The organism is Pseudonocardia sp. DR1-2 (assembly GCF_023717215.1).
Classification (GTDB): domain Bacteria; phylum Actinomycetota; class Actinomycetes; order Mycobacteriales; family Pseudonocardiaceae; genus Pseudonocardia; species Pseudonocardia alni.
Genome location: NZ_JAMQOF010000012.1, coordinates 1 through 57,671, shown reverse-complemented (window position 1 = coordinate 57,671; position 57,671 = coordinate 1). Strand labels below are relative to the sequence as shown.

Below are 57,671 nucleotides of genomic sequence, written 5' to 3'. Positions count from 1 at the left end.
CCGGGCAGTTCCGGCTGCACGAGCTGGTCCGGCTCTTCGGCCGGGAGCGGGCGATGGCCGAGGAGACGGCGTCCGGGCGCGTCGAGGCCATCACCCGTGTGGTGCGGGCCTTCCTCCGGCTGGTCGAGCAGACCCACCTGCACGAGTACGGCGGGGACCTGCTGCTGCGCGGCGACGGGCCGCGGACGGTGCTGGACGGCCGGATCACCGACCGGCTGCTCGCCGAACCGCTCGTCTGGCTGCGCCGGGAACGGGCCGCACTGGTCGCCACCGTCTCCCAGGCGTCGGCCCTGGGGCTGCACACGGAGTGCTGGTCCCTCGCGGTCACCGCGGTCGTGCTGTTCGAGGCCTACGGGTTCTACGACGAGTGGCGGTCCACCCACCTCACCGCGCTGAGCGCGGTGGTCCGGGCGGGTGACCGTCGTGGCGAGGCGGCGGTCCGGTACTCGCTCGGGTCGCTCGAGCTGTTCGAGCAGCACTACGGCAGTGCGCGGGCCGACCTCGACCGGTCCTCGGCGCTGTTCGCCGAGCTCGCCGACGACTACGGCGGGGCGCTCGTGGGCCGCAATCTCGCCATCCTCGACCGGCTCACCGGGGACTACGACCGCTCGGCTGCACGGTCCCGGGCCGCGCTCGCGGTCCTGCGGTCGCACGGCGACCACTCCGGTGAGGCCCACGTCCTGGCCAACCTGGCCCAGCTCGCCATGGACACCGGTCGGGTCGACGAGGCCCTGGCCGTCATCGAGGGCGCCGCACGCGCGGCGGAGGATCTGCCCAACCGCAGGCTCGCCGCGCAGATCACCCACCGGCGCGGGCTCGTCCACCTCCGGCGTGGCGAGGGCGAGACCGCGGAGGCGCTGTTCGTCGAGGTGCTGGCCTTCGCCCGCGCCGTCGACGACCGGTCGGCGGCGCTGCACGGGATGGTCGGGCTGGGCGAGGCACGGGAGCTGCGAGGTGACCCGGTCGCGGCGCGGCGCTCGTTCGAGCAGGCCGCGGCGCTCGCGGCGACCCTGGGGGAGAAGCGGATGCGGGCCCACGCGCTGCTCGCGATCGGTCGGCTGGACCTGCGCCTCGGCGACCGTGGTGCGGCCGCCGCGGCGGCGGTCGAGGCGCTGCGGGTGGTCGAGGGGAGCGGCCTGCCGCTGCTGGAGCAGCGGTGCCGATCCGCGGTGGCGGCGGCGCGTGCGGACACCCCCGGAGGGGAGGCGGGCGGTACGCGGCCGCCGACCTGACCCCGGAGGCGGCACCGTCAGTCCCAGACCGTGTTGCGCGGCCGTCGCGGGGCGGTGGTGGATCCGGTGGGGGTGTGCGTCATGACCAGCTGGCTCCTTCGTGGTGGTGGCGACCGCGTCCGGCGGTCCGGAGCGGTCAGCCGGCGTCGGCTCGGGCGTCGAGGTAGAAGCGCAGGGCTGCCGGACGCACCCGCAGGACGCGCCCGGTGCGGAACTCGACCGCTCCCGCCTCCTCGAAGCGGCGCAGGAAGTACCCGATCCGTGACCGGGTGGTACCGACGATGTGCGCCAGCTCCTCCTGCGTGATGCGGTCGTGGATGGTGACCCCGGCGGGCCCCGGGCGTCCCAGCCTGTCGGCGAGGTCGAGCAGGGTCACGCCGAGCCGCTGCTCGCTGTCATCGGTCACGAGGTGGCTGATGGAGGTCTGCTGTTCGGCCAGCCGGCCCGCGAGGTGCTGGATGAGGTGCCGGTGGAGTACCCGTCCGTCCAGGGCGCGGAAGAGCGCCTCGGCGGAGAAGCGCAGCATGTCCACCGGATCCATCGCCACGGCCGTCTCGGTGCGTGCCCCGTCGAGGAGGGCGAGCTCGCCGACGACCTCCCCGGCACCGTAGATGCGGAGCAGGCACATCTTGCCCGACCGGGAGTGCACGATGGTCTTCACCCGTCCCGCGAGGACGAGGTAGATCGACTCGTCGGGATGCTGTCCGCGGTAGACGGTGCTCCCCCCGGCGAACGACGTTCGTGTGTAGGAGAGCTGCCCTCTCCGGACGAGGTCGCCGAGCAGTTCCGGGAACTCCGTCCGGGCCGTCGTCCCGGTGTTCCCGGGACGACGGCCCGGCAACGGCTCCAGCTGCCCCACCATCACCTGCGCGAGGTCCCCCACAGCGCCTCCATGGCTTCTCGGACTCCTGCCCGGTCTGGGCGGTGAGTTCGGTACGTCCGACGGTAGGTGTGTGGGCTATCGGTGCCCTATCGAGTTGTATGTCCGGTACGGGCGTGATGGTGACGATCGGGCGTGTCCGGTCGTCGTACCCGTGCCAGGGCGGTCAGCTCCTGCTGCGCAGCCCGAGCACGATGGCCACGGCCATCACCGCGGAGAGCACGGCGCTGACGAGGCCGATCGTCGAGAGCGCCGAGGTGAAGGCCTGGGTTCCGGCCGCGACCAGCTCCGCGCCCTCGGCACCGGGCAGTCCTCCGGCGGCCTCGACGGTGCCGGCGAAGGTGTCGGTGCCACCCGCGACCGGTGCGTCCGCGAGCTGGGTCCGGTAGACGAACGTGCCGAGCGCACCGAGCACGGCGACGCCGAGTGCCATGCCGAGCTCGGTGCTGGTCTCGGAGATCGCGGCCGCGGAGCCCGCCTTCTCCGGCGGGGAGGACCCGACGATCAGGTCGGTTCCCAGGGCGATCAGCGGCCCGCCACCGGCGTAGGTCAGGCTGAAGCCGACCACGGCCACCCACAGGGCGCTGTCGGGGCCGACCGTGGCGAGCATCAGGTGCCCGACGATGGAGATCAGCAGACCGCCGGCGACGATGTGTGCCGGGGCGAAGCGACCGGCCAGGGCCGGGGCGGCCATCGAGGTGACGATCAGGCCGAGTGCCGCGGGGAGCAGCCAGAGGCCGGCCGTCATGGGGGACTGGCCCTGGGCCAGCTGCAGGTACTGGGTGACGTAGAGGTAGGTGCCACCGGCGACGAACATCGCCATCAGCATCGCCACCGCCGCGGTGCTGAACGCAGGGCTGCGGAACAGGGTGAGGTCGATCAGCGGTGTGGTCAGGCGACGCTGCCGGCGGGCAAAGACGTAGCCGAGTGCCGCGCCGACGACGATCGCGACCGTGGCGACGACGGTGTTGCCGCCGACCGCCAGCTCCTTGAGGCCGTAGACGACGGGCATGATGGCGCCGAGGGACAGGGCGACGCTCACCAGGTCGATCGGGTCCGCCTCCGGGGCGCGGTACTCCGGCAGCAGCAGCGGCCCGGCGACGAGCAGCAGCGCCATGACCGGGACCGCGATCAGGAAGACCGATCCCCACCAGAAGACCTGCAGCAGTGCGCCACCGATCACCGGCCCGAGTGCGATGCCGACCGAGAACATGGTGACCCACAGTCCGATGGCCATGCCCCGCTGGCGCGGGTCGGCGAACATCGCGCTGATCAGCGACAGGGTGGAGGGCATCAGGGTCGCGCCGGCGATGCCCAGGGCGGCCCGGCTGATCAGCAGTGCCTCCGGCGTGGTGGCCAGCGCGGCGACGATCGACGCGACGCCGAAGGCGGCCGCCCCGATGAGCAGCAGCTTCCGGCGCCCGATGCGGTCGCCCAGGCTGCCCATCGTGACCAGCAGGCCGGCGATCATGAAGCCGTAGACGTCGATGATCCACAGCATCTGCTGCGCCGTGGCGCCGAGGTCCAGGGTGATGGCCGGGCCGGCCAGGTGCAGGACGCTGACGTCCATCGAGACGAGGAGGGTGGGCAGTGCCAGTACCGCGAGGCCGAGCCATTCGCGGGTACCGGCGCGCTGCTCGCGAGGCGCGACGGTGGTCATGACGGGACTCCTTGGGGAGATTTGGCGTACCATCGGTACGTACGAGAAGACCGTAGCATATTCACATACCGTCGGTACATGAGTTCGGGAGGGTCCATGACCGGAGTGCGGATCCGGCAACGGGAGCAGACGCGGAAGGCCTTGATCCACGAGGCGCGGACGTTGTTCGCGCAGCGTGGTTACGGTGCGGTCGGACTGGCCGAGATCGTGGCCGCCGCGGGCGTCACCAAGGGCGCCCTCTACCACAGCTTCGACGGCAAGATCGGCCTGTTCCGCGAGGTCCTGGCCCAGGTCCAGGCGGAGGTGGCCGACCGGGTGTCCACATCGGTCTCCTCCGACGCGGACCCCTGGACCTCGTTCGTCGCCGGCTGCCGGGCGTTCCTCTCGGTGTCCAACGACCCGGAGCTGTCGCGGATCATGCTCATCGACGGGCCCGCCGTCCTCGGCTGGTCGGAGTGGCGCCGGCTGGACGAGCAGACCTCCGCGCGTCATCTGGCGGAGTCGCTGCAGCAGCTCGTCGACGACGGGGTGATCGTGTCCCAGCCCGTCGAGCCGCTGACCCGGCTGCTGTCCGGCGCGATGAACGAGTCCGCTCTGTGGCTGGCCGAGTCCGGGCGTGCGGGGGACGGGGAAGCCGTCTGGAACGCCTTCCACGGGCTGCTGTGTTCGCTCCGCGAGCGGCAGCCGCACGGGCGTGGTCACGCCACGGCCGGTCAGGCGTCGGTGGTCCCGTAGTCGTCCGACGGGTCGGTGGCGTGGCGCCCCGTCGGCTCGTTCGTCTCCGGCGGTGTCGGACGGGGCCTCCCGCGGACGTGGGGCTGTGCGGGGTCCGACCGGCTGCGGCCCGGACGCCGCGACGCGCTCCCGGGAGCCGGTGGCGTGCGACCGGCCGCCCTAGGTCCCGGTGTCTCCGTGACCGACGGGCACTCCGAGTGCGGTCAGGGCGGCGCCGGCGAGCTCGCCCGCCACCGTCGGATAGGGCCGGAAGTGCGGGATCCGCGCACAGTCGTCGATGATCGTCTTCGCGGTCGTGACGAGCGTCGCGGCGTCGGCGTCGGGGAGACGGGGGCGCGCGGCGGACAGCCACCGTTGCCACTCCGCCAGCGAGTCGGCCTGGATGCGGTCGAGGCGCTCGCGGGTCGCGTCGGGGAGGTAGAGGCGTTCGTTCAGCCACACGGCGAGCAGGTCGGTCGCCTCGAGCGCCACGCGGACGTAGCCCTCGACCAGCAGCCGGAGCACGTCGTCGTCGCCGCCGGGACGGCGCAGGGCCCGGGTCGTCTCCAGCGCCAGCCACTCGTGCCACCGGGTGGCGGCGGCGGCCAGGATCTCGGCCTTGGTGTCGAAGTAGCGGTAGAGGGCGGGGCCGACGATGCCGACCCTGCCGCCGATGTCGTCGATGCTCACGCCGGCGAAGCCCTTGGCCCGGAACTCCTGTGCCGCCGCGGAGACGAGCTGCTCGCGACGGGAGGTCGGCGTGCGGTCGGACTCGTCCGCAGGGGGGCCCGCGGCGGGCGCAGCGGGGGCGGTGATCACCCGCCTGCTCGCCGCGGCCAGCTCGCCGGCGAGCCGGTGCCGGGGCAGGGGACTGTCGTAGAACCCGGCCCCCGAGATGATGCTGACGATCACCCAGCTGCGGATGTCGGTGACGTCGCGGGCCAGGTCGCCGCGCGTGGGGACCAGCAGGAGCTCGCCGAGCTGCCGCGCGATCCACAGCGTCCGGCTCCGGACCAGCTGGAAGTCGTCGCTGCCGAGGTGGCGTGCCTCGCGCTGCCACAGCAGCGAGAGCCGGCGGCTGTCGAGTGCGGCCTCGGTGAGTGTGGTGAGGGTGGCGTCGAGGTCGCGCTGCTCGGGCGGCTGTGCGACCAGTGCCGTGATCGTGTCGACGACGTGCTGCTGGTCCTCGAGCACCACGTGCGAGAGCAGGGCCTGCTTGTTGGCGTAGTGGCGGTAGAGGGCCCGCGCGGTGATCCCGCTGGCCTCGGCGATGTCGTCCATGCGGACGGCGTGGAAGCCGCGGACGCTGAACAGCTCACCGGCGTGCCGGGCGATCTCGGCCCGCCGGTTGCGGGGCCGGGACCGTGGCGGCGCACTCGTTGCGTCCATGCCGTGGTCTCCTCTCGCCGCGGTGATCCTAGCGAGACAGACCACGGCACGACCTCGGGCGGGGCGCCCCCGTCCGCCCGACCGACGCCGTGGCGACGGTGCCCGTCGACCGCGCCCCGCGTCCATGGGGTCGCCGTCCGCCGGCCACGTCCTCATCGGACCGCTGTGACGGTCGCGGCACCGCACCGGTGCCGCCCCGGATCTTCCCCGGGGAACCCTTCCTGCGTAGCTTAAGAGGTATGCCTAACTTAAGTCGCCGGGTCTTCCTCGGTGCCGCCGTGTGCGGCGCACTGCTCTCCGGGACCGTCGCCTGCGGCAGCGAGCCCTCCGGCGCCCCCGACACCGCCCAGGGCTCGGTCACGGTCACCCACGCACTCGGCACCACGACGGTGCCGCCGGGCGTCGCGCGGATCGTGGCCCTCGGACCCACCGGGGTCGATGTCGCGCTGGCCCTCGACGCACCCGTCGTCGGAGCGTCCTCCAGCGGTAGCGAGTCCGGTCTCGCCCCGTGGACGTCGCAGGCCCAGGGAGCCTCGGACGTCGAGGTGCTCCCCGTGACCGGCGAGGCCACCGAGGTGGACATCGAGCAGGTCGCGGCCCTGCGGCCGGACCTGATCTTCGCTCCGGGCTACTTCGCCCTGGAGAAGTCCTACCCGCAGCTCAGTGCCATCGCGCCGACGATCGGCTACCAGAAGGGTCCGGCCCAGGACACCTGGCAGGAGATGACGACGCAGCTCGCGACGGCGCTCGGCCGGCCGGCCGACGCCGAGCAGGTCATCGGCCGGGTGCAGACGAAGCTCGACGAGACGCGGGCGGCGCACCCGGCCCTGCAGGGCGCCACCTACACCTTCGGCTTCGTGCAGCCCGGCGCGGTGACCGCGCTGCGAGACCCGGACGACGCGATGAACTCGGTGCCCACGGCGCTGGGGCTGTCGCTGTCGCCGCAGATCCTCGCGCTGCCGAAGGGGGAGTCGTTCGGCGTGCAGCTCTCCTCCGAGCAGATCGCCTCGCTCGACGCGGACGCCCTCGTCCTGTTCGACGGCGGCGACGCGGAGGCACGCAGGACGCTCGAGCAGAACCCGCTGTTCGAGCGGCTGCCGGTGGTGCAGCGCGGGGCCGTCGTGAACTACGACTACGACGAGTTCATCGGGCTGCGCAACCCCTCCCCGCTGTCGATCCCGTGGATCGTCGACCGGATCGCCCCCCGCCTGTCGGACGCCGTGTCCCGGTAGCCCGAGGAGTCGCCCCCCCGTCCGTCCACAGCGGCCGGCGCCGGTGTTCCGGTGCCGGCCGCCGTCGTGTCCGGAGGGTGCCGTCCGCGGGCCCGGCGGACGGGCGGGTCCGGCGCACCGCAATGACGTAACGCCAACGCCGGGCAGCGTTCACTCGAACGAGTGACAACGTCTCCGGAGCGGGGCTCCGACCTGCGGATTCGGGCGGTGCGCGGGTTTCGGGTGATGTCACTCTCTAGGCGGGACGGTGGTCCTCGTGTTGAAGTTAGCCTCGCCTTAGAACAGCGCAGCCGACCTTGTGCGAAGGACCGTGATGGCCGACCCCGTGGGCGTACGAACCCGTACCGACCAGGAGATCCTCCACGTCCTGGGCATCGGGTCCGGACCGGCCGACCCGGGCGTCGCGATCGCACCACCCGTGCACGACCGGTCGGTGACCCGTGGCGGTCGGACGACCGGCGGCGTCGTCGAGCGCCAGGACCCGTCCGGGTGGCTCCGCGGCACGTCCCGAGGACGCCACGCGGCAGGACGCACCCCTGGCGGATCTGATCACTCTGCGTGATGCCGGGAGTGGCCGCCCGCGTCCCGCAGGCCGCGCCGCGCGCTGACCCGACCCGACCGGACGACCGAGGAGACAGCCATGTCCGAGAACCCGTTCGACGACGAGACCGGGACGTTCCACGCCCTGGTCAACGACGAGGGCCAGTACTCCCTGTGGCCCGCGTTCGCCGCCGTGCCCGCGGGCTGGCAGGTCGCGCACGGTCCGGCCGACCGCGCGTCCTGCCTCGCGCACGTCGAGGAGCACTGGACCGACCTGCGTCCGCGCAGCCTGGTCGACCGCACCGGCTGACCGGCCCACCCTCACCCCCCCCGAAACGGAAGGAACCCCCATGTCCGGCGTCGCCGATGTCGTCCCGCAGGTGTACCGCACGCTGCTCAGCGGCAAGATCCACCGCGCCACGGTCACCCAGGCCGACCTGCACTACGTCGGTTCGCTGACCGTCGACGAGGACCTCATGGACGCGGCCGGGCTGGTCGAGGGCGAGAAGGTCCAGGTCCTCGACATCGACAACGGCAACCGTCTCGAGACCTACGTCATCACCGGTGAGCGCGGCACCGGCGTGATCGGGGTCAACGGGGCCGCGGCGCACCTCGTCCACCCCGGCGACCTCACGATCATCGTCGCCTACCAGCAGGTCCCGCAGTCCGCCGTCGCCGACCACGTGCCGCGCGTCGTCCACGTCGACGCCCACAACCGGATCGTCGAGCTCGACACCGACCCCGCCGCGCCGGTGCCCGGAGCCCTCGACCAGCTCGCCGGTCGCTGAGCGTCCGCCACCACTGCGCAGGAGGAGCACCCCTGATGAGCCCCGTGTCCACCGACGAGCTCCGTGAGCTGATCGCCGGCCTCGTCGACGAGGAGCCCGAGGACGTCGGCGACGACGACGACCTGTTCGAGCTCGGCCTGCAGTCCATCGCGCTCATGCGCCTGGTCTCGCGCTGGCGCGACGACGGGTTCGACGTGGGGTTCGGCGACCTCGCCGCCCGCCCGACCGTCGCGGCGTGGGCCGCGCTGCTGGCGCGCCGTCCCGACGCCGACCCGGCGGCGGACGGCCCCGACGACCGGCCCACCGGAGCCGGCAGGCCCGCCGGGACCGACGGGGACGCCGAGTTCGGGCTGGCCCTGCTCCAGCACGCGTACTGGGCGGGCCGCGACCCGGCCCAGCCCCTGGGCGGGGTGGCTCCGCACCTGTACCTGGAGTTCGACGGCCCCGGTCTGGACCCGGACCGGCTGGCCGCCGCCCTGCGCCGGCTCGTCGACCGGCACCCGATGCTGCGCGCCCGCATCACCGACAACGGCCGTCAGGAGATCCTGCCCGCCACCGGTCAGGGCGCGCCCGCCGTGCACGACCTGCGCACGGTGGGCGACGCCGAGCGCGCCGAGCGCCTGGCCGCGACCCGGGACGCGATGTCGCACGAGATGCTCGCGATCGAGCGCGGCGAGGTGTTCCGTGTCGCGGTGAGCCTGCTGCCCGACGGTGCCCGGCTGCACGTCGACGTCGACATGGTCGCCGCCGACGCCGTCAGCTTCCGGGTGCTGCTCGCCGACCTGGCCCGCTGCTACGAGCAGTGCCTCGACGCGCCCGAGACCGAGCCGATCGGCGTCACCTACCGGGAGTACCTGCAGGCCAGGCCGGGCGCCCGGCAGGCCGCGTCCGCCGCCGCCCGTGCCTACTGGGAGGGTCGCGCCGCGGAGCTGCCCGGCGCGCCCGAGCTGCCTGCGCTCGAGCACGGCACCGGGCGCCCGCGCGCGCAGCGGCTCGCGTTCACCCTGGCCGGCGACGAGCGGGACGCGGTGTTCGCGGCGTGCCGCCGCCACGGTCTGACCGCGGCCGCCGTCATCGCCACCGCCTACGCCGAGGTCGTCGGCGCGTGGAGCGCGCAGCCGCGGTTCGTGGTGAACGTCCCGCTGTTCGACCGCGACCCGGTGCACCCCGAGATCGACCGGGTCGTCGGCGACTTCACGGGGTCGGTGCTGCTCGAGGTCGACCTCACGACGCCCGCGACGTTCCTGGAGCGGGCGCGCGCCGTCCAGCACCGGCTGCACTCCGACGCCGAGCACGCCGCGTTCTCCGGCGTGGAGGTCCTGCGCGAGCTCGGCCGCCGCGCGGGCGAGCAGGTCCTGGCTCCGGTGGTGTTCACCAGCGGGCTGAACCTCGGCGAGCTGTTCGACGAGCGGGCGCGGGCGCTGTTCGGCGACCCGGTGTGGATGATCTCGCAGGGGCCGCAGGTCCTGCTGGACGCGCAGATCACCGAGGTCGGCGGGCAGCTCCTGGTCAACTGGGACGTCCGCGCGGACCTGCTGCCCGACGGCGTCGGCGAGGCCATGTTCGCCGCGTTCAGCAGGCTCGTGCGCGGCCTGGGGGAGGAGCGGACCTGGTCCGTGCCCGTCCCGGCGCTGTTGCCCGCCGACCAGCTCGCCGTCCGCGAACGCGTCAACACCACCGCCGCCCTGCCGCCGGCGCGGCCGCTGCACCACGACTTCTTCACCGGCGCCGCCGCCCGCGGGGACGCCCCCGCCGTCGTCGCCGGCTCCGGGGTGCTGGGCCACGCCGAGCTGGCCGACCGGGCGCTGCGGGTGGCGGCCGGGCTCCGCGAGCGCGGCGTCGCACCGGGCGAGCCGGTCGCGGTGACGCTGCCCCGCGGACCGGAGCAGGTCGTCGCGGTGCTCGGGGTGCTCGCCGCCGGCGGCACCTACGTGCCGCTGGGCGTGGAGCAGCCGCCCGCCCGGGTCGAGCGGATCCGGGCGGTCTCCGGACACCGCTGGGCGATCACCGCCGAGCCGGGGGAGGACCGCGTCACCCTCGCCGAGCTCCTGGCGCACGCGCCGCTGCCCGAGGCGGCCGTCCCCGACCCGGAACAGGTCGCCTACCTGCTGTTCACCTCCGGCTCCACCGGTGAGCCGAAGGGCGTCGAGGTCCCGCACCGGGCTGCCGTCGCCACCCTCGACGACCTGGTCCGCCGCTACCGGATCGGCAGCGGCGACCGGACTCTGGCGGTCTCCGCGCTCGACTTCGACCTGTCGGTGTTCGACCTGTTCGCGGTGCTCGGGACCGGCGGTGCCGTCGTCGTCCTGCCCGAGGGCGCCCAGCGCGACCCCGATCACTGGGCGGGCGCGGTCCGCGAGCACGGCGTCACGATCCTCAACTGTGTGCCCGCGCTGCTCGACGCGCTGCTGGCCACCGGGCACGACCTCGGCCCCACCCTGCGCCAGGTCCTGCTCGGCGGTGACCGGGTGGGCACCGACCTCCCCGGGCGGCTGCGCGAGCGGGTGCCCGGCTGCGGCTTCGCCGGGCTCGGCGGGACGACCGAGACCGCGATCCACTCCACCGTCACCGAGGTCGGCGACGGCCCCGGCGCCGTCGACCCGGACTGGCGGTGCGTCCCCTACGGCACCCCGCTCGACGGGGTCGCGCTGCGCGTCGTCGACCACCTCGGCCGCGACGCCCCCGACCACGTGCCCGGCGAGCTGTGGATCGGCGGCGCCGGGGTGGCGCACGGCTACCGCGGTGACCCGGACCGCTCCGCGGACCGCTTCCTGACCCTCGACGGGCGGCGCTGGTACCGCACCGGGGACCTCGCCCGTTACCGGGCCGACGGCACCGTGGAGTTCCTCGGCCGCCGCGACGACCAGGTCAAGCTCAACGGTTTCCGGGTCGAGCTGGGAGAGGTGGAGGCCGCCACCGCCGCGGTCGACGGGGTCGCCCGCGCGGTCGCCGTCGTCGTCGGCGACGCGGTGCTCGCGGTCGCGGTACACGGCACCGCCGATCCCGACGCCGTCGCGGCCGCGCTCCCGGAGGCGCTGCCGCCGCACATGGTCCCGCGGGCCGTCGTCGCGCTGGACCGGGTGCCGCTGACCACGAACGGGAAGATCGACCGCCGGGCCGTGCGGGCCGCCGTCGCCGAGCGGGTGGCGGCCGGCGCGGACCGGGTCGAGCCCGGCTCCGCGCTGGAGCGGGTGGTGGCCCGGGTGTGGGCGCAGGTGCTCGACCACGACGGCCCGGTCGGCGTCGAGACGCCGCTGTTCGCCCTCGGCGGGGACTCGGTGCTGGTCACGGTGATCGTCTCGCAGCTGCGGGAGCTGCTCGACACCGACGCCGTGTCCGCACGCACGGTGTTCGCCCACCCCACGGTGCGGGAGCTGTGCCGGGCCCTGCGCGAGCAGGAGCCCGAGCGCGTCGACGCCGTCGCCGAGGTCGTCGACGAGATCGAGTCCCTCGCCGAGGACGACCTCGACCGGGCGCTGGCCGAGCGGTGAGCCACCGCCCGCGCGGCTGAGCCCCGCCGCCCCGCACCCGAACGACCGCACCCATCCGTCCCGCCCGGGACACCGGAGGCCACACCATGACCAGTCTCGACGAGCGCAAGCGCGCCCTGATCGCCCGGCGCCTGGCCGAGGCCGGCCTGCGCCGCAGCGACCCCGCCGCCGCGCCGCGCCGGGCCGGTCGGACCGAGTTCCCGCTGTCGTTCGCGCAGCGGCGGATGTGGCTGCACCACCAGATCGTGCCGGACAGCACCGCGTTCAACCTGTGCATCGAGCTGACCCTCGACGGGGACCCGGACGAGACGGCCCTGCGGGCGGCGTTCGACGCGCTGGTGGCCCGGCACGAGGTGCTGCGCACGACCTACCACGCCGGCGACGACGGCGACCCGTTCCAGCGGGTGCACGACACGCTCGGCTACCCCTGGGAGGTCCTCGACGCGCCCGGGACCGACGCCGCCGCGCGTCGTGCGTGGGTCCGCGAACTGGCCCGCGAGCGGGCGTCGCGGCCCTACGACCTCGCCGCGGACTCCGCGCTGCGGGTGGCGGTGGTCCGGGAGGGCGCGGCGCGCACGACGGTGCTGCTGCAGGTCCACCACATCGCCTGGGACGGCCTCACCTTCGCCGTGATCTCCCGCGACCTGGAGCGTGCCTACCGGCAGGCTCGGGACGGGGCGGTGACCACGACCCCGCCGCCGCGTCAGGTCGCGGACTTCGCCGACGCCGAACAGCGGGCCTGGGCCGGCGGCGACGGGGGCGCCGGGGCCGACGCCGCGTACTGGCGGGAGCAGCTCGCCGAGCCGGTGCCCGCGCTGTTCGACCGGCTGCCCGCCGAGGACCCGGCGGCGGACGTCGAGGCGGGGGGACGGGTGGACCGGCGCTTCTCCCCGGCCGCCGCCCAGGCCGTGCGGGAGCTGTCCGCGCAGCTGGGCACGACGCCGTACACGGTGGTGCTCGCCTGCTACAGCGCCGTGCTGAGCCGGTTCGCCGGGACCGGTGACGTCGCCGTCGGCACCGCCGTCGTCAACCGCGAGGACAGCGGGGTCACCGAGCTCGTCGGCAACTTCGGCAACCTCGTGGTGCTGCGCTCGGCCGTGCGGCCCGACGACACCGTCCGGTCGCTCACCGGCCGGGTGGCGGCCGTGGCGGCCGACGGGTTCGGGCACCAGGGTTTCCCCTACGACCGGCTCGTCGAGCTGCTGAACCCGTCGGCGTCCGGGCAGGCCCGCTCGCTGTTCGAGGCCCAGCTGCTGTTCCTCACCCAGAAGCTGCACGGCCCGCAGCTGCCCGGCACCACCACGAGCTGGCTGCGCACCGACAACGGCACCGCCCAGCACCCGCTGGCACTGGAGGTGTTCCTCACCGACGACGGCTTCGACGTCGAGGCCACCTACGCCGCGGCGCACCTCACCGCGGACGCGGTGTCCACCCTGCTGGCCGACCTGGAGGCGCTGCTCGAGGACGCCGGGGACGACCCGGACCGCCGGCTCGCCGACATCTTCACCACCCGCCCGGTGCACCGGTCGGTCACCGGCACCGACGGCGGGCCCCGCTGGACCCCGGCGGACGCGCTCGGCCCGGGCGCCGCCGCCCGCGCCGGCGAGGTGGCCCTGGTCGGCGCGCCCGCCCCCGGCCGTGCACCGGTGGAGGTCACCGTCGCCGAGCTCGACGACGCCGCCGACCGCGTCGCCGCCGCGCTGCGTGCGCGCGGCATCGGCCCGGAGGACCGGGTCGCCGTGCTGCTGCCCCGCACCACCGGCCTGGCCACCGCGGTGCTGGGTGTGCTCCGCGCCGGCGCGGTCCTCGTGCCGGTGGACCCCGGCTATCCGGCCGCACGGATCCGGCACGTGCTCACCGACTCCGCGCCCGCCCTGGTGGTCACCGACGGTGCCGTCACCGCACCCGCCGGCGCGGCCGGTGCGGCCACGGCGACCGTCGCGGACCTGTCGACGGGCCCGGCCCCGGACCGGCCGTTCGACCGGCCGCATCCCGATCAGGCCGCCTACCTCGTGTACACCTCCGGCTCGACCGGTGTGCCGAAGGGCGTGCTCGGCACGCACCGTGGCCTGGCCCGGCGGCTGGACTGGGCGGACCGCGCCTGGCCGGTGGAGCCCGGTGACGTCCGGGTCGCCAAGAGCTCGATCGCCTTCATCGACGGGGTCACCGAGCTGCTCGCCGCACTGGCCGGTGGGGCGCGGGTGCTCGTCGCCGACGACGCCACCGCGACCGAGCCGGAGGCGCTGGCCCGGCTGCTGCGCACCGAGCCGGTCGCGCAGGTCACCGCCGTCCCGTCGCTGGTGTCGGTGCTCGCCGAGACCCCCGGCCCGGTCGCGGTGCGCCGCTGGGTCTGCTCCGGCGAGCCGCTGACGGCCACGGCCGTCGCGGCCGCGCGGGCGTGGGCGCCCGGCTCGGTCGTCGTGAACTCCTACGGCTCCTCCGAGGTCGCCGGTGACGTGCTCGCCGGCGAGGTCGTCGGCGACGAGCGCGTCACCGCCGGCCGCGTGGTGCCCGGCAGCACGGTCGTGCTGCTCGACCGGTTCCTGGCCCCGGTGCCCGACGGCGTCGTCGGCGAGCTCTACGTCGGCGGTGAGCAGGTGGCCCGCGGCTACACCGGACGGGCGGGTGAGACCGCCGCCCGGTTCGTCGCCGACCCCGCGGTGCCCGGTGCCCGGCTCTACCGCACCGGTGACCTGGCCCGCCGCCTGCCCGACGGCCGGTTCGAGCTGCTCGGCCGCGCCGACGACCAGGTCACCGTGCGCGGGGTGCGGGTCGAACCCGGCGAGGTGGAGGCCGTCCTCGTCGCGCAGCCGGGCGTGCGGTCGGCCGTGGTCGTCGCCCGCACGGTCGGCGACGGACCGTCCCTGGTCGCCTACGTCGTCCCGGCCGAACACGCCGACGAGCCCGTGGGCGAGGACCTGCGCGCGGCCGTGGCGCAGCGGTTGCCGTCGCAGTTCGTGCCGGCCGCGGTCGTCGTGCTCCCGGAGCTGCCGCGCACCCCCGGTGGCAAGATCGACAAGCGGGCGCTGCCGGCGCCCGGCCGCGTCCACGCCGGCTCACGGCCGCCCGGCGACGACCGTGAACGCGCGCTGTGCGCCCTGTTCTCCGAGCTCCTCGACCGCACCGGCATCGGCGTCGACGACGACTTCTTCGCCCTCGGCGGGCACTCGCTGTCCGCGCTGCGCCTGGCCAACCGGGTGCAGGCACGGCTCGGCGCCCCGGTCACGGTGCCCGACGTCTTCGCCCGCCCGACCGTCGCCGGTCTCGCCACGCTGGTCGCCGGCCGGGACCCCGCCGGGACCGAGGACCGGGACCCGGCGACGGCCGACGGCCCGGTCCGCCGCCCGGACACCGCACCCGCGGTCCTCGCGCCCGCCCAGCACCCGATGTGGACGCTCTACCGGATGCAGGGGCCGGGCGCGGCCTACAACGTCCCGCGCGAGTGGACCGTCGACGGCCCGTTCGACGCCGGGGCGTTCCGCGCGGCGCTGCACGACGTCGTCGCCCGGCACGAGGCCCTGCGCACGACCTACGGCGAGACCGCCGACGGCACGGTGACCGTGCACGTCCATCCGGCCGGTGAGCTGCCGGTCCACGTCGGGACGGGTGCCGGCGACGAGGCGGGCGCCGACGCGACGCTCGCCGCGCTCGTCGGGCACCGCTTCGACCTGGAGCGCGAGGCCCCGGTCCGTGCCGAGGTCGTCCGCACCGCCGCCGACCGCCACCGCATCGGGCTCGTGTGTCACCACATCGCCGTCGACGAGTGGTCCCTGCGGGTCCTGCTCGCCGACCTCGGCACCGCCTACGCCGCCCGCCGCGCCGGGCGCACCCCCTCCCTGCCCGCACCGCCGCTGCGCCACGGCGACGTCGCCGCCTGGCAGGCCGGGCTCGTCGGGACCCCGCAGGAGCCCACCGACCGGGCCCGGCGCCAGCTGGACTTCTGGGCCGACCGGCTGACCGGCGCGCCGCCGGTCACCACGCTCCCCACCGACCGGCCCCGGCCCGAGGCGCCCGGCGGAGGCGGTGCCGAGCTCCGCACCGAGTTCGGCCCCGAGCTGGCCGCGGCGCTCGGCGCCGCCGCCCAGCGGCACGGGACCAGCATGTTCATGCTGCTGCACGGCGCGCTGGCCGTGCTGCTCGAGGCGCACGCCGACGCCGACCGCGACCCCGGCGACGACGCCGGTGACGCCGTCGTCATCGGCACCCCGGTCTCGGCGCGGCGGCACGCGGGCGCCGAGGACGTCGTCGGGTTCGCGCTCACCACCCTCGCGCTGCGGCTGGACCTGCACGGCGACCCGACCCTGGCCGAGGTCCTGGACCGGGCCCGCACCGCGGACCTGGCCGCGATGGAGCACGCCGACGTCCCCTTCGACCGCGTCGTCGACCGGGTCGCCCCCGAGCGGGGCGCGGCCTCTCCGCTGTTCCAGGTGGAGCTGCTCTACCTGCGCACCGACCCCGACCGCAGCGAGCTCGACCTCGACGGCGCCGTCACCACGGCGGTGCGCACCGGCACCGGCTCGGCGAAGTTCGACGCGACCTTCGCCTTCCACGAGTCGGTCACCGACGCGGGCGACCCGCGGCTCGGCGTGATCGTCGAGTACGCCACCGAGCTCTACGACGCCACGACGATCGAGGCGGTCATCGCACGGCTGGAGCGGCTGCTGGAGCTGGTCGCCTCGGCTCCCGGGACCCGGCTCTCGCAGCTGCGGCTCGACCCGCCCGCCCCGGGACCCGACCCGGCACCGACCGGTGCCGACGGTCTCCCGGCCACCCTCGCCGCGCTGTTCACCGCGACCGTCGCGGCCCGGCCCGACGCCCCCGCACTGGTCGCGGGGGCGGAACGGCTGACCTGGGCAGGGCTCGCCGACCGCGCCGGGCGGCTGGCCGCCGTGCTCGTCGCCGACGGGGTCCGCCCGGGGGACCGGGTCGCCGTCGGTGTCCCGCGCGGCGCCGACATGGTCGTCGCGATGCTCGCCGTCGCCCTGGCCGGGGCCACCGCGGTGCCGCTGGACGTCGAGTCCCCGGCGAGCCGCCTCGCACTGATCGTCGGTGACGCCCGGCCGCACTGCCTGCTGGCCGTCGCCACGACCCCGGGGGCCGTGACCGGTCTCGGCCCCCGCGTCGTCGCCGTCGACGCGGTCGCCCCGGACGTCGCCGCTCTGCCCGGGCCCGTGACCGTCCCCGCCGCGCAGCCGGCGTACGTCGTCTACACGTCCGGGTCCACCGGGCGTCCCAAGGGCGTCGAGGTCCCGCACCGCGCGGTGCTGTCGCTGCTGGCGGCGACCGTCGCACCCGGCGGCACCATGGACGTCACCGCCGACGACGTGTTCTCCCTGGTCCACTCGATCGCCTTCGACGTCTCGGTGTTCGAGCTGTGGGGCGCGGTCGCGACCGGCGCGACGGTCGTCGTCGTCGACGGCGACACCGCCCGCGACCCGGAACGCCTCTGGGCGCTGATCGCGGCCGAGCGGGTCAGCGTGCTCAGCCAGACGCCCTCGGCGTTCGGGCCCCTGGCCCTCGCCGAGCCGGCCGGCTCCGCCGTCGCCGAGAGCCTGCGCTACGTCGTGTTCGCCGGGGAGGCGCTCGAACCGCGGCTGCTGCGGGACTGGTGCGCCCGGCACACCCCCGGCGCCCCGGTGCTGGCCAATCTCTACGGCATCACCGAGACCACCGTGCACACCACCTACCGCGAGATCGGCACCGCGGACCTCGACCGGCCGGTCAGCCCGGTCGGGGGTCCCCTCGCCGGGCTGCAGGTGCGGCTGCTCGACCGGCGGCTGCGACCGGTACCGCCGGGCGTCGTCGGCGAGATCCACGTCGCCGGTGCCCAGCTGGCCCAGGGCTACGCCGACCGCCCCGGCCTCACCGCCGTCCGGTTCGTCGCCGACCCCGACGGCCCGCCCGGCACCCGGCTCTACCGCTCCGGTGACCTCGCCCGGTTCGACCGGGCCGGTGAGCTGGAGTTCGCCGGCCGCGCCGACGAGCAGGTGAAGATCCGCGGCTACCGCGTCGAGCTGGGCGAGGTCGACGCCGGCCTGCTCGCGCTGCCCGGGATCGCGCAGGCGGTCACCCGGGTGCACACCGGCACCGACCCCGCCGACCGGCGGCTCGTCGGCTACGTCGTGCCCGCCCCCGGTGCCGCGGCCGACCCCGCCGCGCTGCGCAGCGCCCTGGGCGACCTCCTGCCCGGCTACATGGTCCCCGCCGCGATCGTCGTCCTGGACCGGCTGCCGCTGACCGTCAACGGCAAGCTCGACCGCCGCGCACTGCCCGAACCCGAGTTCGGCGGCGGCCCCGCCGCGACGGACCGCGAGCCCGCCGACGACGTCGAGCGGACCCTGTGCGCCGCCTTCGCCCACGTCCTCGGAGCCGGCCGGGTCGGCCCGGACGACGACTTCTTCGCCCTCGGCGGCGACAGCATCCTCGCCACCCGGGTCGTGCGGACCGTGCGCGAGGCCGGGCTCGACGTCCGCACCGCGCACGTGTTCGCCCACCGGACCCCGGCCGGGATGGCCCGCGCCGCGGGCACGGCGCCGCGGGCGGCCCGCGCCGACACCCGCCCGCTGCGCGACCTGCTCGGGCTCGGCCCGGCCGACGTCGCGGCGCTCGGCGAGCGGGTCGGCGGCACCGCGACCGACGTCTGGCCGCTGTCGCCGCTGCAGGAGGGGCTGTACTTCCAGTCCGTCTACGACACCTCCGACACCTCCGGGTCCGCGGCGGGCGGCGACGTCTACATCCTGCAGACCGTGTTCACCCTGGACCGGGCCCTGGACCGGGAGCGGCTGGAGGAAGCGCTGGCCCGGTTGGCCGCGGCCACGCCGCTGCTGCGGGTCGCGTTCACCACCGACGACCGGGGCCGCCCGGTCCAGGTCGTCCGTGACCACCTGCCGGCGCTGCCGGTCGGGGAGCGGTCCGCCGGATCCCTGGACGAGGCCCGGGCTCTGGCCGCGGCCGAGCGGGCGCGGCCGATCCCGCTCGACGCGCCGCCGCTGTTCCGCCTGCTCCTCGTGCACCTGCCCGACGGCCGGGACCGGCTGGTGCTGACCAACCACTTCCAGCTGTTCGACGGCGCCTCGGCCATGCGCGTGGCGGACCGCCTGCTCACCCTGCACGACGGCGGCGAGCCGCCGGCGGCGCCCGGCTACGACGAGTACCTGCGCTGGACCGCCGACCAGGACGAGAAGACCTCGCGCGAGGTGTGGGCGCGAGCCTACGCCGACCTCACCGCCCCCACCCTGGTCGCGGGGGAGGAGCAGCGGTCCTTCACCGAGCCGTCGTCGCGGATCGGGACCCGGCTCGGGGTCCCGCTCTCCGACCGGGTCCGGGCCGTCGCCGCCGGGCACGGGGTCACCGTCAACACCGTCCTGATCGCGGCGCTCGGCGTCGTGCTCGGGCACGCCACCGGCGGCGACGACGTCGTCCTCGGCACCCCGATGGCCGTCGCCCCGGACGAGATCGCCGGCATGGAGCACGCCGTCGGGCTGTTCCTCAACACGGTCCCCGTCCGGGTCCGGCTCGCCCCCACCGACACCGGCGCCGACGTGCTGCGCCGGCTCGGCGACGAGCGCGCCGGGCTCGTCGCGCACGAGTACCTCGGGCTGGGGCAGATCCAGCAGGCCACCGGCCGGCCGCGGCTGTTCGACACCCTGTTCACGCTGCGCAACGCCTGGGACGCCTTCGCCGAGGCCGCGCAGCGGCACGGGATGGCCGACGTCGAGACCCTCGACGACTCGCACTTCCCGCTGTCGTTCGCAGTGAACCCGTTCGACGACATGGAGCTGACCGTCGACCACCGGCCGGAGGCCGTCGACACCGGCACGGCCCGGCAGCTGATGGACCGCTTCGTCGCCGTGCTCGACGCCCTCACCGCCACTCCGGGCGCACCGCTGGCCACGATCGACCCGGGCGTCGCGCCGCACACCGACGACACCGCCGCCCCGGTCCCCGACGCGACGATCGCCGAGCTGCTCGCCGAGCGTGCGGCGCGCTGCCCGGAGCGCACCGCGCTGGTCGCGGGGGAGTCCCGGCTGAGCTTCGCCGAGCTCGACGCACAGGTCACCCGCACCGCGCGGGTCCTGCGGTCCCGCGGCGCCGGACCCGAGACCGTCGTGGCACTCGGACTGCCACGCTCGACCGCCAACGTCGTCGCGCTGTTCGCGGTGCTGCGGGCCGGGGCGGCCTACGTGCCGCTGGAGCTGGACCACCCCGACGACCGGCTCGCCGAGATCCTCACCGCCTCGGGTGCGTCGCTGCTGGTCACCGACTCGACCGTCGCGCCGCGCTTCGACCGGGCCGTCCCGCAGGTGCGCCTGGACGAACCGGGCCTGTTCGACGGTGTCCCGGACACCCCGCTGACCGCCGAGGAGCTGGGGTCGTTCGCCCCCGGCACCCCGGGCCGCCTCGACCACCCCGCGTACGTGATCTTCACCTCGGGGTCGACCGGGAAGCCCAAGGGTGTGGTGACCCCGTTCCGCGGGCTCACGAACATGCAGGTCAACCACCGCCGGGAGATCTTCGCGCCCACCGTCGACGCGGCGGGTGGCCGGGTGCTGCGGATCGCGCACACGGTGTCGTTCGCGTTCGACATGTCCTGGGAGGAACTGCTCTGGCTGGTCGAGGGCCATGAGGTCCACGTCTGCGACGAGCAGCTGCGCCGGGATGCGGAGCGTCTGGTCGCCTACTGCGCCGAGCACGCGGTCGACGTCGTGAACGTGACCCCGACCTACGCCCACCACCTGTTCGCCGCCGGCCTGCTCGACGGCCCGCACGTCCCGCCGCTCGTGCTGCTCGGCGGCGAGGCCGTCCCGGAGTCGGTGTGGACCCGCCTGCGCGACACCGACGGGACGTGGGGCTACAACCTCTACGGCCCCACCGAGTACACGATCAACACCCTCGGCGCCGGCACGAGCGACAGCCCGACCTCCACCGTCGGCACCGCGATCACCAACACCACGGCCCACGTCCTCGACGGCTGGCTGCGCCCGGTGCCCGACGGCGTGATCGGGGAGCTGTACATCGCCGGGACCGGCCTGGCCCGTGGCTACCTGGGCCGGCCGGGCCTCACCGCGGAGCGGTTCGTCGCCGACCCGTGGACCCCGGGCGCCCGGATGTACCGCACCGGTGACCTGGTGCGACGCCGTCCCGACGGGAACCTGGACTTCCTGGGCCGCAGCGACGACCAGCTCAAGATCCGCGGCTACCGGGTGGAACCGGCCGAGATCGAGACCGCGCTGAGCGCCGCCGACGGTGTCTCCCAGGCCGCCGTCGTCGCCCGCCCGCACCCCGAGGTCCCCGGCCAACGGCGCCTCGCGGCCTACCTCGTCGGCACCGCGACACCCGAGGCGGCCCGCGAGGCCGTCGCGCGGACCCTGCCCGACTACATGGTCCCGACCCTCTGGGCCGTGGTCGAGAAGCTCCCGCTGACCGTCAACGGGAAGCTCGACGTCGCCGCGCTGCCCGAGCCGGCGGCGATCGCCCCCACCGGCGGCCGCGCACCGCGCACGCCCCTGGAGGAGACCCTCTGCTCGATCGTCGCCGAGGTGGTGGGCGTCGACGGGGTCGGCCCCGACGACGACTTCTTCGACCTCGGCGGGGACAGCATCTCCGCGCTCGCCCTGGCCAACCGGGCCCGCAAGGCGGGGCTCCGGATCCGGCCCCGGCACGTGTTCGAGGCCCGCACCGTCACCCGGCTCGCCCCCTACGGCAGCCGCACCGCCGCCGCGCGCCCGGCCCTGCGGCCCGTGCAGCACGACGGACCCGAGCGGGAGATCTCGGCCGGGCAGCGGCAGATGCTCGCGCTGTCGCGGGTCGGCGGCCCCAGCGCGGTCTACAACGTGCCGGGCGTCCTGCGCCTGCACGGCCCGCTCGACACCGACGCGCTGCGCGCCGCCTGGCTCGACGTCCTCGGACGGCACGAGGTGCTGCGCACGACCTACCCCGACGGCACGACCACGGCCCGGGTGCTCGACCTCGACGCCGTCGGCCCGGCGATCACCGCCGAGCGGATCGACGCCGGCGACCTCGACGAACGGATCGAGGCCGCGGTGCGCGCCCCGTTCGACCTGGCCCGTGCGATACCCGCCCGCGTCACCCTGTTCGAGCTGGGCCCCGACGAGCACGTCCTGGTCGCGGTGCTGCACCACATCGCCGTCGACGAGTGGTCCTGGCGCCCCCTCATCGACGACCTCCAGACCGCCTACCGGGCACGGCTGCGCTCCGGCCCGGACGCGCCGTCGTCGCTGCCCGTGCCGGCCGTCCGCTACGCCGACTTCGCCGCCTGGCAGCGCGACTGCCTCGCCGACGGGTCGGACACCTCCGCCGCGGCGCAGCTGGACTTCTGGCGGACCACGCTGACCGGCGCCCCGGTCGAGACCACGCTGCCGGTCGACCGGCCGCGTCCCGCCGCCCCCACCGGAGCCGGCGACGCCGTGCCGGTCGAGGTCGGCCCGGAGCTCACCGCCGAGCTCCACCGGCTCGCCCGCTCGCACGACGTCACCGTGTTCATGCTGCTGCACGCCGCGCTCGCCGTGCTGCTGTCCCGGCACACCGGGTCACCCGACGTCGTCGTCGGCACCCCGATCTCGACCCGCTTCGACCCGGCGCTCGACGACGCGGTGGGCTACTTCCTCAACACCCTCGCCCTGCGAACCGACGTGGCCCCCGACCACACGGTGGCCGAGCTGCTGCGCGCGGTACGGGGCGCCGACCTCGACGCCTACGACCGGGCCGACGTGCCCTTCTCCGACGTCGTGGCGGCCGTGGCCCCGGACCGGGCGCCCGGGCGCAGCCCCCTGTTCCAGGTCATGGTGGTGTGCCTGGGCGGCGACGCGAACGCCCTGACCCCCCGCCTCGACGGCGTGGACGCGAGCGCCGACGTGGTCCGCACGGGCACGGCGAAGTTCGACGCGTCGTTCAACTTCACCGACACCCCCGACCTGCTGTCCGGCGTCGTCGAGTACTCCACGGACCTGTTCGACCGGTCCACGATGGAGCGCGTCGCCGACCGGATGGTCGCGGTGCTGCGGGCCTTCGCCGACGACCCGGGCCGTCCGGTGGGGTCGATCGACGTCCTCGCCCCGGCCGACCACGCCGACGCCGTCGCGCGTGCGGCCTCCGCGGTCGTCGACGTCCCGGACGTCACGATCGCGGAGCTGCTCGCCGAGCGTGCGGCGACCTGCCCGCAGCGCACCGCACTGGTCTCCGGCGACGAGCGCGTCACCTTCGCCGCGTTCGACGCCCGCGTGACCCGGCTGGCCCGCGTCCTGCGCTCCCGCGGGGCCGGCCCGGAGACGGTCGTGGCACTGGGTCTGCCGCGCTCGGTGGACAACGTCGTGGCGTTGTTCGCGGTGCTGCGGGCGGGGGCGGCCTACGTGCCGCTGGAGCTGGACCACCCCGACGATCGGCTCGCCGAGATCCTCACCGCCTCGGGTGCCGCACTGCTGGTCACCGACTCGGCCGTGGCCGCGCGGTTCGACGGTGGGGTGGAGCAGGTGCGTCTGGACGAGCCCGGGCTGTTCGACGGTGTCCCGGACACCCCGCTGTCCGCCGAGGAGCTGGGCGCCTTCGCGCCCGGCACCCCGGGCCGGTTGGACCACCCGGCGTACGTGATCTTCACGTCGGGGTCGACGGGGAAGCCGAAGGGTGTGGTGACCCCGTTCCGGGGGTTGACGAACATGCAGGTCAACCACCGCCGGGAGATCTTCGCGCCGACGGTCGACGCGGCGGGTGGCCGGGTGCTGCGGATCGCGCACACGGTGTCGTTCGCGTTCGACATGTCCTGGGAGGAGCTCCTGTGGCTGGTCGAGGGCCATGAGGTGCACGTCTGCGACGAGCAGCTGCGCCGGGATGCGGAGCGTCTGGTGGCCTACTGCGCCGAGCACGCGGTCGACGTCGTGAACGTGACCCCGACCTACGCCCACCACCTGTTCGCGGCCGGGTTCCTCGACGGGGCGCACGTCCCGCCGCTGGTCCTGCTCGGTGGGGAGGCGGTCCCGGAGTCGGTGTGGTCGCGGCTGCGCGAGACCGACGGGACGTGGGGCTACAACCTGTACGGGCCCACCGAGTACACGATCAACACGCTCGGGGCGGGCACCACCGACAGCGCCACGTCGACCGTGGGCACGGCGATCACCAACACCGTCGCGCACGTCCTCGACGGGTGGCTGCGCCCGGTGCCCGACGGCGTCGTCGGAGAGCTCTACATCGCCGGGACCGGGCTGGCCCGTGGCTACCTGGACCGGCCGGGCCTCACCGCGGAGCGGTTCGTCGCCGACCCGTGGACCCCGGGGGAGCGGATGTACCGCACGGGTGACCTGGTGCGACGTCGTCAGGACGGGAACCTGGACTTCCTGGGCCGCAGCGACGACCAGCTGAAGATCCGCGGCTACCGGGTGGAACCGGCGGAGGTCGAGACCGCGCTGGGCGCGGTGGACGGTGTCTCCCAGGCAGCCGTCGTCGCCCGCACGACCGGGACGACGAAGCGGCTGGCGGCCTACCTGGTGGGCCGGGCCGACGTGGAGACGGTCCGCGACGCGGTGGCCCGCGTGCTGCCCGACTACATGGTGCCCACCCTGTGGGCGGTCGTCGACGCGCTGCCGCTGACCGTCAACGGCAAGCTCGACACCGGCGCACTGCCCGAGCCCGCCCCGGTCGCCCGGCGTGCCTCCCGCGCCCCGCGCACCCCGCTCGAGGAACGGCTGTGCACGATCGTCGCCGACGTCCTCGGGCTCGACACGGTCGGCATCGACGACGACTTCTTCGGTCTCGGCGGCGACAGCCTCGGCGCCATCGACATCGCCACCACCGCCCGGCGCGAGGGCATCGAGCTGCGCGTGCGGGACCTGCTCGTCGCCGGGACGGTCGCCGCGGTCGCGGCGGCGCTCGACCGCGGCGACGGTGACGCCGGCGAGGGCGACGACACGGTCGGTACGGCGGGCACGGCCGCCGCCGGGCCGTCGGCCACCCCGGCCACCGAGGAGCCCGGCACCGTCCCGCTCACCCCGGTCCTGTCCTGGCTCGGGTCCCTGGGCGGCCCGGTGGCCGGCCGGGCGCAGGCGGTGCTCGTCACCACCCCCTCCGGGTTCGGCGCCGACGACCTCACCGCGCTGGCCGACGCCCTGCTCACCCGGCACCCGGTGCTGCGCTCGGCCCTGGAGACCGGCTCCGACGGGCACTGGACGGGTCTGCGGATCCTCCCGCGCCGCGACGCCGACCCGGCGGCGCTGGTCCGGCGGGTGCCCGTCGACCCGGCCGCCGGGGACGACGCGCTCACCCGCGCCGTCACCGCGGCGACCCGCACCGCCCGCGCCGAGCTCGACGCCGGACCCGGCGGGATGCTGCGCCTGCTCTGGTTCGACCGCGGCACCGCACCGGGCAGGCTCGCGGTCGTCGCGCACCACCTCGCGGTGGACGGGACGTCCTGGCGGGTGCTCGCCGAGGACATCGCCACCCACGGCACCGCGGCCGGACCGGCACCCGAGGCCACCGGCTTCGCCGCGTTCGCCGCACGGCTGCACGCGCACGGCGCGGGCCCCGGGGTCCGCGCCGAGGCCGGGTTCTGGCAGGAGGTCCTCGACGCGGCCGCCCCGCTGCCCGTGCGGCGCCCGCGCGACGGGGGCGACACCCACGCGACCGTCCGCGAGACCACCTCGTCCTGTCCCGGCGACGTCGTCACGGCGCTCGCGCGGCGCCACGGCACCGGGGCCGAGGCGGTGCTCCTCGCCGCGCTCGGCGAGGCCCTCACCGTCACCGGACCCGACGGGCCCGTGCTGGTCGACCTGGAGCACCACGGCCGCGCCGAGGAGCTCGGACCCGACGTCGACCTCGCCCGCACGGTCGGCTGCCTCACCGTGCTCGCCCCGGTCCCCGCGCACGGCAGCCCCGGCCCGGAGGTGCCCGACGCGGCCGCGGCGCTCACCCGGGCCCGCGACGCCGTCGCCGCGCCTCCCGGGCGGGGCCTGGGCTGGGGCCTGCTGCGGTACCCGGCCGAGGGCACGCCACGGGTCACCGGGCCGGGAGCGGAGGTCGCGCTGAACTGGCTCGGTCGCACCACCCGGCCCGCCGGGACCGCGGGCGGCGGCTGGGAGCTCGCCCCCGAGCAGGACGCGGTGCGGGTCGGACCCGCGCCCGGCGTGCGGACCGGGCACTCGCTCGTCGTCGACGTGCTGGTGCGCGACACCCCCGGGGGCCCCGTGCTGGAGGCGACGTTCGGCCACCCCACCGGTGTCCTCGACGCCGCCACGGTCGACCGGGTCGCGGCCCGCTGGGCCGAGGTCCTCACGACCTGGGCGGGGCGTCGCTGATGGCGTCCCTGCTGGTCGACGTCAGCCCGCTGCGCGAGGACCGGACGTTCCGCAACCTGTTCGTCGCCCGGACCATCCTGCTGTTCGGGGTGGGGATCGTCGCGGTCACCGTGCCGCTGGAGGTGTACGCCCGCACGGGGTCCACCCCGGTCGTCGGGATGGTGACCGCGATCGAGTCGGCGGCGTTCGTCGTCGGCTACCTCGGCGGCGGGGTCCTCGCCGACCGGGTCGACCGCTGGCTGCTGGTGCGGGTCACCTGGCTGGTCAGCGGGACGACGTTCGCCGGGCTCGCGGTGAACGCCGCCTGGATCGGCTCGACCCCGCTGACCGCCGCGCTGGTCGCCGCGAACGGGTTGTCCGGCGCCACCTGCATCACCGCCATGCTCGCCGTGACCCCGTCCATCGTGGACCGGGCGAAGCTGCACGCGGTCGGCGCGCTGAACACCGTGTCGCTGCGGCTCGGCGCGGTCGTCGCACCGGCCGTCGGGGGCATCGTGTTCGCCGTCGCCTCCGCCGCCTGGAACTACACCGCGGGCGCGCTGGCCGCTGCGGCGACCTGGGTGCTGCTGATGGTCGCGCCACCGCCCGGCCGGGGACGGACCGCCGCGGCCGACCCGCCGCCGCCCATCGGGCCCGCACCCGGTGCCCCGGGGCCGCCCGGCACCGCCGCCGGCCCCGGGACCGACGCCACCGGCGACCGGTCGGTCGCCGACGGGCCGCCGGACCCGGCCGAGAGCCCGCTCGCCGCGCTGCGGTCCGGCGCCCGGTTCGCCGTCCGGGAGCCAGTGGTGTTCGGCGTGATGGTGGCCGGACTGGTCGGGATGGTCGGGGGCGGCTCGTTCGTGCTGGTCCCGGCCTTCGTCGAGGCCCGCTTCGGGGGCTCGTCCACCGTCGTCGGTCTCATGTACTCGGCGCTCGCCGCCGGGGTCGTGCTCGGCTCGCTGGGCAGCGGCTGGGTCCGGCGCAGCCCGCGGCCCGGCCGTCTGCTGCTGGTGCTGATGGTCGCCTGCTACGCCTGCTACGCGCTGGCGGGGGCGGCACCGACCGTCGCGCTGGTCCTCGCCGCGCTGGTCGCCGCCGGCGCCACGAACGCGATCGAGGAGGTGCTGCGGTACACGCTGCTGCAGCTCCGCACCCCCGACGCCCTGCTGGGCCGGGTGAACAGCCTGTTCGCCGCCCAGGCCATGACCGGCGCCGCGATCGGCGCCGTCGTCGCCGGGTCCGTCGGCGGCGTCGTCGGCGACGGCGACGCGCTCTGGGTCTACAACACCGTCACCGGCCTGGTCGCCGCCGCGACCGGGCTGCTGCTCGGACCGCTGCGCCGGGTCACCCGCGCATCCATCGAGGAGGAACGATGATCTTCGTCGGCGACGGCGCCCTGCTGTGGCGCGCCGTCCGGCACGCCCGGGCCGACGGCCACCCCGTCGACCTCGTGTGCCACGGGCCCCGCACCACCCCGCCGCCCGGGTTCGCCCCGGACGCGGCCCGCGCGGTCCACAGCGGGCACGACCTGGAGGAGCTCGCCGGGGAACTGGCCGCACGCTGTACCGACGGTCTGCTGTGGTCGATCGACAACCCGTTCCTGTTCCGGGAGAAGGTGCTGGCCTCGGGGCTGCGGCTGCTCAACGTGCACGGGGGGCCGCTGCCCTCCTACCGGGGGCTGCCACCGGTGACGGCGGCCTACGCCGTGCTGCACGGCGAGACCTCCTTCGCCGCGACCCTGCACGAGATCGACGCCGGCATCGACACCGGTCCGGTGCTGGCCGAGGCCCGGTTCCCGGTCGACCCCGACGCCGTCCTGGAGGACGTGCTGTCCGACCTCGTCGAGGCCGCGCACCGGGCGTTCACCGACAACCTCGCCGCGGTCGCCGACGGCACCGCCGGACCGGCCCGCACACCCGGGGGCGACCCCGGCTACTACGGGCTCGCCGAGGGACTCGAGCTCGCCGGGATGCGCGACCACCCCCGCTACGACCAGGCCACCGACCTGGGGATGTTCGCCGACTACTACCCCGACGCCGCGGCGGCCTGGGGCTGACCCGGCGACGACGCCACCCACCACGTCCCGGCACCCCCCACGACCCCACCCCCGGTGGCGCGAGCGCCGGTCCGAAGGAGATCCGACCATGTCCACGACCACCGAGGCGGCCGGCCCGCCGCGCACCCACCCGGCCCCCACCGAGCGGACCCGGTCCGCAGCCGACCGGATCGCCGGCGCCACCGCGATCGCCCGCGCGGTACCCGACGGGGACCCCTACGTGCTCTACGAGCGCGGCGACGACGTCTTCCTGGCCGCGGGCACCGCCGCCGAGCTCGTGCTGGACCCGGACGGCCTCACGGTCTCCTCGCCGGCGGGCACCCGGCACGAACCGCTCGGCACGGACCCGCTCGCCCAGGTCGCCGCCGCCCTCGCCGAGGTCGGCGGCACCGGGTGGCAGGCCTTCGGCTGGGCGTCGTTCGAGCTGGCCCACCTCCTGCACGGCGGGGAGCTGCCCGCGGGCACGGGCACCCTGCTGCACCTGCTGCTTCCCCGCCACCGCGCGCACCTGCACCCCGGCGGCGCGGACGTCGACACCGCCGACGACGCCGTCGCACGGTCCTGGCGCGACGCGATCCTCGGTGCCGGGCCCGGTGGGCCGCGCAGCGGTCCGCCGGTGACCGTCGACGAGTCCGCCCGCGCCGAGGCCTATCGCGGCTCCGTCGCCGCGGCCGTCGCCGAGATCGCCGCGGACCGCTTCCGCAAGGTCATCCTGTCCCGCACCGTCCCGGTCACCGAGCCGGTCGACCTGCCCGCCACCTACCGGCACGGCCGGGCGCACAACACCCCGGCCCGCTCGTTCCTGCTGCGGCTCGGCGGGCTGGAGGCGGCCGGGTTCAGCCCGGAGACCGTCGTCGAGGTCGCCGCCGACGGCACCTTCTCGACCCAGCCGCTGGCCGGCACCCGGGCCCGCTCCGGGGAGCCGGGACGCGACGCCGAGCTGTCCGACGAGCTGCGGCGCGACCCCAAGGAGATCTACGAGCACGCCGTCTCGGTCCAGGTCGCCCAGGACGAGGTGTCGCAGGTGAGCGACCCGGACGCCGTCGTCGTGGAGGAGTTCATGCGGGTGGTCGAGCGCGGCAGCGTCCAGCACCTCGCGTCCCGCGTCCGCGGCAGGCTGCGGCCCGGTGCCACCGCCTGGGACGCGCTGGGACGGCTGTTCCCCGCGGTCACCGCGTCCGGGCTCCCGAAGGCCCCGGCGTGCGCGGCGATCAGCCGCCACGAGGGTGCGCGCGGGCTCTACAGCGGCGCGGTGCTCACCGTCGACCACACCGGGGCGCTCGACGCCGCGCTCGTGCTGCGCGCCATCTACCGCGCGCAGGGCCGGACCTGGCTGCGGGCCGGGGCCGGGATCGTCGGTGCGTCCACACCGGAACGGGAGCTGGAGGAGACCCGGGAGAAGCTGCGCAGCGTCAGCCGGTTCCTGGTCGGGGAGGAGACGCCGTGACCGTGCTGATCGACGGGGCGCTCGCCTGGCCCGCCGGGGCCGTGGAACGCTACCGGCGCGAGGGCTACTGGGGCGAGGACACCCTCGGTGACCTGCTGGGGGAGTGGGCCGGCCGCTACGGCGACGCCGTCGCCGTCGTCGCGGGGCCCAGCCGGCGGACCTACGCCGAGCTGGACCGGGCCGCCGACGCCCGCGCCCGCTCGCTGCGGGCACTCGGTATCGCCGAGGGCGACCGCGTCGTGGTGCACCTGCCCAACACCGCCGAGTTCACGGTGACCCTGTTCGGGCTGCTGCGGGCCGGTGCGGTGCCGGTGCTGACCCTGCCCGCGCACCGGCAGGCCGAGATCGAGCACCTCGCCGCGCTGTCCGGGGCCGTCGCCTACGTCGGACCCGACGTGGCCGAGGGCTTCGACCACCGCGAGCTCGCACTGCAGGTGGCGACGGCGGTGCCCACGCTGCGGCACCTGCTCGTCGACGGCGACCCCGTCGCGGGGACGACCGCGCTCGCGGACCTGCCGGCCGGCACCGCCGACCCGCTGCCGCGGCCCGACCCCGGACAGGTCGCGGTCCTGCTCGTCTCCGGGGGCACCACCGGCAAGCCGAAGCTCATCCCGCGCACGCACCGCGACTACGCCTACAACGCCCGGGCCAGCGCCGAGGTCTGCGCACTGACCGCCGACGACGTCTACCTCGCCTGCCTGCCGCTGGCGCACAACTTCCCGCTGGCCTGCCCGGGGCTGCTGGGAGCGCTCGGGGTGGGGGCCACGGTCGTGCTCGCGCCGGCACCGAGCCCCGAGGTCACCCTCGGGCTGGTCGCGGCCGAGGGCGTCACGGTCACCGCGATGGTGCCGCCGCTGCTGCGGCTCTGGGCCGACCTCGCCGGCGACGGCCGCGGGTCCTGGGACCTGTCGACGCTGCGCCTGGTCCAGGTCGGCGGGGCCAAGTGCGACGCGACGCTCGCCCGCCGCGTCCGCCCCGAGCTCGGCGCCACCGTGCAACAGGTCTTCGGGATGGCCGAGGGACTGCTGAACTACACCCGGCTCGACGACCCCGACGACCTCGTCGCGGTCAGCCAGGGGCGCCCGCTCAGCCCGGCCGACGAGGTCCGGGTCGTCGACCGCGACGGCGCCGACGTCGCGGAGGGGACGGCGGGCGAGCTGTGGACCCGCGGGCCGTACACGCTGCGCGGCTACTACCGGGCCCGGGAGCACGACGCCACGTCGTTCACCCCGGACGGCTACTACCGCACCGGTGACCTGGTGCGCCGCCTCCCGACCGGGCACCTCGTCGTCGAGGGCCGGATCAAGGACGTCGTGAACCGCGGCGGCGAGAACGTGGCCGCCACCGAGCTGGAGGAGCACCTGCTCGCCCACCCGGACATCGCCGGCGCGGCCGTCGTCGGGATCCCGGACGACGACCTGGGCGAGGCGGTGTGCGCCGTGATCGTCCCGGCGCCCGGCGCGACGCCGCCGAAGCGACGTCACCTGCGTGCCTTCCTCACCGAGCGCGGGCTGGCCCGGTTCATGTCACCGGACCGGGTGGTCGTCCGCGACGACCTGCCGCTCACCGCCGTCGGCAAGATCGACAAGCGGGCGCTGGGTGTGCTGCTCGCCGCCGAGGGGAAGGTTCCCCGATGACGGTCACCCACCTCAACGGCATCCGGCTGTCCTGGACCGACCACGGCGGCGACGGCCCGCCCGTCGTCCTCGTGATGGGCACCGGCAGCCCGGGCCGGGTCTGGCAGACCCACCAGGTGCCCGCCCTGCGCGACGCGGGCCACCGGGTCCTGACCCTCGACAACCGGGGCATCCCGCCGACCGACGAGTGCGCGCACGGGTTCACCGTCGACGACATGGCCGCCGACGTGCTCGCCCTCGTCGCCCACCTCGACGCGGGCCCGGCCGCGCTCGTCGGCACCTCGCTCGGGTCACGCGTCGTGATCGAGGCGGGACTGGCCCGGCCGGACCTGGTGACCCGGGTCGTGGCGATGGCCGCCCACGCCCGGCTCGGCCCGGTGCAGCGGGCGGTCACCGCCGGCGAGATCGCGCTGGCCGACGCCGGGGTCGAGCTGCCCGAGGACTACCACGCCGCGGTGTCCGCCCTGCAGTACCTGTCGCCGGCGACCCTGCGCGCCGACCGGGAGGCGCAGGACTGGCTGGACATCCTGGCGTTCGCCGGGGCCGGTGTCTCGAAGGGGCACCGGGCCCAGCTGCAGGTGTCGATGGCGCTGCGCGACCGCACCGAGGCCTACCGCGCGCTCGCCGTGCCGCTGCTGGTGCTCGCCTTCGCCGACGACGCCGCCATCCCGCCGCACCTGAGCCGCGAGGTCGCCGACGCCGTGCCCGGCGCCCGCTACGTCGAGATCGCCGACGCCGGGCACTACGGCTACCTCGAACGGCCGGACGAGGTGAACCGGGCGACGGTCGAGTTCCTCAGCGGCCGGTAGCGGGCGCGGCCGCCACCCGGTCCAGCGCGGGGCGGAGCCGGTCGAGCAGCCAGCCGGTGGACACCACGTTCGGCGCCTGCAGGGCGATCGCCTCGTCGAGGCCGATCGGGACGTACGTCGTGCGCGACAGCGCCCGCGCGACCACCGGGTCGCCCTCGAAGCGCCGCCGGTCGGCCGCGGTCGGGAAGCTCATGACGACCAGATCGGCCTCGGCCAGGCGCCCCGCCTCCTCGTAGGACAGCGCGACCGTGCCGGGGGCGACCCCGTCACCGGCGGGCGGGTCGGTGGCGAAGGTCGGCGGCAGACCCAGCCCGAGCGCGCGGGTCAGCGCCGTCGACTGGTTCGCCGGGTCGACGATGACCGGGATGACGTCCCCCCTCGCCTGCCCGACCAGCACCGACCGGCCGGCGAGACGGGGCAGCTCCGCCCGCAGCGCGGCGACGGCGCGGTCGGCCCGGGCGATGAGCTCCTCGGCCCGGTCCGGGACACCGAGGGCCGCCCCGATCCGCCGGGCGTCGTCCTGCATCGTGGCGCCGAACAGCGTGCCGCGGTGGACGACGGTCGGGGCGATCGCGCTCAGGCGCTCGTAGGCGTCGCGGTCGGTCACGAGGTAGGACGACACGGCCAGGACGACGTCCGGGCGGTACGCCGCGATCCGCTCCAGCGGCAGCGGCTCCAGCTCGTCGATCGTCAGCACCCCGTCCGGGAACGGCGCGAGGTAGGGCGCCTGCGGCTGCGACTCCCCGGCGTTGCGCAGGCCGCCGACGACGTCCGCCCCGAGCTCCCGCGCGAGAGCGACGTCGGCCGCCCCCAGCGCGACGACCCGCTGCGGACGGGCCGGGATCGTCGTCTCCCCGAAGGCGTGCTCCAGCGTCAGCGGGAACCCGGCGCCGGGTTCCGCCGGACCGGGGCCGGGTGGCGTGCCGGCACACCCGGCGACGAACAGCAGGGCCGCGGCGACGAGCGCGACGACCGACGAGCGGGCCGGGGAGACCGGTGGGGGACACACACCCCGACAGTCGTCCGCGGGCGGCTCCGGGTTCCGGGGAGCGGCGTCCCCCACACCCGCAGCGGTCCGGCGACCTCGCGCGCAGACGCGCCCGGGGGCGTGCGGCGCGCGGTGACGGACCGCCGGGGAGCCCGTCGGGACGCGTGACGTGCCGCGTCGTTCCCGGTAGGTTCCGCTAGTGAACAGCTGATCACCTCACGACGGCGTGGGTGCGCGGAGCGCGGTCGTGGCCGAGGAGGACCCGCCGATGAACATCGCCACGCTCCTGCGCCGCAGTGCGGCCGACCACCCGGCGGACGTCGCGCTCCGGCTGGACGACGACGAGGTCGACTACGCCGGGTACGCCGAACGCGGCGCCCGCTTCGCCGCGTACCTGAGGCACACCGGGGTCGGGCCGGGGGAGCGGGTCGGGTTCCTCCTGCCGAACTGCCCCGAGTACCTGGTCGGGCTGCTCGGTACGTGGCAGGCCGGCGCGGTCGGCGTGCCGCTCAACCGGATGTTCCCCGACGCGGCGCTCCGCCACGTCGTGCGCGACTCGGGGCTGCGGGTGCTCGTGCTGCCCGCCGCGGACCGGGACCGGGCCGCCGCGCTGCTGGGCGAGGAGTGCCCGGAACTGCTGACGACCGACGGGTTCGCCGCGGCCCTGGCGGCCCACGAGCCCGCGGCCGACGTGCTGCCCCGGCTCGACGGCGAGGACGCCTGCATCATGTACACCTCGGGCTCGACCGGGGTGCCGAAGGGCGTGCGGCAGACCCACCGCAACCTCGTCGCCGAGGCGGAGGGCGCCATCGGCCGCTACCGGCTCACCGCCGCCGACCACGTGCTGAACTGCATGCCGCTGTTCCACGTCGGCGGCCTGCAGCTGGCGAGCCTGCCGTTGCTGCTGCTCGGCGGGCAGATCACGTTCATGCCGCGCTGGGACGTCGTGCGGTGGCTGGAGCTGGCCCAGGAGCTGCGTCCGACCTTCGGTGGCCTGATCTCCACGATGATGATCGACGTCGGCAACCGGACGGTGGGGTCGCCGGTGGTGCTCGACTCCTTCCGGATCTGCATGTTCGGCGGTTCCCGCACCCCCACGGCCGCGATCGAGCGGCTCGAGGCGGGGACCGGGATCGCGGGCGTGGAGATCTACGGCCAGACCGAGCAGAACGGCCTGGTGGTCACCTACGGCCCGGACGACGTGCGGCGTCCGGACTCGATGGGCACCCCGCTGGAGCAGATCGTGCGCACGCGGCTCGTACCCGTCGACGGCGGCCCGGACCTGCGCCCGGGGGACGAGGGCGTCGGCGAGCTCTGGGTCCGGGGGGACGCGGTCACCCCGGGGTACTGGAACATCGACGTCCCGGAGAAGTGGTCGGCGGACGGCTGGTTCCGCACCGGTGACCTGATGTCGCAGGACGCGGACGGCTACCTGTACTACGTCGACCGGATCGACGACATGATCGTCTCGGGTGGGGAGAACGTGTTCCCGCAGATGGTGGAGGAGCATCTCGCCGATCACCCCGACCTGGCCGAGGTCGCGGTGATCGGCACCGCCCACGAGCGCTGGGTCGAGCAGGTGACCGCGGTGGTCGTCCCCAACAAGCCGGGTGTCACCGTGGAGCAGATCGCCGCCTGGTGCGCCGCCGACCCGGACCTGCGGGGAATGCACGGACCCAAGCGGATCGAGATCGTCGACGCGCTGCCCCGCACGGGCAGCGGCAAGCTGAACCGGCCCGAGCTGCGCGCGATGTTCCCCTGACCCGGCGCGGGGCCGCCGCCCCGGTCAGCCGGGCAGCAGGGCGACGGGGATGTCGACGAGGCGGCTGCGCAGGTACTCGCCCAGCCCCTTGGCCTGCGGGTCGGGGCGGGTGGCGGAGGCGACGCCCGCCCCCAGGATCCCGACCACGACGATGTTCAGCGCGCGCAGGTTCGGCAGGTCGAAGCGGCGGATCTCCAGCCCGGCGGCCTCCGGCAGCAGCTCGCGGACGCGCTCGACGGTGAGGTGGCCGCGCAGCCACGCGTACTCGTCGTCGGTGCGGGTCCAGAGCCCGATGTTCGCGTTGCCGCCCTTGTCGCCGGAGCGGGCCGCCGCGATCTCGCCCAGCGGCAGCCGCCGGGTGGGCCCCTCCGCGGGCGCCGGCACGACCGGCTCGGCCGGGACGGGGATCCCGGCGGTGACCGGGCTGTGCGGCACCGGTGTCGTGGTGCCGTCGGGCAGCGTGACCAGGTGCTCCACCTCGGAGGCGGGCACCAGGGTTGGCCAGTACACGCCGAAGGCGCTCTCGGCCGAGGGCGGGGTGGTGGTGTGGAAGCCGGGGTAGCCGCCGAGCGCGAGCTCCATGGTCGTGTCGGAGAAGGCGCGGCCGACCTTGCGCCGGTCCGGGTCCTTGACGGTGACCCGCAGGTGGGCGGTCGCCTGCGGGTTCGTGGGCGCGTCGGGGTGGTCGAAGCGCAGCAGCTGCATGTCGAGCTCACCGAACCGGTCCGCGCCGCCGAGCAGCTCGGTGAGCTGCTCCGAGGCCCAGGCCGCCTTCTCCTCGATCCTCGTGCCGGTGAGCACCAGCGTCATGGTGTTGCGGTAGCCGCCCTCGTAGTTCAGCGCGACCTTGAGCCGGTCGGTCGGCGCGCTGCCGCGGGTGCCGGAGATGCGCACCCGGTGCTCGCCGTCCGGCGTCAGCCGCAGCGAGTCGAAGTGCGCCACGGCGTCGGGTCCGGGATAGGCGGGCTCGGCGATCTCGTAGAGCAGCTGTGCGGTGACCGTGCCCGGCGAGACGAGCCCGCCGGTGCCGGAATGCTTGGTGATCACGCTGGAGCCGTCGGCGGCGACCTCGGCGATCGGGAAGCCGGGGTAGCGGCGGTCGGTGATCTCCTCGAAGAAGGAGTAGTTCCCGCCGGTGGCCTGCGGGCCGCACTCGATGACGTGCCCGGCGGCCATGGCGCCGGCGATCGCGTCGAAGTCGGTGCGCCCCCAGCCGTGCCACCACGCGGCGGGGCCGACGACGACGGAGGCGTCGGTGACCCGCCCGGTGACGACGACGTCCGCATCGGCGCGCAGGGCCTCGGTGATGCCCCATGCGCCCAGGTAGGCGTTGGCGGACACCGGGGTCACCCCCGCGTCGGCGAGCGTGACGCCGGTGTCGAGGTGGGCCAGGGTGTGCCCGTCGGCCTGGATGTCGTCGAGCCGGTCGACCAGGTCGTCGCCGTGCACGTAGGCGATCCGCGGGGCGAGGCCGAGCCGCTGCGCCAGGGCGGTGAGGTCGGACGCCAGCCCGGCGGGGTTGAGCCCGCCCGCGTTCGACACGATCCTGATGCCGCGGTCCAGGCAGGTGCCCAGCACGTGCTCGACCTGGGTGAGGAACGTCTTCGCGTAGCCGCCGGCCGGGTCCTTCCGCCGCGCCTTGTAGAGGATCAGCATGGTCAGCTCGGCGAGGTAGTCGCCGGTCAGGACGTCGATCGGCCCGCCCTCGACCATCTCCCGCGCGGCGGTGATGCGGTCGCCGTAGAAGCCGGAGCAGTTGCCGATGCGCACCGGTGCGCGGGTCATGCGGGCCCTCCTGCGGGGGGACGGGTCGGGGCGGGGAACGTCGCGGTGACGGCGCCGGGGGCGCGGCCGGGGCCGGGCGGGTTGGCGAAGGTCTGGGCGATCGAGACCCAGTCGGCGGCGACCGGCCCGGTCGTGGCGACGTCGGTGTCGTCGGGATGCCTGCGCTGGGTCGCGACCAGGCAGAAGCCCAGGGCGGAGCCGGTGACCCGGTCCGCGGCGTCCTCCGGGCCCCAGGTCCACAGCGCCCCGGAGGGGGCGACCAGCTCCACCCGCACGGGCGCCTGCGGGACCTCCCGGCCGTTGTTGCGGAAGGTGAAACCGAAGGTCTGCACCCCCAGGTGGGCGACGTGGCGCAGCCGGTCCGTCGGCTCCCGGAGCACCCCGAGCGCGTCGGCGACGTCCTGGCCGTGCGCCCAGGTCTCCATCAGCCGGGCGGTGACCGAGGACAGGGCGCTCATGTCCGGTCCGTACCAGGGCAGCCGGGTCTTCGGCCCGACGCCGCGGAAGGTGCTGACGAGGGCGTCGCGGGCCCCGGCGAACCAGGCCCGGACCTCCTCGGCCCCCAGACCGGCGTGGTCCGCGGCGATCCGGTCGGGGAAGCCGGGCCCCAGCTCCTGCAGCCCGTCCGCCTGCGTGCGGAAGGTCGCCGGGTCCGTCGCGGCGAGGGTGGCCGCCTCGTCGAACCAGGCGAGGTGGGTGAGCTGGTCGCGGACGGTCCAGCCCTCGGCCGGGGTGGGGCCGCCGATGGCGGCGTCGTCGAGGTCGGCGACCATCGCGCGGACGACCGCGCTCTCGGCCTCCAGGTCGTCGAGGACCGTCTCCATGGACACCATGGTCAGACCCCCTGCCAGACGGGGGCACGCTTCTCCCGGAACGAGAGCGGGCCCTCCTGGGCGTCCTGCGACAGGTAGACCGGCTCCCAGATCTCCTCCGCACGCTCGTAGGCCTCGGCGCGGGTGTGGCTCGCCGACAGGTACGCGGTCCGCTTGGCCGCGAGCACCGACAGCGGGGCGTTGGCGGCGATCCGCTCGGCGAGCCGCTGGGTGTGCCCGCGCAGCTCGGCGGCGGGCACCACGTCGTTGACCAGCCCGTGGCCCTGCGCCTCCGCCGCGCCGATCGGGTCGCCGGTGAGCAGGATCTTCATCGCCACCCGCGGCGGGACCAGCCAGGACAGCGGCGCGGCCCACGGGGAACCGCGGCCGATCCTGACCTCCGACACGGCGAAGCGGGCGTGCTCGGCGGCCACCACCAGGTCGCACTGCTGGGCCAGGAGGAACCCGCCGCCGTAGGCGATGCCGTTGACCGCGGCGATCGTCGGCTTGGGGACGTCGATGTTGCGGCCGAGCTGGGGCAGGAAGTCCGGGGGCGGGACCCGGAGCGCGACGTCGTTCATCTCCTTGAGGTCGCCGCCCGCGCAGAAGGCCTTCTCCCCGGAGCCGGTCAGCACCAGGACCTTCGCCGTGTCGTCGGCGTTGAACCGGTGGACGCCGTCGAACAGGCCCTCGCGGACGGCCCTGCTGAGGGCGTTGCGGGCCTCGGGGCGGTCGATCGTCAGCCAGGCGACGCCGTCGGTCACCTCGTAGGTCACGTCGCTCATGTCAGGCCTGCGCCTCCTCGATGACGGCGAGGACCTCGCCGGACTCCACGGTGTCCCCGACCTGCACGCCCAGCTCGGCGACGGTGCCGGCGACGGGGGCGCGCACCAGGTGCTCCATCTTCATGGCCTCGAACACCACGACGACCGCACCCCGCTCGACCTGCTGCCCGACCCCGGTCGCGACCCGGACGACGGTGCCGGGCATGGGGGCGAGCAGCGAGCCGGGGGCGGCGTCGGTGCCGGGCTCGGGCAGCCGGGCCCGCTCGGTCAGCGTGGTGGCGCCGAGCGCGCTGTCGACGTGGACGGTGTCGCCGACACGGTGCACCCGCACGGCGCGCCGCACACCGCCGACCTGCAGGTCGACCCGGTCCGCGGTGGCGGCGAGCACGGCCGCGCCCGGGAGCGCGGTCCCGTTCACGCCGGCCTCGAGCGTGCCGCGGCCGAGCCGGTAGGTCACGTCGAGGTCGGTGTCGCCGGCCCGGTACTCCGCGTGCTGGGCGGCGCTGCGGACGTTCCGCCAGCCCGACGGCACCGGCTGCTGGACCGCGGCGCCCGCCCGGCGGCCCGCCTGGTCGGCCAGGGCGGCGGCGAGGGCGTGCACGGCGAGGGTGGACTCCGCCGGAGGGCCGACGAGTGCGGTGGGCTCGTGGCGGGTGAGGTAGCCGGTGTCGGTCCGCCCGGCCAGGAACTCCGGCTCGCGCAGGACGGCGACGAGCAGGTCCCGGTTGGTGACCGGGCCGTGGATCTCGGCCTCGGACAGCGCCCGGGCGAGCTTCCGGGCGGCCTCGGTGCGGGTGCGGCCGTGCGCGATCACCTTCGCCAGCATCGGGTCGTAGTGCGTCCCGACCACCGAGCCGTCCCGCACACCGGTGTCGACGCGCACGCCGGGCAGGGCGGGCACCGAGAACCGGTGGAGGGTCCCCGAGCCGGGCAGGTAGTCCCGGGCCGGGTCCTCGGCGTAGAGCCGGGCCTCGATCGCGTGGCCGGTGATCGTGGCCCCGGTGACCTCCGCGGGCAGCGGCTCGCCCTCGGCGACCGCGATCTGCAGTGCCACCAGGTCGAGGCCGGTGATCTCCTCGGTGACCGGGTGCTCGACCTGCAGACGGGTGTTGACCTCGAGGAAGAAGAACTCGCCGTCCTGCGCCATGACGAACTCGACGGTCCCGGCGCCGGTGTAGCCGATCGCCGCGCCCGCGGCGACGGCCGCGTCGCCGAGACGGGTGCGCAGCGCGTCGTCGACGGCGGGGGAGGGGGCCTCCTCCACGATCTTCTGGTAGCGGCGCTGGATCGAGCACTCCCGCTCGAACAGGTGCACCACGGTGCCGTGGGTGTCGCCGAAGATCTGCACCTCGACGTGGCGCGGGTCCTCGACGAACCGTTCGAGGAACACGGTGCCGTCGCCGAAGGCCGACGCGGCCTCGCGCCGGGCCCCGGTCACGGCGTCGACCACCTCGGACGCGGAGCGGACGATGCGCATGCCGCGCCCGCCACCGCCGAAGGCGGCCTTCACCAGCAGCGGGTAGCCGATGCCGTCGGCGAGGGCGGAGACGGCGGCGGCGTCGACCTGTTCGGCGTCGTCGATCGTGGCGCCGGGCAGGACGGGCACGCCCGCCTTCTCCATCAGCTCCTTCGCCGCGATCTTCGAGCCCATCGCCTCGATGGCCTCGACCGGCGGGCCCACGAAGGTGATGCCGGCGGCCGCGCAGGCGCGGGCGAAGTCCGCGTTCTCGGACAGGAAGCCGTAGCCGGGGTGGATCGCGTCGGCGCCGGTGAGCAGCGCGGCCTCGATGATCAGATCGGCGCGCAGGTAGGTCTCCGACGGGGCGGCGCCGGGGAGCCGCACCGCCTCGTCGGCGGCCTCGACGAACAGGGCGTCGGTGTCCGGGTCGGAGTGGACGGCGACGGTGGCGATGTCCAGCGCGCGGGCCGAGCGGACGACCCGCTCGGCGATCTCGCCGCGGTTGGCCACGAGCAGCTTGTGGACGGTCATCTCCTCACCTCACATCCGGAAGACGCCGTAGCCACGCCGGCCGGCGACGATGTTCGAGTGCGCGGTCGACAGGGCGATGCCGAGCACGGTGCGGGTGTCGCGGGGGTCGATCAGGCCGTCGTCGTAGAGCCGGGCCGTGACGAAGAAGGCGTGCGACTCCTGCTCGATCTGGGCCTCGACGGCGGCGCGGTTGCGCTCGTCGGCCTCGGCGTCGAACTCCCGGCCCGACGACGCGGCGGACTGCCTGGCGACGATCGACATCACGCCGGCGAGCTGGGCGGCGCCCATGACGGCGAGCCGGGAGCCCGGCCAGGCGAACATCAGCCGCGGGTCGTAGGCGCGTCCGGACATGCCGTAGTTCCCGGCGCCGAAGGACGCGGCCAGGTTCAGCGTGATGTGCGGGACCTTGCTGTTCGCCACCGAGTTGATCATCTTGGAGCCGTCCTTGATGATCCCGCCCTGCTCGTAGCTCTTCCCCACCATGTAGCCGGTGGTGTTCTGCAGGAAGATCAGGGGCGTGTCGGTCTGGTTCGCCAGCTGGATGAACTCCGAGGCCTTCTTGGCCTCCTCGCTGAACAGCACGCCGCGGGCGTTGGCGAGGATGCCCACGGGGTAGCCGTGGATCGAGGCCCAGCCGGTGACGAGGCTGGTGCCCCACAGCGGCTTGTACTCGCCGAACCGGGAGCCGTCGACGACGCGGGCGACGACCTCGCGCGGGTCGAAGGGCACCTTGATGTCCGACGGCGCGATGCCCAGCAGCTCGTCGGGGTCGTGGACCGGCTCGTCGGCGGGCAGCGTGGGGCCGGGGCCGAGCTTGCGCCAGTTGAGCTCGGAGACGATCCGGCGCCCGATCCGGATGGCGTCGCGCTCGTCGACGGCGAAGTGGTCGCACAGGCCGGAGACCCTGGCGTGCATCGCGGCGCCGCCGAGCTCCTCGTCGTCGGACTCCTCCCCGGTGGCCATCCTCACCAGCGGCGGGCCGCCGAGGAACACCTTGGCCTGCCGGTCGACCATCACGGCGTGGTCGCACATGCCGGGCACGTAGGCGCCGCCCGCGGTGGAGTTGCCGAAGACGAGCGCGATGGTCGGGATCGCCATCGACGACAGCTCGGTCAGGTCGTGGAAGATCTTGCCCGCGGGCACGAACAGCTCGGACTGGGTGGGCAGGTCCGCCCCGCCGGACTCGACGAGGTTGATCGTGGGGAGCCGGTTGACGCGCGCGATCTCCAGGGCGCGCAGCGTCTTCCGCAGCGAGTACGGGTTCATCGCGCCACCGCGGACGGTGGGGTCGTGGGCGATGATCATGCACTCGACGCCGGAGACGACGCCGATCCCGGTCACGATGGAGGCGCCCACGGTGAACGGGGTGCCCCAGGCCGCCAGCGAGGACAGCTCGAGGAACGCGGCGTCGCGGTCGAGGAGCAGCTCGATGCGCTCCCGGACGAGCAGCCGACCGCGGTCGCGGTGGCGCTGCTGGTAGCGCTCGCCGCCCCCGGCGATGGCGGTCCGGACCTGCTCGTCGAGCTCGGCCAGGACCGTCTCCGCGTGCGCGCGGTTGGCGAGGTAGACCTCGTCCGAGGTGTCGAGCGCGGAGCGCAGGACGGTCGTCACGGGTGTCCCCCCTGGTCCGAGCGGGCCGGGCCCGGGCCGTGTTCCCGGAGGTCCCAGTGCCCGGAGCTCTCCCGAACGTCCACATCGACTCCTCTGCGCATTCGGCCGGGCGTCGTCGCCCGCAACGAGTGCATCGTCGTTCACTAACCATACCCGTGGCAAGTCCTGTCGCCACCACCGGCCGGGCCCGGCGCGGGCGCGTCCGGACCCGCGCGGGAGGCCCGGCCGCGGCGTCGCGCCGGTGCCTGCGGAAGTTGTGAACGACGAGTGACTACGGGCTTGTGGTCGGGGAGGTGATGCCGCGATGCTGTCCGCCTCAGGTGAGCTCGGCAAGGAGGCTGGTGTGGACCTGCAGGGACAGCTCGAGACGATCGATGTCACGCGTCTGCGCGGACGACGTGCGGTGAACCGGTGGGAGCGGACCTCGGTCGGGGACGTGTTCGAGCGCCTGACCTGGAGCTACCCCGAGAAGACCGCGATCACCGGCCGGCCCGGTGCCTACGGCGAGGAGCGGTTCGCCTCCGTCACCTACCGCGAGGCCGACGGGATCACCAGCCAGGTCGCCCACGCCCTCGCGGCCCGCGGTCTGGAGCCGGGTGCGCGGGTGCTGCTGTTCTGCGAGAACTCCGTCGAGGCCTACCTGGCCAAGGTCGGTGTCGCGAAGGCGGGCATGGTCGCCGTGCCGGTGAACCCGGCCCTCGCCCCGGACGTGCTCGAGCACCTGATCGGACAGGCCGAGCCGGGCCTGGCGATCGTCGATGCGGAGCTGTGGCCGCGGGCCGAGCAGGCGTTCGCCGCCACCGGGCTGCGGGTCGGTGCCACGATCACGATCGGCGGCGGGCCCGTCGCGGGGAGCCCGAGCTTCGGAGGCCTCCTCGAGGGTCTGCCGACGACCGAGCCCGACGTCGAGATCCACGCGGACGACATCTGGGAGATCCTCTACACCTCGGGCACCACGGCGATGCCCAAGGGCGTGATGATCTCGCACGGGTCGACCCACCTCGCCGCGCTGAACTTCACGGTCTCGCTCACCCGCGGCCTGCGGGTGGAGACCGACCTCAGGGTCGCCACCGCGCTCCCGGTGGTCTACCACGTCGGCGACCAGATCTTCACCTTCTCGGCGTTCCTGGCCGGTGGCTCCCTGGTGCTGGGCCGGCGCCCGCTGCCCGACCAGCTCGTGGCCACGATCGCCGACGAGCGCCCGACCGCGTTGTGGGCGGGCTCCCCGCAGTTCGTCGCCGCGATCGACGCCGTGGCGGAGCGGACCGGCGCGGACCTGTCCAGCCTGACCGTGCTGGTGTACGGCTGGGGTGCCCTCGAACCGGCCGTGTACGCGCGGCTGCAGGACCGGGCCCCCGGCCTCGTGGTGCTGGGCATCTTCGGGCAGACCGAGGCGATCGCCTGCCACCGGTTCTGGCCCGCCACGTGGAGCGAGGTCTACGCGCGGACGGCTCCGTCGGTGAACTACGTCGGCGTCCCGAGCCCGCTCCTCGCCTCCGACGTCGTCGACGAGACCGGGGTGTCGGTCCGGGACACCCCGCACGTCCCGGGCGAGGCGGTGTACCGCAGTCCCGTCGTCACCGCGGGCTACTACCTGAACGAGGAGGCCACACGGGAGGCGTTCCGCGGCGGCTGGTTCCACTCCGGGGACAGCGCAGCCGTCGACGAGGACGGTCTGCGGATCATGGTGGACCGCTTCAAGGACATCGTGAAATCCGGTGGGGAGAACGTCTCCAGCCTGCGGGTGGAGTCCGTCCTGCACGGGCACCCGGCCGTGGAGAAGGCGGCGGTGATCGGGCTGCCGCACCCCCACTGGGGCGAGGCCGTGACAGCGGTCGTCGTGCTGCGGGAGGGCGCGGAGGCCGACGCGGAGTCGATCATCGCGCACTGCCGGGCGACGCTGGGCGGGTACGAGACGCCGAAGGCGGTCGTGTTCGTGGACGGCCTGCCCGAGACCGTGGGCGGCAAGGTCCTGAAGTACCGGCTCCGCGCTCGGCACGGCGCCCTGTTCGAGCAGGTCTGAGCGCGCACGATGCGCCCGCCGGCGCGGCCGACCCGCGGCCGCGCCGGGGCGGTCCGCGGGACGACCGGCACGCCGTCGGTCACGCCCAGCGGAGTGGGTCGTCCTCCAGCGCGGAGCGGTCCCAGCGCCCGAGGTCCGCGGCGGCCGCGTAGGTCGTGCGGAGGAACTCGGCGACCGCGCGGTCCGGGTCCGGTGCGGCGCGGGCGATCTCGTAGGGCAGCAGGAACTGCTGGAAGTCCGCGCTGTAGAAGGCACCGTCGGGGCCGACCGGGGCCTCGGCGAAGCCGTCGGGCGCGGGGTAGGCGTAGGAGTAGAAGGCGCCCTCCTCGCCGCCACCGGGCCAGAAACCGCAGCTGGACAGCTCCCGCGAGTAGCCCTCGACCATGACCCAGTCGCCGCAGTTGGGCACCCCGCCCGGGTGCGGCGGCGCCGTCCGGCCGGAGAAGCGGGTGCAGGCCAGGTCCATGCCGCCCCAGAAGAAGTGCACCGGGCTGACCTTGCCGACGAAGTGCGACCGGAACTCACCGATCACCCGGTTCGCCTGCAGCAGCTGCCGCCAGAACAGGGTGGCCGCGTCGGCGTCGTAGGAGGCGTGGGTGTGGTCCTCGGCGAACGGGATCGCCGGGTCGACCTCGTTGGGGTGCGGCCGGATCGGCGCGGAGACGCCGAGCCTGCCGAGCACGTCCAGGACCTTGCCGTAGAACTCGGCGACCGGCATCGGCGCCAGCCCGAAGCCGAGCGCGCCGCCGTCGCTGCTGCGGACCTCGAGCCGGTGGCCCAGCAGGTCCAGCTCGATCTCGAAGGCCCCGGTGCCGAACGGGACCGCCGACGTCGTCAGCCCGCGCGGGCCCACGTACAGCGTCACCTGCCACCAGTGGTTGAGCAGCGGGGCGTGGGCCATGCGGATCTTGCCCACGATCTGGGTCCACATGTGCAGGGTCTCGCGGGTGGCGGTCCAGTCCGCCACGCGCAGGCTCGGCCAGCTCGTCGTCGTGCTGCTCATCGGGTCTCCTCGTGGGTCGGCCGGGACCGGGAACCCGGTCCCGGCGGTGACGCGGCCCGGAGCGGTGTCCGTCGGGCGCGCGGATGCGGTGTCGGCGACCGGTCAGTCGGTGACCGTGCTGGTCGCCCGGTACTCGAGGTGGGCGAGCTCGGGACGGCGTGCCAGCCAGGCGGCGACGAACGGGCAGACCGCGAGTACCCGCAGCCCGTCGGCCTGCGCCGACGCGATGCCCTCGCGGGCCAGTGCCGATCCCACCCCGCGTCCCTCGAAGGCCGGGTCGACCTCGGTGTGCACGAAGGCGACGAGTTCCGGTGTGCGTGCGTACGCGGCGACGCCGGCGAGCGTCCCGCCGTCGTGGGCCTCGAACCTGTTCGCGGAGCGGTTGTCGGTGACGACGATCATGTGGGGCCTCTCTCGGTGCTCGGCCGTCGCCCGCGTCAGCGGTACTCGGGGTTGGTGTGCCCGGGGTGGGTGCCGTCGTCCCAGGCCGTGCGCTGGTTGCCGTGGGCAGGGAACCCACCCGCGCCCCGGATCATCGCAGCGAGGTGCATCAGGTTGTAGGTCATGAACGCGATGTTGCGGTTGGTGAAGTCGTTCTCCGGACCACCCGAACCCTCGTCCAGGTAGGACGGGCCGGGGCCGACCTCGCCGAGCCAGCCGGCGTCGGCCTGGGGCGGGACGGTGAACCCGATGTGCTGGAGGCTGTAGAGGATGTTCATCGCGCAGTGCTTGAGGCCGTCCTCGTTGCCGGTGAGCAGGCACCCGGCGACGCGGCCGTAGTAGGCGTACTGGCCGCGGGGGTTGAGCACGCCCGAATGGCCGTACAGGCGCTCGATCACCCGCTTCGTCACGGAGCTGTTGTCGCCCAACCAGATCGGCCCGCCGATGACGAGGATGTCGGCGGCGAGGACGCGGTCGAGCAGTGCGGGCCACGCGTCGGTGTCCCAGCCGTGCTCGGTCATGTCGGGGCGGACGCCGGGGGCGATGTCGTGGTCGACGGCGCGGAACCGGTCGACGGCGACCCCGTTCGCCTCCATGATCGCGATGCTGCGGTCGATGACGCCCTGGGTGTGGCTACGGCCGGGGGAGCGGTTGAGGGTGCAGTTGACGTAGGTCGCGCGGAGCCCGGTGAAGTCGGGGCTCCCGGACGGCGCGAACGCATCGGTGGGTGCGGGGCGGGTCACCCGGCGAGTGTCGGGTCCGGCCGGTTCCGGCGGATCGGTCACCGGATCGGTCGCCGGGACGATCCGGACGACGTGGTTACGGTGGTGCGACGGATCGGCCGTGCCACGGTCGCCGGCGGGACGGGGCTGCGGGGGGTCATGGAGCTGTTCGGGCGGCGTACCGAGACCGCGGCGCTGGAACGGCTGCTGGCACGCGCGGCCGGCGGCGCGGGTGCGGCGCTCGTGCTGTGGGGGGAGCCGGGAATCGGCAAGACCGCACTGGTCGACCACGTCGTCGACGTCGCGTCCGGGGTCACGGTGCTCCGGACCCGGGGCACCCGGATCGAGACGGGGCTCGCCTTCGGCGCACTGCACGCGCTGCTGTGGCCGGTGCTGGACCGGCTCGACGAGCTCCCGGACCCGCAGGCCGCCGCGCTGCGCGGCGCGTTCGGGATCAGCCGGGACCCGGCCAACCGGTTCCTCATCGGCGCGGCCGTGGTGTCGCTGCTCTCCGGCCTGGCCCGGGAGCGGCCGGTGCTCGTCGTCGTCGACGACGCGCAGTGGGTCGACGAGGCGACGGCGCACTGTCTGGGCTTCCTCGCGCGCCGGGTACGGACCGAGCCGGTCGTGGTGATCCTGACCGACCACGCGGACCCGTCCCCGGGCCCCTGGGACGGGGTGCCGGCGCTGGAGGTCGTGGGCCTCACCGACGACGCCGCCCGCCGGCTGGTCGCCGCCGCCGTCCCCGGCGCCGACGAGGCCCTCGTCGAGGGCACGGTCGCGACGGCGGGGGGCAACCCGCTCGCGCTGCAGGAACTGCCCACCGTCGGGCGCGACGCCGGCGACGGGGCGTCCGGGGAGCCGATGCCGGTGGGACCCCGGCTGCGGCAGGCGTTCTGCGCCCGTGCCGAGGCGCTGAAACCGGCCACCCGGGCGTTGCTGCTGCTGGCGGCCGCCGAGGGTCGGGGCGACCGGCACGTCGTCGACCGGGCCGGTGCCGGGTGGGGTGTCGACGCCTCCACCTGGGACGAGGCGCTGCGCTCCGGCCTGCTGCAGGCCTCGGGCGCCCGCCTCCGGTTCCGCCACCCGCTGGTCCCGGCCGCCCTCTACGACGGCGCCCCCTTCGCGGACCGCCGGGCCGCGCACCGTGCGCTGGCCGCGGCGCTGCCGACCGAGGCCACCGAGCACCGTGCCTGGCACCTGGCGGCCGCCGCGGACGGCGCCGACGAGGATGTCGCGGTGCTGCTGGAGCAGGCGGCCGCCCGGTGCCTGGAGCGTAGCGCCGGCCCACTGGCGGCACGCACGCTTCGGCGGGCCGCCGACCTGTCACCGGACCCCGCGGACGCCGCGCGCCGGCTGGCGGTCGCCGCCCGCGCCGCCTGGGACGCCGGCGACGCCGAGGGGGCCCGGCGGCTGCTCGACGACGCCGAGCGCCTGGGCGGGGTGGAGCCCGTCGTGCGGCGCAGCGGCGGGCTGCGCGGGATCCTCGAGTTCACCGTCGGCCTCTCCGAGCGCGCCCACCACTACCTGGTGGGGGACATGGCCGTCGTCGACGGGACGCGCACGGCGATGGAGCTGGGCACGGTGGCGGCCCGCGCGGCGTGGTCGGCGGGCCGCCCGGACCTGCAGCAGGCGGCGCTGCAGCGGCTGCTCGCCCTCGACCCCGACGGCGAGCCGGCACCGGTCATGCCCACGCTGCGGTCCTGGTGGGCCTGCTACGACGGGACCGGCCGGGCCGCCGGGCCGCTCCCGGCCCCGGAGGCCGACACCGTCGGCCTGCTCGGGAACGTGCCGTGGGAGTTGCTGCCGCCCGTGCCGCTGGCCCAGGCCTGTGGGGTCGAGGGGCCCCTGCACGACGTGCTGCGGATGCAGGCCGCGCAGCTGCGGCGGCGGCACGAGCTCGCCGCGCTCGCGATGGTCCTCGCGCAGAGCGCGGTCCTCGACGCCTCGGCGGGCCGGTGGGAGACGGCCGAGGCCGGAGCCACCGAGGGCCTGCGGCTGGCCGAGGAGGTCGGAGCGGACCACGTGGCGAGCCAGTGCCGACTCTGTCTGGCCAACCTGGCCGCGGCCCGCGGTGACGCCCCCGGACTGGACGGCCACACCACCCGGGCGCTTGCCGTCTCGGTCCGGCAGGGGGTGCGCGCGCTCACCGCGTCGGCGTACTGGGTGCGGGGCCGGGCCGCGCTGTTCGAGGGCAGGCCCCGCGACGCCCTGCTCCACCTGATGCCGCTCGACGAGCCCGGCCACGAGGCCGCCCACCCCACGTTCGCGCTGCTCGCCGCCCCGGACACCGCCGAGGCCGCCACGCAGGAGGGCCGCACGGAGACGGCCGCGGCCCGGCTGGTGGCCGTCGAGACGTGGGCCCGGCGGACCGGCGCCCACTGGGCCCGGACCGCCGCCCACCGTCTCCGCGCCCTCGCCGCCGGCGGCCCGGACACGGAGGCCGCGTTCCGGGCCGCGCTCGACGGCGCGGGTACCGACCCGGATCCGTTCGAGCAGGCCCGCACCCGGCTGCTGTACGGCGAGTGGCTGCGGCGGGTCCGCCGGCGCGCCGACGCCCGGCACGAGCTCACCGGGGCGGCCGAGACCTTCGCCCGCCTCGGCGCGGCGCCGCTGCGGGCCCGGGCGGTCCGGGAGCTGGGCCTGGCCGCGCAGTCCGGGGCGCGGCACGAGCCGGCCGGGGCCGGGCTCACCGCCCAGGAGCTGCGGGTCGCCCAGCTGGCCGCCGAGGGGCTCACCAACCGGGAGATCGCGGCCCGGCTGCTGATCAGCCACCGCACGGTCGGGCACCATCTGGGCAGCGTCTACCCCAAGCTCGGCGTCACCTCCCGTGCCGAGCTCGCGCGGATCGACATGGCGGGCGACCTGAGGTTGCGCACCACCGGGGGCGGGGAGTGACCCGGTCCGCCGGCCGGTGACCGATCGCGCGCCGGCTCGCGTCGGAAGCGAGCCGTCCCTCCCTGCCGCGGGCGGGCGCGTCCCCGTCCCGGACCACGGTGCCGGCCACCCGTCGGAGGCGGCCGGCACCGGGGCCGGGGGGGCGGAGCTCAGAAGCCCCGCGCGAGCCGGTGGTAGGCGTTGTTCCAGCGCAGCTCGTGCAGGAAGGTCCGCGGGCTCGTGGTGTCGCCGATGTGCACCAGCTCGGTCCCGACGATCTCGGCCAGGTCGTCGAGGGCCTCGACGCCCACGGCGGTCGACAGCACCGTGTGGTGCGGACCGCCCGCCATCAGCCAGCACTCGGCCGAGGTCGCCAGCGACGGCTCCGGGACCCAGGTCGCCGTCGCCACCGGCAGCCTCGGCATGGGCTCGTCCGGGTCGACGACCTCGACGTCGTTGCTGACCAGGCGGAAGCGCTCCCCGAGGTCGCAGATGCCGAGCACCACGCCCGGGCCCGGGTCGGCGGTGAACCGCAGCCGGACCGGGTCCTCGCGCCCGCCGATGCCCAGCGGGTGGATCTCCAGCGACGGCCGGGACCCGGTGATGCTCGGGCAGACCTCCAGCATGTGCGCCCCGAGGATGCGTTCGCGGCCGGGCCGCAGGTGGTAGGTGTAGTCCTCCATGAACGACGTGCCGCCGGGCAGCCCGGTGGCGACGACCTTCACCGCGCGCAGCATCGCCGCGGTCTTCCAGTCGCCCTCGGCGCCGAAGCCGTAGCCGTCGGCCATCATGCGCTGCACCGCGAGACCGGGTAGCTGGCGCAGTCCGCCGAGGTCCTCGAAGTTCGTGGTGAACGCCTGCGCGCCCGCCGACTCCAGGAACGAGCGCAGCCCGATCTCGACCCGCGCGCCGTAGCGGAGCGCCTCGTGCCGGTCGCCGTCGGGGAGCAGCTCGGGGACGACGGCGTAGACCTCGGCGTACTCGGCGACGAGCTTGTCGACATCGGTGTCGGGGACCTGGTCGACGACGGCGACGAGGTCGTTCACGCCGTAGGTCTGCACCGACATCCCGAAGACCCGGGTGGCCTCGACCCGGTCGCCGTCGGTCACGGCGACGTCGCGCATGGAGTCGCCGAACCGGACCAGCCGCAGCGCGCGCAGCTCGGCGGCACCGGCGGCCGCGCGGGTCCAGGTCCCGATGCGGTCCCGGAGCACCGGGTCGGAGACGTGCCCGGCGACGGTCTTGCGGGCCAGGCCGAGCCGGGTCTGGACGTAGCCGAACTCGCGGTCGCCGTGCGCGGCCTGGTTGAGGTTCATGAAGTCCATGTCGATCTCCGACCAGGGGAGGTCGACACCGGCCTGGGTGTGCAGGTGCAGCAGCGGGCGGGTCAGGGCCTCGAGCCCGGGGATCCACATCTTCGCCGGGGAGAAGGTGTGCATCCAGGTGATGACGCCGAGGCAGCGGTCGTCGGCGTTGGCCTCCAGGCAGATCCGCCGGATGGCGTCGGCGTCGGTGAGGACGGGTTTCCACACCACCCGCACCGGGATCTCGTCGGCGGCGTCGAGCCGGTCGGCGACGACCTTCGACTGGTCGGCGACCTGGGCGAGGGTCTCCTCGCCGTAGAGGCTCTGGCTCCCGGTCAGGAACCAGACCTCGTAGCTGTCGAGCAGCGAGCCACTCATGGGACATTCCTCCTTCGGGGGCCTGCAGCGCTCAGCGCTGCCCGTAGACGTTCTGGTAGCGGTCCCAGAGGCTGTCGATCTCGTCCTGGGGGATCGGCACGGTGTCGCCGAGCTGGCGGGCGAGGTGCACGGTGCGGGCGACGTCCTCGCACATCACCGCGGCCTTCACCGCGGCGCGGGCGTCGGCGCCGATGGTGAACACGCCGTGGTTCTGCATGATCACGGCGGGGGAGCGGCTGCCGGTCAGGGTCTCGACGACGCCGCGGCCGATCGACTCGTCGCCGATCAGCGAGAACGGGCCGACCGGGATGTCCCCGCCGAACTCGTCGCTCATCGCGGTGAGCACGCACGGGATCGGCTCGGCGCGCGCCGCCCACGCGCTGGCGTAGGTGGAGTGGGTGTGCACCACGCCGCCCACCCCGGGCATGGCCCGGTAGACGTGGGCGTGCGCCGAGGTGTCCGACGACGGCGTCAGGTCGCCCTCGACCGGGGTGCCGTGCAGGTCGCACAGCACCATGGTCTGCGGGGTCAGGTCGTCGTAGGAGACCCCGCTGGGCTTGATGACCATCAGGTCGTGGCCGGGGACGCGGGCCGAGACGTTGCCCGCCGTCCAGACGACCAGCCCGTAGCGGACCAGCTCGGCGTGCAGCGCGCACACCTGCTCGCGCAGCCGCGCCACGGTGGCGGCGACGCCGGGGGAGGCCAGGGTGTCGGTCATGCGTCGAGGTCTCCTTCTCGCTGGGCGCGCGCCTCGCGGCGGATCGCGCGCAGGCGGTGCATCACGTCGTCGCCGCCCCGGCCGAAGTGGTCGTGCAGGCGCGTGTACTCGGCGAACAGGGCGTCGTAGGACTTCGCCGACTCCTCGTCGGGCAGGTGTGCGCCCTCCCGGACGCGGCCCATCGCGGCGGCCGCGGTGGGCATGTCGGGGTGGACCCCCGCGGCGACGGCCGCGTGGATCGCCGAGCCCAGGGCCGGGCCCTGCCCGGTCTCGACGACGGTGAGCGGCAGCCGGGTCACGTCGGCGTAGATCTGCATGAGCAGGGCGTTCCGGGTGAGCCCGCCGGAGACGATCAGCTCGGTCACCGGGACGCCGGAGGCCGCGAAGGTCTCCACGATCATCCGGGTGCCGAACGCGGTGGCCTCCAGCAGCGCCCGGTAGGTGTCCTCGGGCCGGGTCGCGAGGGTCTGCCCGACGACGACGCCGGACAGCTCGTGGTCCACCAGCACCGACCGGTTGCCCGAGTGCCAGTCCAGCGCGACGAGCCCGTGCTCGCCGACCGCCTGCCCGGCGGCCAGCTCCGTCAGGTACTCGTGCACGCCGAGCCCCCGCGCCCGGGCGGCCTCGTGGTGGGCGGGCGGCACGCCGTGCTCGACGAACCAGCCGAAGATGTCGCCGACGCCGCTCTGCCCGGCCTCGTAGCCCCAGAGCCCGGAGACGATGCCGCCGTCGACGACGCCGCACATCCCGGGCACCTCGCGCAGCACGTCGGAGCTCATGACATGGCAGGTGCTGGTTCCCATGATCGCGACCATCTGCCCGGGCCGGACGGCGTTCGCCGCGGCGGCGGTGACGTGGGCGTCGACGTTGCCGACGGCGACCGCGATGCCCTCGGGCAGCCCGGTCCAGCCTGCCGCCTCGGCGGTCAGCGTCCCGGCGACGGCGCCCAGCTCACCGATCTCGTGGGCGACCTTGGTCTCGGCGAACCCGGCGAAGGCCGGGTTCAGCGCACCGAGGAAGTCCCGGCCGGGATAGACGCCGTCCTGCAGGATCCCCTTGTACCCGGCCGAGCAGGCGTTGCGGACGTAGCGGCCGCACAGCTGCCAGACGATCCAGTCCGCGGCCTCGACCCAGCGCTCGGTCCTGGCGTAGACCGCAGGGGCCTCCTCCAGGATCTGCAGACCCTTCGCGAACTCCCACTCCGAGGAGATGAACCCGCCGTAGCGGGGGAGCCAGGTCTCGCCCCGCTCGGCGGCGAGGGCGTTGATGCGGTGGGCCTGCGGCTGGGCGGCGTGGTGGCGCCAGAGCTTGGTGTACGCGTGCGGCTCGTCGGCGAGGTCGGGCACCTCGTTCAGCGGGGTGCCGTCGCGCAGGGTCGGGACCATGGTGCAGGCGGTGAAGTCGGTGGCGATGCCGACCACCCGCGCCGGGTCCACCCCGGCGGCGGCGACCGCCTCGGGGACGGCGCGGCGCAGGACGTCGACGTAGTCCGACGGCACCTGCAGCGCCCAGTCCGGTGGCAGGCGCACGTCCGGCCGGCCCGGCAGGGCGTCGGTGAGGACGGCGTGGGTGTAGGCGTGGACGGCGGTGCCGAGCTCGGCCCCGTCGGCGGCACGGACGACGACCGCCCGTCCGGACAGCGTCCCGAAGTCGACGCCCACGACGAGGGCGTCGGCGGGGTCGACCGGTGGTCGGATCATGAGCACTTCCTCGGGTCACGAAACGGCCGGCCGAGCGATCGGACGGCACGCGAATGTTATCGCTAACAGCAGTCGAACTCAACGGTCCGACCGCAGCAACTGTCCACGGCGGGGTCGATCGTGCGGCACGTTCACCTGGTGCGCGTCGTCGTCGGTCGGGGCGTCGGGACCGGTCGCCGGGCCGGGCGCGGGCCGGTGCCGGCGGCCGGGCTGCGCCGGCGTGGGGGACGTCGGGGGTGTTGGCGGTCGCGGCGGCGACGGCCCGGCGCGCACCGTTCCGGGTCGGGTCGGGAACCGCGGTCATGGCCCCACGGTTCTCCGGCTGGTGTTAACCCTCACGTGGTTGGGAACGTTCGCATCGTCGTGGGCGCCGCGCCGCATCGGGCGATGGCCGGCCCGAGACTGATCGACTCTGTTCAGGGCAGTGCATAACGGACGGATAACGGAACTTCCGTCGATCATCAGTGATGGTTAACGTTCACATCCCGGACTCTCCCGACCTGACCGGGGAGACCCGCCCGCTGCCGTCTCGACGAGGAGATCGCCTGTGTTCACGAGGATGCGCACCGTCGCCGTCGGTGCCCTGCTGGTGCTGGGACTGGCCGCCTGCGGGGGCCAGGGAGCCGGGGGAGGTGGCGGCGCGGGGGCGGGTGCGGCACCCGGTGACTTGACGGTCGGCGTGTCGATGCCGACCCAGACCTCCGAGCGATGGATCGCCGACGGCAACGCCGTCCGCGACCAGCTCACCGCGGCCGGCTACCAGGTCGACCTGCAGTACGGCGGCGACGACATCCCGACCCAGTCCCAGCAGATCGACCAGATGGTGACCAGCGGTGCGGACCTGCTGATCGTCGCGGCCATCGACGGGACCGCCCTGTCCGGGCAGTTGCAGGCGGCCAAGGACGCCGGCATCCCGGTCATCGCCTACGACCGGCTGATCCGGCAGAGCCCGAACGTCGACTTCTACGTCACCTTCGACAACTTCCAGGTCGGCGTCGCCCAGGCGAAGGCGCTGCTGCGCGGCATGGGCCTGCAGGACGCCGACGGGGCGCCCGGCCCGAAGAAGGGCCCGGTCGTCGTCGAGCTGTTCGCGGGCTCCCTCGACGACAACAACGCCTTCTACTTCTTCGACGGCGCCATGTCGGTGCTGAAGCCGTTGATCGACAACGGCACGATCCGGGTCAAGAGCGGCCAGACGACGATCGAGCAGACCGCCACGCTGCGCTGGGGCCAGGAGACGGCCCAGAAGCGGATGGAGGACCTGCTCACCTCCACCTACAACGACGGCAGCCGGCCCGACGGCGTCCTGTCGCCCTTCGACGGCATCTCCCGTGGCGTCATCACCGCCCTGCAGAACGCGGGCTTCGGCACCGCGGCCAAGCCGATGCCGACCGTCACCGGGCAGGACGCCGAGATCGCCTCGGTCAAGCTGATCGACGACGGGGTGCAGAGCTCCACGGTCTTCAAGGACACCCGCAAGCTCGCCGAGCAGGCCGTCGTGGCCGCGAAGGCGTTCCTCGGCGGCGGCACCCCGGAGGCGAACGACACCACCACCTACGACAACGGGGTGAAGGTCGTGCCGTCCTACCTGCTGCCGGTCCGGACGGTGTTCAAGGCCGACATCCGGCAGGTCCTCGTCGACTCGGGCTACTACACCGCCGAGGACGTCGCCCGCGGCCGCCAGGGCTGAGCCCGTCGAGCCGGCCCGACCCTTCCGCAACGGAGGACGACGTGACCGACCACCACCCCGGCGGCGACCCGCCGGACAACATCCTCGAGATGCGCGCCATCACCAAGACCTTCCCGGGGGTGACCGCGCTGTCGGAGGTCTCGCTCGCCGTGCGCCGCGGCGAGATCCACGCGATCTGCGGCGAGAACGGCGCCGGGAAGTCGACGCTGATGAAGGTGCTCTCCGGGGTGCATCCCGCAGGCACCTACGACGGCGAGATCGTCCTCCACGGCCGGCCTGCCCGGTTCGCCGGGATCCGCGACTCCGAGGCCGACGGTGTCGTGATCATCCACCAGGAGCTCGCACTGGTGCCGCACCTGTCGATCGCCGAGAACGTGTTCCTCGGCAACGAGCGGCGCGGCCGGCTGGGACTGGTCGACTGGCGGCGTACCCACGCCGAGGCCGCCCGCCTGCTCGCCGAGGTGGGCCTCACCGAGAACCCGGCGACGCCGGTCGGGCGGCTCGGCGTCGGCAAGCAGCAGCTCGTCGAGATCGTCAAGGCGATGACCAAGGACGTGCGGCTGCTCGTCCTCGACGAGCCCACCGCCGCGCTCAACGACACCGACTCCGCCCACCTGCTCGAGCTGATCCGGCGCTTCCGCGACAACGGCATCACCTCGATCATCATCTCGCACAAGCTCGACGAGATCGTCGCGATCGCCGACCGCACCACCGTCGTCCGCGACGGCCGGACCGTCGAGACCTTCACCGTCGCCGACGAGCCGGCCCCGCGGAACCGCATCATCCGCGGGATGGTCGGGCGTGACCTCACCTCCTTCTACCCGGACCGCGCGAGCAGCCCGGGGGAGGAGCTGCTGCGGATCAGTGACTGGACGGTGTGGCACCCGACCCAGGACCGCAAGGTCGTCGACGCCGCGTCGCTGTCGGTGCGGGCCGGGGAGGTCGTCGGCATCGCCGGGCTGATGGGGGCGGGCCGCACCGAGCTCGCGATGAGCGTGTTCGGGCGGTCCTGGGGCCGCGACGTCAGCGGCACCCTGCGGGTCGGGGGCCGCGAGGTCCGCGCCCGCTCGGTGCCGGAGGCAATCGAGGCCGGGCTGGCCTACGTCACCGAGGACCGCAAGCACCTCGGCCTGAACCTGGTCGACGACATCCGGCGCAACGTCTCCGGCGCGGGCCTGCGCCGGCTCGCCCGCCACGGCTGGGTCGACGGCGACGCCGAGCTGCGTGTCGCCGAGTCCTACCGGCGCGACCTCGGTATCCGGGCGGCGAGCACCAGCGTCGGGGTCGGGACCCTGTCCGGGGGCAACCAGCAGAAGGTGGTGCTGGCCAAGTGGCTGTTCACCGAGCCGGACGTGCTGATCCTCGACGAGCCGACCCGCGGGATCGACGTCGGCGCCCGCTACGAGATCTACGTGATCATCAACCGGCTCGTGGAGGCCGGCAAGGCGGTCCTGGTGATCTCCTCCGAGCTGCCCGAGCTCCTGGGGATCTGCGACCGCGTCTACACCCTGTCGGCCGGACGGATCACCGGAGAGGTGCCGGTCGCCGAGGCCACCCAGGAGGGCCTGATGGCCCTCATGACCCAGGAGGCGGAGAGCTCCGCATGACCAGCACCCTCCCGAAGAAGGACCCCTCCTCCGACGAGCGTCCCGGCGCCGGTGCGGCGGCCCTGCACTCCGGCACGAGCGACCTGCGACGACTGCTGGCCGGCAACGTCCGCCAGAGCGGCATCGTGATCGCGTTCGTGGCGATCGTCGCGCTGTTCGCGGTCCTCACCGGCGGCGTCTCGCTCAGCCCCGGCAACATCACCAACATCGTCCTGCAGTACTCCTACATCCTGGTCCTCGCGATCGGGATGGTGATCGTCATCGTCGGCGGGCACATCGACCTCTCGGTGGGGTCGGTGGTCGCGCTGACCGGCGCGGTCGCCGCGGTGCTGGTGATCGGCGGCGGGCTGCCCTGGTGGGTCGGCGTCGTCGCGGCCGTCGGCGTCGGCGTACTGGTCGGTGTCTGGCACGGTTTCTGGGTCGCCTACGTCGGCATCCCCGCCTTCATCGTCACCCTCGCCGGGATGCTGCTGTTCCGCGGGCTGACCCTGCAGGTGCTGGGCAACATCTCGCTCTCGCCGTTCCCCGCGGGCTACCAGCAGATCGCGGGCGGCTTCCTCAACGGGCTCATCGGCGGCCAGGGCTACGACGCCTTCACCGTCCTGATCGCCGCGCTCGGCGTCGCCGGGTACGCGGTGCTCGCCTACCGGAGCCGGGTCGCGAAGGTGCTCGACCTGCAACAGGTCGAGTCCTTCCCGCTGTTCGCCTGCCGGATCGCACTCGTCGGGCTGGTCGTCATGGCGTTCGCCTGGCAGCTGGCCTCCTCCCGCGGGCTGCCCGTGGTGCTGGTCGTGCTCTCGGTGCTGGTGCTCGCCTACGGGCTGCTCACCCGCCGCACGGTGTTCGGCCGGCACGTCTACGCCCTCGGCGGCAACGCGGCCGCGGCCCGGCTGTCCGGGGTGCGGGTCCGCGCCGTCACGTTCTGGATCTTCGTGAACATGGGCTTCCTGGCCGGCGTCGCCGGGGTCATCTACTCGGCGCGGTCCAACGGCGCCCAGCCCGCGGCGGGCACCATGTTCGAGCTCGACGCGATCGCCGCCGCGTTCATCGGCGGCGCCGCGGTGACCGGCGGGGTCGGGACCGTGGTCGGCGCGCTGGTCGGTGGCCTGATCATGGCCGTGATGAGCAACGGCATGCAGCTCATGGGCGTCGACCAGTCCGTGCAGTCGGTCGTGAAGGGACTCGTGCTGCTGTTCGCCGTCGCGTTCGACGTGTGGAACAAGCGCCGCGCCCGCGGCGACGCCTGACCGCGTACGGGTGCGACGACCGGCGGGGCCGGCCGCGCGCCGGGGGGCGGCCCGCCGCGCGCGGGGGGGGG

33 protein-coding genes (1 of these 33 running past the window's edge) are annotated in these 57,671 nt (G+C 74.9%); 18 read left to right on the top strand and 15 right to left on the bottom strand.

Annotated elements, in window-relative coordinates:
• On the top strand, window positions 1-1,232 hold the 3' portion of the coding sequence (locus tag ND486_RS26725; RefSeq protein WP_251787110.1) for a BTAD domain-containing putative transcriptional regulator. Its footprint begins 1,639 nt before the window's first position; 1,232 of the gene's 2,871 nt are visible here — the last part of the coding sequence; its start codon lies beyond the left edge, outside the window; the stop codon is at window positions 1,230-1,232.
• Window positions 1,233-1,368: 136 nt separating this feature from the next.
• On the opposite strand, the gene ND486_RS26720 is transcribed toward ND486_RS26725, so the two are convergent.
• Together ND486_RS26720 and ND486_RS26715 are read right to left on the bottom strand one after the other, a co-directional pair.
• Window positions 1,369-2,115, bottom strand: a complete 747-nt coding sequence (locus tag ND486_RS26720) for a Crp/Fnr family transcriptional regulator (RefSeq protein ID WP_251787109.1) — start codon at window positions 2,113-2,115, stop codon at window positions 1,369-1,371.
• A 163-nt stretch (window positions 2,116-2,278) separates the two neighbouring features.
• Window positions 2,279-3,772, bottom strand: coding sequence for an MFS transporter (locus tag ND486_RS26715; RefSeq protein ID WP_251787108.1), 1,494 nt, complete (start codon window positions 3,770-3,772; stop codon window positions 2,279-2,281).
• A 78-nt stretch (window positions 3,773-3,850) separates the two neighbouring features.
• Here ND486_RS26715 and ND486_RS26710 point away from each other — a divergent pair, with 78 nt between their 5' ends.
• Window positions 3,851-4,507 (top strand): TetR/AcrR family transcriptional regulator, encoded by a 657-nt coding sequence (locus ND486_RS26710; RefSeq protein WP_251787107.1) that lies wholly within the window; start codon window positions 3,851-3,853, stop codon window positions 4,505-4,507.
• Between the two features lie 159 nt (window positions 4,508-4,666).
• Here ND486_RS26710 and ND486_RS26705 read toward each other — a convergent pair whose 3' ends face one another.
• The gene (locus tag ND486_RS26705) at window positions 4,667-5,875 is read right to left on the bottom strand and encodes a TetR/AcrR family transcriptional regulator (protein ID WP_251787106.1); all 1,209 of its coding nucleotides are present in this window, start codon (window positions 5,873-5,875) and stop codon (window positions 4,667-4,669) included.
• 239 nt (window positions 5,876-6,114) lie between these two features.
• On the opposite strand from ND486_RS26705, the gene ND486_RS26700 reads away from it, so the two are divergent.
• From ND486_RS26700 to ND486_RS26650, 10 genes are all read left to right on the top strand, one after another.
• On the top strand, window positions 6,115-7,107 hold the full coding sequence (locus ND486_RS26700) for an iron-siderophore ABC transporter substrate-binding protein (protein ID WP_251787105.1): 993 nt from the start codon (window positions 6,115-6,117) through the stop codon (window positions 7,105-7,107).
• Between the two features lie 640 nt (window positions 7,108-7,747).
• Window positions 7,748-7,957: an MbtH family protein gene (locus ND486_RS26695; RefSeq protein ID WP_251787104.1), complete on the top strand. Its 210-nt coding sequence runs from the start codon at window positions 7,748-7,750 to the stop codon at window positions 7,955-7,957.
• 70 nt (window positions 7,958-8,027) lie between these two features.
• Window positions 8,028-8,435: an aspartate 1-decarboxylase gene (gene panD / locus ND486_RS26690; protein ID WP_178375031.1), complete on the top strand. Its 408-nt coding sequence runs from the start codon at window positions 8,028-8,030 to the stop codon at window positions 8,433-8,435.
• A gap of 35 nt (window positions 8,436-8,470) precedes the next feature.
• On the top strand, window positions 8,471-11,926 hold the full coding sequence (locus ND486_RS26685; RefSeq protein WP_251787103.1) for an amino acid adenylation domain-containing protein: 3,456 nt from the start codon (window positions 8,471-8,473) through the stop codon (window positions 11,924-11,926).
• A gap of 86 nt (window positions 11,927-12,012) precedes the next feature.
• Complete coding sequence (locus ND486_RS29450) at window positions 12,013-26,226, top strand: non-ribosomal peptide synthetase (protein ID WP_285899350.1); 14,214 nt, start codon at window positions 12,013-12,015, stop codon at window positions 26,224-26,226.
• Entirely contained in the window at window positions 26,226-27,584 is a 1,359-nt protein-coding gene (locus tag ND486_RS26670) for an MFS transporter (RefSeq protein ID WP_251787102.1), read from the top strand. Before ND486_RS29450 ends, ND486_RS26670 begins: the two co-directional genes overlap by 1 nt.
• Window positions 27,581-28,264: a formyltransferase family protein gene (locus tag ND486_RS26665; RefSeq protein ID WP_251787101.1), complete on the top strand. Its 684-nt coding sequence runs from the start codon at window positions 27,581-27,583 to the stop codon at window positions 28,262-28,264. The genes ND486_RS26670 and ND486_RS26665 overlap by 4 nt, the downstream gene beginning before the upstream one ends.
• 88 nt (window positions 28,265-28,352) lie before the next feature.
• Window positions 28,353-29,711 (top strand): salicylate synthase, encoded by a 1,359-nt coding sequence (locus ND486_RS26660; RefSeq protein WP_251787100.1) that lies wholly within the window; start codon window positions 28,353-28,355, stop codon window positions 29,709-29,711.
• Entirely contained in the window at window positions 29,708-31,348 is a 1,641-nt protein-coding gene (locus tag ND486_RS26655; RefSeq protein WP_251787099.1) for a (2,3-dihydroxybenzoyl)adenylate synthase, read from the top strand. The genes ND486_RS26660 and ND486_RS26655 overlap by 4 nt, the downstream gene beginning before the upstream one ends.
• The gene (locus ND486_RS26650; RefSeq protein ID WP_208818561.1) at window positions 31,345-32,157 is read left to right on the top strand and encodes an alpha/beta fold hydrolase; all 813 of its coding nucleotides are present in this window, start codon (window positions 31,345-31,347) and stop codon (window positions 32,155-32,157) included. Before ND486_RS26655 ends, ND486_RS26650 begins: the two co-directional genes overlap by 4 nt.
• Here the strand turns inward: ND486_RS26650 and ND486_RS26645 are convergent.
• Window positions 32,144-33,166 (bottom strand): ABC transporter substrate-binding protein, encoded by a 1,023-nt coding sequence (locus ND486_RS26645; RefSeq protein ID WP_251787098.1) that lies wholly within the window; start codon window positions 33,164-33,166, stop codon window positions 32,144-32,146. The genes ND486_RS26650 and ND486_RS26645 overlap by 14 nt on opposite strands.
• A gap of 226 nt (window positions 33,167-33,392) precedes the next feature.
• Here ND486_RS26645 and ND486_RS26640 point away from each other — a divergent pair, with 226 nt between their 5' ends.
• A complete protein-coding gene (locus tag ND486_RS26640) occupies window positions 33,393-34,907 on the top strand; it encodes a class I adenylate-forming enzyme family protein (RefSeq protein ID WP_251787097.1) in 1,515 nt (504 codons plus the stop codon).
• Window positions 34,908-34,931: 24 nt separating this feature from the next.
• Here the strand turns inward: ND486_RS26640 and ND486_RS26635 are convergent, their stop codons facing one another.
• Genes ND486_RS26635 through ND486_RS26615 form a run of 5 tightly spaced genes read right to left on the bottom strand, consistent with a single transcriptional unit; the run spans window position 34,932 to window position 41,890 of the window.
• Window positions 34,932-36,692, bottom strand: coding sequence for an acyclic terpene utilization AtuA family protein (locus ND486_RS26635; protein ID WP_251787096.1), 1,761 nt, complete (start codon window positions 36,690-36,692; stop codon window positions 34,932-34,934).
• On the bottom strand, window positions 36,689-37,516 hold the full coding sequence (locus ND486_RS26630; RefSeq protein ID WP_374231866.1) for a TIGR03084 family metal-binding protein: 828 nt from the start codon (window positions 37,514-37,516) through the stop codon (window positions 36,689-36,691). Before ND486_RS26630 ends, ND486_RS26635 begins: the two co-directional genes overlap by 4 nt.
• An 11-nt stretch (window positions 37,517-37,527) precedes the next feature.
• Window positions 37,528-38,289 (bottom strand): enoyl-CoA hydratase/isomerase family protein, encoded by a 762-nt coding sequence (locus ND486_RS26625; protein ID WP_251787094.1) that lies wholly within the window; start codon window positions 38,287-38,289, stop codon window positions 37,528-37,530.
• Window position 38,290: 1 nt separating this feature from the next.
• The gene (locus tag ND486_RS26620) at window positions 38,291-40,279 is read right to left on the bottom strand and encodes a biotin carboxylase N-terminal domain-containing protein (RefSeq protein WP_251787093.1); all 1,989 of its coding nucleotides are present in this window, start codon (window positions 40,277-40,279) and stop codon (window positions 38,291-38,293) included.
• Window positions 40,280-40,288: 9 nt separating this feature from the next.
• A complete protein-coding gene (locus tag ND486_RS26615) occupies window positions 40,289-41,890 on the bottom strand; it encodes a carboxyl transferase domain-containing protein (RefSeq protein WP_308215886.1) in 1,602 nt (533 codons plus the stop codon).
• Window positions 41,891-42,194: 304 nt separating this feature from the next.
• Between ND486_RS26615 and ND486_RS26610 the strand changes: the two genes are divergently transcribed.
• Window positions 42,195-43,913, top strand: a complete 1,719-nt coding sequence (locus ND486_RS26610) for an AMP-binding protein (protein WP_251787092.1) — start codon at window positions 42,195-42,197, stop codon at window positions 43,911-43,913.
• 79 nt (window positions 43,914-43,992) lie between these two features.
• On the opposite strand, the gene ND486_RS26605 is transcribed toward ND486_RS26610, so the two are convergent.
• The 3 genes from ND486_RS26605 to ND486_RS26595 all read right to left on the bottom strand — a co-directional run bounded on the left by ND486_RS26605 (window position 43,993) and on the right by ND486_RS26595 (window position 46,100).
• Window positions 43,993-44,916, bottom strand: coding sequence for a DUF5996 family protein (locus tag ND486_RS26605; protein WP_251787091.1), 924 nt, complete (start codon window positions 44,914-44,916; stop codon window positions 43,993-43,995).
• Between the two features lie 102 nt (window positions 44,917-45,018).
• On the bottom strand, window positions 45,019-45,318 hold the full coding sequence (locus ND486_RS26600; protein WP_251787090.1) for a GNAT family N-acetyltransferase: 300 nt from the start codon (window positions 45,316-45,318) through the stop codon (window positions 45,019-45,021).
• Between the two features lie 35 nt (window positions 45,319-45,353).
• Window positions 45,354-46,100: a flavodoxin family protein gene (locus tag ND486_RS26595; RefSeq protein WP_251787089.1), complete on the bottom strand. Its 747-nt coding sequence runs from the start codon at window positions 46,098-46,100 to the stop codon at window positions 45,354-45,356.
• Window positions 46,101-46,181: 81 nt separating this feature from the next.
• Here ND486_RS26595 and ND486_RS26590 point away from each other — a divergent pair, with 81 nt between their 5' ends.
• Window positions 46,182-48,977: a LuxR family transcriptional regulator gene (locus tag ND486_RS26590; RefSeq protein WP_251787088.1), complete on the top strand. Its 2,796-nt coding sequence runs from the start codon at window positions 46,182-46,184 to the stop codon at window positions 48,975-48,977.
• Between the two features lie 149 nt (window positions 48,978-49,126).
• Here ND486_RS26590 and araA read toward each other — a convergent pair whose 3' ends face one another.
• Genes araA through araB form a run of 3 tightly spaced genes read right to left on the bottom strand, consistent with a single transcriptional unit; the run spans window position 49,127 to window position 53,056 of the window.
• Window positions 49,127-50,638: an L-arabinose isomerase gene (gene araA, locus ND486_RS26585; protein ID WP_251787087.1), complete on the bottom strand. Its 1,512-nt coding sequence runs from the start codon at window positions 50,636-50,638 to the stop codon at window positions 49,127-49,129.
• Window positions 50,639-50,669: 31 nt separating this feature from the next.
• Complete coding sequence (locus tag ND486_RS26580; protein ID WP_251787086.1) at window positions 50,670-51,356, bottom strand: L-ribulose-5-phosphate 4-epimerase; 687 nt, start codon at window positions 51,354-51,356, stop codon at window positions 50,670-50,672.
• Window positions 51,353-53,056, bottom strand: coding sequence for a ribulokinase (gene araB, locus ND486_RS26575; protein ID WP_251787085.1), 1,704 nt, complete (start codon window positions 53,054-53,056; stop codon window positions 51,353-51,355). The genes ND486_RS26580 and araB overlap by 4 nt, the downstream gene beginning before the upstream one ends.
• Before the next feature lie 559 nt (window positions 53,057-53,615).
• On the opposite strand from araB, the gene chvE reads away from it, so the two are divergent.
• From chvE to mmsB, 3 genes are all read left to right on the top strand, one after another.
• Window positions 53,616-54,746, top strand: a complete 1,131-nt coding sequence (chvE, locus tag ND486_RS26570; protein WP_285899351.1) for a multiple monosaccharide ABC transporter substrate-binding protein — start codon at window positions 53,616-53,618, stop codon at window positions 54,744-54,746.
• An 89-nt stretch (window positions 54,747-54,835) separates the two neighbouring features.
• Window positions 54,836-56,353: a sugar ABC transporter ATP-binding protein gene (locus tag ND486_RS26565; protein WP_251787153.1), complete on the top strand. Its 1,518-nt coding sequence runs from the start codon at window positions 54,836-54,838 to the stop codon at window positions 56,351-56,353.
• Window positions 56,350-57,600: a multiple monosaccharide ABC transporter permease gene (mmsB, locus tag ND486_RS26560; protein WP_251787083.1), complete on the top strand. Its 1,251-nt coding sequence runs from the start codon at window positions 56,350-56,352 to the stop codon at window positions 57,598-57,600. Before ND486_RS26565 ends, mmsB begins: the two co-directional genes overlap by 4 nt.
• Window positions 57,601-57,671 lie beyond the last annotated feature (71 nt).

Excerpts from the sequence above, each read along its gene's own strand:
- ND486_RS26715 (WP_251787108.1), bottom strand. The coding sequence starts at position 3,772 with ATGACCACCGTCGCGCCTCGCGAGCAGCGCGCCGGTACCCGCGAATGG.
- ND486_RS26710 (WP_251787107.1), top strand. The coding sequence starts at position 3,851 with ATGAGTTCGGGAGGGTCCATGACCGGAGTGCGGATCCGGCAACGGGAG.
- ND486_RS26705 (WP_251787106.1), bottom strand. The coding sequence starts at position 5,875 with ATGGACGCAACGAGTGCGCCGCCACGGTCCCGGCCCCGCAACCGGCGG.
- ND486_RS26700 (WP_251787105.1), top strand. The coding sequence starts at position 6,115 with ATGCCTAACTTAAGTCGCCGGGTCTTCCTCGGTGCCGCCGTGTGCGGC.
- ND486_RS26695 (WP_251787104.1), top strand. The coding sequence starts at position 7,748 with ATGTCCGAGAACCCGTTCGACGACGAGACCGGGACGTTCCACGCCCTG.
- ND486_RS26685 (WP_251787103.1), top strand. The coding sequence starts at position 8,471 with ATGAGCCCCGTGTCCACCGACGAGCTCCGTGAGCTGATCGCCGGCCTC.
- ND486_RS29450 (WP_285899350.1), top strand. The coding sequence starts at position 12,013 with ATGACCAGTCTCGACGAGCGCAAGCGCGCCCTGATCGCCCGGCGCCTG.
- ND486_RS26670 (WP_251787102.1), top strand. The coding sequence starts at position 26,226 with ATGGCGTCCCTGCTGGTCGACGTCAGCCCGCTGCGCGAGGACCGGACG.
- ND486_RS26665 (WP_251787101.1), top strand. The coding sequence starts at position 27,581 with ATGATCTTCGTCGGCGACGGCGCCCTGCTGTGGCGCGCCGTCCGGCAC.
- ND486_RS26660 (WP_251787100.1), top strand. The coding sequence starts at position 28,353 with ATGTCCACGACCACCGAGGCGGCCGGCCCGCCGCGCACCCACCCGGCC.
- ND486_RS26650 (WP_208818561.1), top strand. The coding sequence starts at position 31,345 with ATGACGGTCACCCACCTCAACGGCATCCGGCTGTCCTGGACCGACCAC.
- ND486_RS26635 (WP_251787096.1), bottom strand. The coding sequence starts at position 36,692 with ATGACCCGCGCACCGGTGCGCATCGGCAACTGCTCCGGCTTCTACGGC.
- ND486_RS26630 (WP_374231866.1), bottom strand. The coding sequence starts at position 37,516 with ATGGAGACGGTCCTCGACGACCTGGAGGCCGAGAGCGCGGTCGTCCGC.
- ND486_RS26625 (WP_251787094.1), bottom strand. The coding sequence starts at position 38,289 with ATGAGCGACGTGACCTACGAGGTGACCGACGGCGTCGCCTGGCTGACG.
- ND486_RS26620 (WP_251787093.1), bottom strand. The coding sequence starts at position 40,279 with ATGACCGTCCACAAGCTGCTCGTGGCCAACCGCGGCGAGATCGCCGAG.
- ND486_RS26610 (WP_251787092.1), top strand. The coding sequence starts at position 42,195 with ATGCTGTCCGCCTCAGGTGAGCTCGGCAAGGAGGCTGGTGTGGACCTG.
- ND486_RS26605 (WP_251787091.1), bottom strand. The coding sequence starts at position 44,916 with ATGAGCAGCACGACGACGAGCTGGCCGAGCCTGCGCGTGGCGGACTGG.
- ND486_RS26600 (WP_251787090.1), bottom strand. The coding sequence starts at position 45,318 with ATGATCGTCGTCACCGACAACCGCTCCGCGAACAGGTTCGAGGCCCAC.
- araA (WP_251787087.1), bottom strand. The coding sequence starts at position 50,638 with ATGAGTGGCTCGCTGCTCGACAGCTACGAGGTCTGGTTCCTGACCGGG.
- ND486_RS26580 (WP_251787086.1), bottom strand. The coding sequence starts at position 51,356 with ATGACCGACACCCTGGCCTCCCCCGGCGTCGCCGCCACCGTGGCGCGG.
- araB (WP_251787085.1), bottom strand. The coding sequence starts at position 53,056 with ATGATCCGACCACCGGTCGACCCCGCCGACGCCCTCGTCGTGGGCGTC.
- chvE (WP_285899351.1), top strand. The coding sequence starts at position 53,616 with ATGCGCACCGTCGCCGTCGGTGCCCTGCTGGTGCTGGGACTGGCCGCC.
- ND486_RS26565 (WP_251787153.1), top strand. The coding sequence starts at position 54,836 with ATGCGCGCCATCACCAAGACCTTCCCGGGGGTGACCGCGCTGTCGGAG.
- mmsB (WP_251787083.1), top strand. The coding sequence starts at position 56,350 with ATGACCAGCACCCTCCCGAAGAAGGACCCCTCCTCCGACGAGCGTCCC.